Raw genomic sequence first — 56,241 nt, 5'->3', positions numbered from 1 at the left:
AAGCCCTACACCGAAGAACAGTGGGCCGAGGTTCTCGCGCTCGGCGAGGCGGTGGACAAGCGCCTGAAGGCCGGCGACGTGCGCCTGACCATGGGCGGCGAGCCGACCTATGTCGCAACCTCCGACCGCGACGCGGCCGAATGGAACACCGACGCGCTCGGCCCCACCAAGCGCGGCTACGCGACCGAGCTGGTGCAAAAGCTGCGCGCCGAATACGGCGAAGGCGGCTTCCTGCACTTCGGGCAGGGCAAGTGGTATCCGGGCGAACAATTGCCGCGCTGGGCACTGTCGATCCTCTGGCGCGCCGACGGCGAAAGGATCTGGCACAACCCCGATCTCTTCGCGGACGAACGGCATCCGACGAACTACACGAGCGAGGATGCCAGCCGCTTCACCAATGCGCTGGCGCGACGCCTCGGCCTGACCGAGCGCTACATCCAGCCGGGCTACGAGGACGTCTACTACTACCTCTGGCGCGAGCGCCGGCTCCCGGTGAACGTGGACCCCTTCGACTCGAAGCTCGACGACGAGATGGAACGCATGCGCCTGCGGCGCGTGTTCACGCAGAAGCTGGATGCGGTGATCGGCTACATGCTGCCGATCGAGGCGTCGAACGCCGACGCCGACGCGCCCGCCCTCGCCGGCCCCGGCTGGAAGACCGGCCCGTGGTTCCTGCGCGATGACCGCCTCTACCTCATGCCCGGCGATTCGCCAATGGGCTATCGGCTTCCACTCGATTCGCAGCCGTGGGCCAGCAAGGGCGACTACCCCTACCTCGTCGAACGCGACCCGACCGCGCCGCGCGCCGGGCTGCCCGCCGCTGCCGACTACCGCGCACGCTACGTCGGCGTGGCCGGTTCATTCGGCGCAGGCGATGCCGATCGCCGCGCGGTGCCCTACGACTTCGGCACGCCGCAAGCCACGCCCAGCGCCCTGCGGATGCAGTCGCCGGGCGAAGCCGCGACCTTGCGCGACGCCACGCAGGATCCGGCCGCAACGCGCCAGCCGCGCCGCGGCGAATCCGCCCACTGGATCACTCGCACCGCGCTGTGCGTCGAAGTGCGCGACCCGCGCCGCGCCAACGGGCCGGCGGCGGAAAAGGTCGGCAGCGCTTCGGGCGTGCTCTACGTCTTCATGCCGCCGCTCGCGCGGCTGGAGGACTATCTCGACCTGGTCGCCGCGGTCGAAGCCACCGCCGAAGAGCTTGGCGTCAAGATCGTCATCGAGGGCTATCCGCCACCGCGCGATCCACGCCTGAAGCTGCTGCAGGTGACGCCCGACCCGGGCGTCATCGAAGTCAACATCCATCCCGCGCACAACTGGGGCGAACTGGTGCAGCACACCGAGTTCCTCTACCACGCGGCTTTCGAGACGCGCCTGTCGGCCGAGAAGTTCATGACCGACGGCCGCCACACCGGCACCGGTGGCGGCAACCACTTCGTGCTCGGCGGCGCGACGCCGGCGGACAGCCCCTTCCTGCGCCGGCCCGAGCTGCTCGCGAGCCTGCTGCTGTACTGGCACAACCATCCGTCGCTGAGCTATCTGTTCTCGGGCATGTTCATCGGGCCGACCAGCCAGGCACCGCGCGTGGACGAAGCACGCAATGACCAGGTCTACGAGCTGGAGATCGCGCTCAAGGAAATCGCGCGCAGCCGTGAAACCTACGGCCAGAACATGCCCGCATGGCTGGTGGACCGCACGCTGCGCAACATCCTCATCGACGTCACCGGCAACACGCACCGCAGCGAGTTCTGCATCGACAAGCTGTACTCGCCCGACACGAGCACCGGCCGCCTCGGCCTGCTGGAGTTGCGCGCCTTCGAGATGCCGCCCCACGCACGCATGAGCGTCGCCCAGCAACTGCTGCTGCGCGCGCTGGTCGCCCGCTTCTGGGATGCGCCCTACGCCGCGCCGGCCACCCGCTGGGGCACCGAGCTGCACGACCGTTTCCTGCTGCCCACCTTCGTGAAGATGGACTTCGAGGACGTGATCAGCGAGATGCGCCAGGCCGGCTTCCCCTTCGATCCGAACTGGTTCGCGCCGCATTTCGAGTTCCGCTTCCCGCTGGTCGGGCAGGTGCAGGCGATGGGCGTGGAGCTGTCGCTGCGCAACGCGCTCGAACCATGGCACGTGATGGGCGAGGAAGGCGCGCCCGGCGGCACGGCGCGCTATGTCGACTCGTCGCTGGAGCGCGTCGAGATCCGCGTCACCGGCATGAACGAGAGCCGCCACGTCATCACCGTCAACGGCCAGGTGCTGCCGCTGCAGCCGACCGGCACCATGGGCGAATTTGTCGCGGGCGTGCGCTACAAGGCGTGGAATCCGCCCTCGTCGCTGCATCCGACCATCGGCGTCCATGCGCCGCTGACCTTCGACATCGTCGACACCTGGATGAAGCGCTCGCTGGGCGGCTGCCAGTACTTCGTCGCTCACCCGGGCGGACGCAACTACGACACTTTCCCGGTCAACGCCTACGAGGCCGAAAGCCGCCGCCACGCGCGCTTCACGCGCATGGGCCATACGCCAGGATTGATGACCACGCCGCCGGCGACGATCGAAATCAGCGGCAGCCGGGAGTTTCCTTTCACGCTCGACTTGCGACGGTAGCGCCCCCAAATCCAGTAACCCCGCGGAACCGGCTTTGCCGGGCCGCCGGGGTTGCCCCCGGAGAGGGGGTGCAGAGCCGCACGAAGTGGGCGAGGCTGGGGGTGAACTCATAATCTACCGTGGATCCACAGAACACTTCCCTCTTCGATGCCCAGGCGTTGGAAGCGCCGGCCGAGCTGGCATCCGCCCTCGCGCCGCCGGCTGCACCGGGGCATTTCGACGAGCTGCGCGGCATCGCCACGCCGCAGACCACCCCTCGCCTCGGCACGCCTTCGCAGCCCGCGCCGCTGTATGACGCGGCATCGGTGCCACCCGCAGCACCGGCCGCCGACGAGACCGACCTCGCACCGGGCGAGCATGCGCCGGTCGCGCCCGCCTGGGCCGGCTTCTTCGAGAACCTCGGCCCCGGCGGCTTCGACGACCTGCCGCGCCGCGCGGTCAGCCTGGAGCGGCAGATCCGCGACAACGGCGTCACCTACAACGTCTATGCCGATGCCGCCCACGGACCGCAGCGGCCGTGGTCGCTCGATCTCTTTCCGCTGATCGTCTCGCCCGAGAGTTGGGCGCACATCGAAGCCGGCGTCCAGCAGCGCGCTCGCCTGCTCGACCGCGTGATGGCCGATGTCTACGGGCCGCAGCAACTGCTCTGCGAAGGTCTGCTGCCGCCGGCATTGGTGCAGGGCAATCCGGGCTACCTGCGCGCGATGCACGGCGTGAAGCCGCCTGGCGACACCTGGCTGCACATCGCAGCCTTCGACCTCGCACGCGGGCCGGACGGCAACTGGTGGGTGGTCTCGCAGCGCACGCAGGCGCCCTCGGGTCTCGGCTACCTGCTGGAAAACCGCCTCGCGATCGCGCGCCAGTTTCCGCAGGCCTTCGAGAACCTGAACGTGCAGCGCCTCGCCGCGACCTACAACGCGATGATGGAAGGCCTGCAGCGCATGTGCCCCGCCGGCCAGCCGCCGCACATCGCGCTGCTGACGCCGGGCCCGTACAACGAGACCTACTTCGAGCACGCCTACCTTTCGCGCTACCTCGGCATCACGCTGGTCGAGGGCAGCGACCTCACGGTGCGCGACCAGCGGCTCTACCTGAAGACGCTGCAGGGCCTGCGGCCGGTGCACGGCCTCATCAAGCGGCTGGACGACCAGTTCCTCGACCCGCTGGAGCTGCGGCCAGATTCCACGCTAGGCGTGCCCGGGCTGCTGCAGGCGATCCGCGCCGGCAACGTGCTGGTGGCCAACATGCCGGGCTCGGCGTTTCTCGAATCGCCGGCGCTGCTCGGCTTCCTGCCCGCGCTCTCGCGTCGGCTGCTGGGCGAGAAGCTGCAGCTGCCGGCGCTGCCGACCTGGTGGTGCGGCGAGCGCGCCGCGATGGAAGCGGTGCTGCCGCTGCTCTCCGACTGCGCGATCAAGGCCACCTACCCCGGCGACGATTCGCACACCAGCTTCGACTCGGTGCTCGGCACCCGCATGGGCCAGCGCGCACTCGACGAATGGGCGGGCCGCATCATGCGCCGGGGCGACGAGCACACGGTGCAAAGCTATCTCCCGCTGTCGCAGATGCCGACCTGGACGCAGAACTTCGACCGCGGCCATATCGCGCCGCGCGCCGTGGTGCTGCGCGCCTTCGCGATCAGCGACGGCCCGCAGTCGTGGCGCGTGCTGCCAGGCGGCCTGGCGCGGCTGGCCGGCCCCGATGCCCAGATCGCCTCGATGCAGCGCGGCGGCAGCAGCGCCGATGTCTGGGTGCAGACGCTCGGCGAGGTCGACATGACCACGCTGCTCCCTTCGCATGCCACGCCGGCGTCGCTTGCGCGGCACCGGGCACCGGTCACCAGCCGGGCCGCCGAGAACATGTACTGGCTCGGGCGCTACACCGAGCGGGCCGAGAACGCGGTGCGCCTCGCGCGCGTCACGCTCGACCTGCTCGGCGGCGAGGAAGCCTCGTCGCGTGCACTTCTGAATTGGCTGCATCAGCTCGCGGAGCGCAACGCGCTCGTGCCGCGCGAGGTGCCGAGCCTGCCGAAGTCCCGCCGTGTGTTCGAGCGCGTCCTGATCGCGGAACTGGGCGACGTCGAGCACGGCGGCAGCGTCGGCTTCAGCCTGAGCTGCGTGCGGCGCGCGGCCGCCGCGGTGCGCGAGCGACTGTCCCAGGACCACTGGAACCAGATCGTGCGTGCCGAAGCCGACTTCCTGCGCCGCAGCGCCGAACAGGCCGGAGAGAAAGGCGAAGCGGGCTATGAATCAGGCGCCGCACTGCGCCTGCTCGAATCGGCAAGCACCGCACTGGCCGCGATGACCGGCGCGCAGACCGACCGGATGACGCGCGACGATGCGTGGCGCCTGCTGTCCATCGGGCGGCACATCGAGCGGCTGGCCTTTCTTTGCAGCGCACTCGCGGCGGGCTTCGAAACCGGCGCGGTGCACGAGGTATCCGGCTTCGAGGCGATGGTGGCGCTGTTCGACAGCACCATCACCTTCCATGCGCGTTACCAGCAGCGGCGCGATGTCGCGACGCTGGTCGACCTGCTGGTGCTCGACGGCGACAACCCGCGCTCGCTCGCCTGGGTCACGCACACCCTGCGAAAGCGCATCGCCAGGCTCGCGGGCAGCGCGCCGGGCAAGCTCTCCGCGCTGTCGTACGAACTGCCCGACCCCGACATCTGGACGCTGGAGCACCTCTGCGAAGCCGGCGCCGGGGCGCGATACGGCGCGCTGCTCGACCTGTGCACCGCGTGCGAAACCGCGGCCTACCATGTCTCGGACGCGATCGGCACGCGCTACTTCACGCTCACATCCGAATCGCTGCGTTCTGTCGGAGCCTGACCATGCTGCTTCACGTCACGCACTTCACCCGCTACGACTACACGCCGCCAGTCGACACCGCGCAGCATCTCGCGCACCTGAAGCCGATGAACACGCCGTCGCAGCGGCTGGTGAGCCATGCGCTCAGGATCACCCCGCAGCCGGTGCAAAGCAACGAATCGCCGGACGTGTACGGCAATGCGCGAACCTTCTTCGCGCTCGACTCGACACACGAGGAACTCGTCGTCACCGCCGAAAGCGTGGTCGAAACCTCGGTGCCGCAGCTGCCCGCCTCGGTCGCGCGCGAATTGCCGTGGGAGGAGGTGCGCGAGCGCTTCCGGTACATCAAGGATTCGCACTACGATCCCGCGGCCGAGTTTCTCTTTCCGTCGCGCTACGTGCCGCGCCATGACGATTTCGCGGCCTATGCGCGGCCGAGCTTCGCCGCCGGCCGCCCGACCTTCGATGTCGCGATGGACCTCGCGCTGCGGATGTTCAAGGACTTCGACTACGACGCCGAGAGCACCGAGATCAGCACGCCGGCGGTCGAGGCGCTCGCGCAGCGGCGCGGCGTGTGCCAGGACTTCGCGCACATCATGATCGCGTGCATGCGCACCATGGGCCTGCCGGCGCGCTACGTCAGCGGCTACCTGCTCACCCAGCCACCGCCCGGCCAGCCGCGCCTGGTCGGTGCGGATGCGTCGCATGCGTGGGTCTCGGTCTACCTGCCGGGTGCGGACGGACCGGGCGACTGGGTCGACTTCGATCCGACCAACGGCCGCCAGCCCGGCGAAGATTACGTGACGCTCGCGATCGGACGCGACTATTCCGACGTCTCGCCGATGCGCGGCGTGCTGCATGGCGGCGCGCGCCACACGCTGAACGTCGGCGTGACGGTGCAGCCCATCGAGGAGCGGCGCGACGAAGCCGCGAGCGCCGCCCGCGCCGAAGCGGGCCCGGTGGCGGACAATCCGCCATCCGGTTCCCTGCCACCCGACAACAAGGACATTCCATGAGCATCCAGGACAAACTCAAGAGCCTCGGCATCACGCTGCCGCCCGTCGCCGTTCCCGCCGCCGCCTACGTGCCCTTCGTGCAGACTGGCAAGCTGGTATTTCTCTCCGGCCACATCGCCAAGAAGGACGGCAAGCCGTGGGTCGGCCAGCTCGGCGCCAACATGACCACCGAGGAAGGCAAGCAGGCCGCACGCGCGATCGCGATCGACCTGCTCGGCACGCTGAACGCGGCGGTCGGCAATCTCGACAAGGTCAAGCGCATCGTGAAGGTGATGAGCCTGGTCAACTCGACCGGCAGCTTCACCGAGCAGCACCTCGTGACCAACGGCGCGAGCGAATTCTTCGCCGAAGTGTTCGGCAGCGAGAAAGGCGCGCATGCGCGCAGCGCCTTCGGCGTCGCGCAGGTTCCGTTCGGCGCCTGCGTCGAGATCGAACTCATCGCCGAAATCGAATAGCGCGTTGGACGACACCGACCGCCACCTGCTGAGCCTGCTGCAAGCCAACGCGCGCGAGTCCGCTGCGCTGCTCGCGCGCAAGCTCGGCGTGGCGCGCACCACCATCGTCGCGCGCATCGCGCGCCTCGAGCGCGAGGGCGTGATCGCCGGCTATGGCGTGCGTCTCGGCAAGCGGCTCGAGGAAGCCGCGGTGCGCGCCTATTGCGGGCTCAGCGTTGCACCCAAGACCGGCACCGCGGTCATGCGCGCACTGGAACGGTTGCCCGAGGTCGAGGAAATCTCGGCCGTCAGCGGGCAGTTCGACTACATGGTGCTGCTGCGGTGCGAGACCAACGAGCAGCTCGACGCGCTGCTCGACCGCATCGGGCTCATCGAGGGCATCCAGCACACGCACACCTCGGTGGTGCTCAGCCGCAAGCTGGATCGGCGAAGTGCGGTTCCGCCGCCGCCTGCGGCCTGACCTCGCCGAACCGCCGGAACCGGCGGACCTGACCCGCCGGGAAAGTCACTCCAGGTGGATTTCGCCATCGAACCCGACCTTAAGCTGCACACCGGGGATCTCGAGCGTCATCTTCGCGGGCAGCGCCGCATCGCCTGCAATCAATCCTGATTCCAGTGCCTTGCTGACAGCCTGTTCGATCTCGCGCTGCGAGCTCACGCCGACCATCTTGAGGAACTTGCGGATGCTGATGTTGAAGCTCTCTTCGTTCATGGCACGCTCCTGGTGAGGACATGGCGGACAAGATTTGATTTTCGAATCCGAAGGGTTCAAATTCAACGGCTGGAGCCATTCCCATGCCCGCTGTGCGCCACGCCGCCGTCCAGGGCCTGTTCTATCCAGCTGCGCAACGCGAGTTGCGGGAACAGGTCGAGGCCTTTCTGCGTGACGGCGCCGGCGATGCCGTGGAAGCGCATCCGCGGCCCAAGCTGCTGGTCGCGCCGCACGCGGGCTATGTCTATTCCGGGCCCATCGCCGCCAGCGCGTACGCCCTGCTCCGGCGTCCGGACGCAACGCCCATCCGCCGCGTGGTGCTGCTGGGGCCGGCGCATCGCGTGTGGGTGAATGGCCTTGCCGCACCGCAGGCCGACGCCTTCCAGACGCCACTCGGCCGGATTTCCATCGATCGCGAGATGCTCGAGCGCATCGCCGATCTGCCGCAGGTGATCCGCAGCGACCGCGCGCATGCGCAGGAGCACTCGCTGGAAGTGCACCTGCCCTTCCTGCAGGCGACGCTCGGCGACTTCACGCTGGTGCCGCTGGTGGTCGGCGATACCGACGGCGCTGCGGTCGCGCAGGTGCTCGAGCGGCTCTGGGGTGGTGACGAAACGCTGATCGTCGTCAGCTCGGATCTGTCGCACTACCTGCCCTACGCCAAGGCCAGGCTTGCCGACAAGGCGACCGTGCAGCGCATCCTGCGCTTCGATGCCGGGCTCACACCGCACGAAGCCTGCGGCTCGGAAGCCATCAACGGCGCGCTGTTGGCCGCGCGTCGCCATGGCCTCCATCCGCGCCTGCTCGATCTGCGCAACTCCGGCGACACGGCGGGCGATCACGATCGCGTCGTCGGCTACGGCGCAATCGCCTTCGAGGCGTGAACGGGGTGCCGATGGACCGCCCCGCCCGCTGGTGGCATCACCTGGACGACGGACGCATTCAATGCGACCTCTGCCCGCGCGACTGTCGCCTGCACGAGGGACAGCGCGGCATGTGCTTCGTGCGACAGCGCGTCGGCGATGCGATGGTGCTCACCACCTACGGACGCAGCTCGGGCTTCTGCATCGACCCGATCGAGAAGAAGCCGCTCAACCATTTCCTGCCCGGAAGCAGCGTGCTGAGCTTCGGCACCGCGGGCTGCAATCTGGCGTGCAAGTTCTGCCAGAACTGGGACATCTCGAAGAGCCGCGAACTCGACCGGTTGATGGACACTGCATCGCCCGAACGCATCGCCCGGGCGGCAAGAGAAAGCGGCGCCGACGGCGTGGCCTTCACCTACAACGACCCGGTGATCTTCGCCGAGTACGCGATGGACACCGCCGACGCCTGCCACGCGCTGGGCCTGCACAGCGTGGCCGTGACCGCCGGCTACATGCATGCGGACCCGCGCCGCGCGTTCTACGAGCGGATGGATGCGGCGAACGTCGACCTCAAGGGCTTCACCGAGCGCTTCTACTTCCAGCAGACCGGCGCGCATCTGGCGCCGGTGCTCGATACGCTGCAGTACCTGAAGCACGAAACCCGCTGCTGGTTCGAGATCACGACGCTGCTGATTCCCGGACACAACGACGACAGCGCCGAGATCGAAGCCATGACGCGCTGGATCGCCGACCACCTCGGCCCCGACGTGCCGCTGCACTTCACCGCCTTTCATCCGGACTACAGGATGCTCGACGTGGAACCAACACCACCCGCGACGCTGACGCGCGCCCGCGCGATCGCGCTCGCCAACGGGCTGCATCACGTCTACACCGGCAACGTGCACGATGTCGAAGGCGGCACCACCTTCTGTGCGTCATGCGGCGCGCCGCTGGTGCGGCGCGACTGGTATCTGGTGCTGGACTACCGGCTCGACGAGCGCGGCGCCTGCCCGCATTGCGGCACGCCGGTCGCGGGCCGCTTCGGCGCGTTCAAGAGCGGCTTCGGGCGGCGGCGGATCCCGGTGCGTCTCGCGGCATAGCGACCGCGCATCAGCCGAACGTGATGCCCTGCGCCAGCGGCAGTTCGGTCGAGTAGTTGATGGTGTTGGTGGTCCGGCGCATGTACTGCTTCCACGCATCGGAGCCGCTTTCGCGATCGCCGCCGGTCTCCTTCTCGCCACCGAACGCACCGCCGATCTCGGCGCCGCTCGGACCGATGTTCACGTTGGCCATGCCGCAGTCGGAGCCCGAAGCGGAGATGAAGCGCTCGACCTCGCGCATGTCGTTCGAGAAGATGCACGAGGAGAGCCCCTGCGGCACATCGTTGTGCATCTCGATCGCCGCGTCGAAGTCGTCGTAGGCCAGCACGTAGAGCAGCGGCCCGAAGGTTTCGCGGCGCACGAGCTCCGTCTGCACAGCCATTTCGGCGATGGCCGGACGCACGTAGAAGCCTTTCGGAAATCGGTCCGCCAGCACGCGCCCGCCGCCGGTGAGCAGGCGGCCGCCATGCGCTTCGACTTCCGCGATGGCGAGCTGCAGCGTGTTGAACGCCGCCTCGTCGATCAAGGGTCCGACCAGCGTGCCTTCTTCCAGCGGATGACCGATGCGCAGGCTTTCGTAGGCGGCCAGCAGCTTTGAAACCAGCACATCCTTGACCGAGCGATGCACGATGAGCCGACGCAGCGACGTGCAGCGCTGCCCCGCCGTGCCGACGGCGCTGAAGAGGATCGCCCGGAGCGCCATGTCGAGGTCCGCATTCGGCGTCACGATCATCGCGTTGTTGCCGCCGAGCTCGAGGATGCGGCGCCCGAAGCGCGCCGCCACGCGCGGGCCGACCTCGCGGCCCATGCGCGTCGACCCGGTGGCCGAGACGAGCGGAATGTCGGGGCTGTCGACCAGCGCGCGCGCCTCGGCGGCGCGGCCGATCACGATCTGGGCGAGGCCCGCCGGCGCGCGGTCGCCGAAGCGCGCAATGGCGCGCTCCAGGGCCCGGAAGGTCGCGAGGCCCGAGAGCGGTGCTTTCTCCGAAGGCTTGAAGATCACCGGATCCCCGCACACGAGCGCGATCGCCGCGTTCCATGCGAACACCGCGCTCGGAAAGTTGAACGCGGTGATGATCGCCACCGGACCTAGGGGGTGGTACTGCTCCATCATGCGATGGCCGGGCCGCTCCGAAACGATGGTCTTGCCATGGAGCTGCCGCGAGAGCCCGAGTGCGAACTCGCAGATGTCGACGCCTTCCTGCACTTCGCCGAGGCCCTCCTGCGCAATCTTGCCGACCTCCACCGAGATCACGCGGCCGATGTCGGCCTTGCCCTTGCGAAGCTCCTCGCCCCAGAGGCGCACGAGTTCGCCGCGCACCGGCGCCGGCACGTCGCGCCAGCGCCGGAACGCGGCCTTGGCGCGCCCGATCACCTCGGGCATGGATGCCTCCGGCGTTTCGTGCAGCCGCGCGATTTCCGCGCCGTCGATGGCCGAGCGCACGGCCAGCGTGCCGCCGGTGCGTTGGGACGCCGCGATGCCGCAGCGCTCGAAAAGTGCGGACAGATCGTTCGCGTCGTTCATGGACTTGGCTCCTTCCGGGTCCGGCGTTGCGCCTGGGGTGGCCAAGTATGAGCGAAGGTGCTTCCGCGGTGCGGTGCCGCCGGCGTCCGGCTCGCCGGCGATTCGGCCAGGCCCGCATAGCAGTTGCCGACCCGCGTCGAAAGAAAGTCCTCGAGCGCCACTTGTTCCTGCCCCACGAAGCCGCGCGCCGGCAGCCGGCCGGTGCGAAGCAGCTCGAAGACGCCGACCACGCCGGCAGCGGTCGAGAGCTCGATCGCGGTGCGGTCCACGCCGCGCAAGCGGCCGCCGTGGATGCGCGCCAGTCGCGTCTCCTGCTCGAAGCGGCCGCCGCGCAGGCCGGATGCGGAAGCGAAGACGATCACCATGTCTTCGCGGCTGTGCGGCACCGCGTTCTCCAGCACCTGCCGCAGCAGGTCGCGCCGCTCGATCAGGCGCAGGTCATGCAGCAGCAGCTTCATCGCGTCGCGGTGACCCGGATAGCGGATCGTCTTGTAGTCGAGATTGCGCACGCGGCCGGCCAGCGTCTCGCACAGCGTGCCGAGTCCGCCGGAGGTGTTGAAGGCCTCGTAGGTGTCGCCGTCGAGCACCAGCGTCTCATGGCCCTCCAGCGGCGGCACGGACACGCGTTGTCCCTGCGCAATGGCCATGCACGGCTGGCAGTATTCGTTGATGACCCCGTCGATGCTCCAGGTGAAGTTGTAGCGCAGGCCGTTGGTCGCGTGCCGCGAGAGTGCACCCACGCGCAGGTGCAGATCGCACAGCTCGTCGAAGCGGCCCGCGAGATGCGCGCCGAGCATGCCGATCACGCCGGGTGCGAGGCCGCTCTGCGGCATCAGCACGGAATTCGCATCCACCGCCAGCGCGCGGATCGCGGTGGTGGCGGCGACGTCTTCGGTCAGATCGAAGTAATGGACGCCCGCCGCACGGGCCGCCACCGCGACCCGCGCCGCGAGGAAGAACGGCAGCGCATTGATGACCACGTCGTGCCCCGCCAGCACGGCAGCCAGCGATGCTTCGTCTTCCACGTCGAGGATCGCGCGCGTCACCAGCCGGTCGTCGGGCTCGTGCCGCACGTGCTGCCGGTCTGCGAGCGTGACGGGAAGGCGGTGGTACTCGGCCACCATGTCGGCGACCGTGCTGCCGACCTTGCCGGCGCCAAGGACAAGGACCTTGCGGATGACGGGCGCTGCCATGTGATTCCCCTCAAGAACATTTCGCTGTGGATGCGAACGACTCTAGAAGGGAGTGCAGCCGGCCGGAAGCCGCCAGAGCGTCAAGGACGCGCGGCTTCCGGACGAAATGACGAGTGCCCCGGTCGAAACGGCGGCAGCGAGAAATTTCAGCGCTTGTAAAGCCGTCGCGACGCCAGTGCCGAAGTCGCGCACGACGCCGACTGGCTGCTGACGGTCGAATTCCTCCAGGCCTGGGAAACCACGCACGGGCGCATCCCCGAAGGGTGCATGGGTGCTGCTGCGCACCGACTGGTCCAAGCGCCTTGGCGATCCGGCCGCGTTCGTCAACATGCACGACGATGGCGCGCACACGCCCGGGCCGACGCAGGCGGCGGTCGAGTGGCTGATGCACGAACGCAAGGTGCACGGCTTCGGACGTTGAAGATCCAGGAAGGATCGGGAAGCCCGTTGCGGGTGCTGGCGTTGGTGGAAACACCGGCATCTTAGTTTCGGTAACGCGAAATTAATTTGACCAGACGTTCTCCCGAACTTATATTCCGTTTTTCCGAAACTATCGATGCGCAGCCATCGCGGCGGCCATAGTATCGGGATCACGGAACAATGGCGAGAACCCTTCCCCTTTTCGACCCGCATCTCGAGCCCAGCGTCTCCGATCTCATCGACCTCGGGAAACTGGTGCGCAATCGACGCGCCAAAGCGAAGCTCCGCATCGACGATGCCGCCGCACTTTGCGGCGTTTCGAGCGATGTCCTTTCGCGTCTGGAAAACGGCAAGCCGATCACGGCCGACAAACTGCTGCTGGTTCTTGGAGGCCTCGGACTCAGGATGCTCGTCGTGCCCAAGGAGGACGTCCCCACGAACCTTGGCGCAGCGTTGCCCGATGGAGCAGTCGATGAGTGACTATGTCCTGGAGGTGTTCTCGGATACGCGCCGGCTGGGGACGCTCCAGTACGAGCCCGAGCACGACGACTTCTCGCTCAACTACGACCCGGAATGGGTCGCCAGTCCGGTCGGCTACGCGCTCTCGCCACAGTTGCCACTGAACGGGAGCGGCTCGTCGCGAGCGATCAGGCGCTTTCTCGAGAATCTGCTGCCCGAGGGCGTTGCGCTGGATGTGGCATCGCGTGACGCGCGCGTGACGCGGAACAACATCTTCGGACTCATTCGCCACCTGGGCCACGAGACCGCAGGTGCGTTGAGCTTCCTGCCGCCGAACGGCGGCTTCGCCGAGCAGGAGACGATGCGGCGGGCACTGCCGTTCGAAGAGCTCGAGCAGCGCATTGCCGACCGGGCGAATCGACCGTTCAACATCTGGGACGGCAAGGTGCGCATGTCCATTGCGGGTCACCAGGACAAGCTGCTGGTCGAGCGCCGCGAAGGAAGGCTCTTTCTCGTCGATGGGTCGCTCTCCTCGACCCATATCCTCAAACCGGAGCCTTTCGGCGTGGCCACTCCATGCATGGTTGCCAACGAGCACTACTGCATGTCGCTTGCCAACCGGATGAGCCACCGGCGCTTCGGATCCGACATGGCCGCCGCGGTGGAAATCCTCCGTATGCCGTCCCCGGTGCTCAGCGTCGAGCGATTCGATCGGAGTCGGAAAGACGACCGGATCGAACGGCTGCACATCATCGACGGCTGCCAGGCACTCGACCTTTCCGTCGCTGCGAAATATGAGCGCAACCTGGGCGATGGGCCGCAAGTTCAGCACATCAGGGATGGCGCCAGCTTCGAAAAGCTGGGTGCGCTTCGTTCGCTGCTGGTCGAGCCTGCGCTGGGCATGCAGCGAATCGCGATATGGGCCGTCACCACTCTGCTGTTTGGCAACAGTGACGCGCATGGCAAGAACATATCGTTTCGCGTCACACGGGCAGGTCTTTCAGTGACCGCGCTGTACGACCTCGTCAGCGTGGTCCAGTACGACCGGTTCGACCACTCGCTCGCCATGGCGTTCGGCGATGTTTTCGCGTTGGAGGAAGTCAGGGCGTTTGCACTGGCTGATTTCTGCGAGCGCCTCGGCGTTCCTCGGCCGTACTTCGCTCGCGAACTCACGCGCCTTTGCCGTCTGGCGATCGAAGAAGCGCCAGCGCAGGCCAAGGAGCCGGCCTATCAGGGCGACGAGGTCAAGTTCGTTGCGCAGTTGGCCGGCTATGTCGCCGCCCGCGCCCAGGCACTGCTGGCGATGGCAAGCGACATTGCGAAATTCAAGGCGGACAACTTCTAGCGCGAGCGTTTGCTGCTCAGGCCAGGCCTGACGACCCCCGAATGATCAATTCGCCGGGCAGCAGCAACTGCCGCGGCGGACCCTCCAGGCCCTGGAGCCGCTCGATCAGGCAAGTCGCGGCAGTGCGCCCGATCGCATCGGTGGGCTGGGCGATCGCGCTCAGGCCCGGGCCGATCAGCGGCGCCCATTCGGCATCGTCGAAGCCGACGAAGCCGACATCGCTGCCGAAATGCAGGCCCAGCCGCGCCATCGCGCTCGCCACGCGCAGCGTCACGATCGCGTTGCCGGCGAGCACCGCCGGACGGCGCCCGCGCCTGGCCCGCTTGTGCAGCGCACGCAGCGCGGCGTCGAGGCCTTCGCTGTCATCGCCAGTGCACTCGAATACCGTCCCCGCCACCCGCGGTTCATGCGCCGTCACGCAGCCGCCGAAGGCGGTCGCGCGCTCGCGCCGCGAACTCACGCCCTTGAGCGGTTCGGTGATGTAGAGCAGCTCGCGAAATCCGCTCTCGACCAGATGCCCGCAGGCCGCCTTCATGGCCGCGGCGTTGTCGAGCGAAACGAAATCGGTGTGCATGCCCGCGTGCCGGCGGTCCACCAGCACTGCCGGCTTGCCGTGCAGCGCCTCGGCATCGGCGAGGCCTACGCCACGGCCCAGCGTGTTCAGGATGAACCCGTCGACCTGATAGCCGGCGAGCGCATCGATGGCCTCGCGCTCGCGGTCGATGTCGTTGCCGAGGTTGAACAGCATCACGAGGTAGCCGGCGTCCTGGCAGGCCTTCTCGGCGCCGCGCAGCACCGCCACCGAATACGGATTGGTGATGTCGGCCACGATCAGGCCGATGAGCCGCGAGCGGCCATGGCTCAGGGCCTGCGCCATCGGGCTCGGCGTGTAGTCGAGCTGGGCGATGGCGGCCTCGACGCGCGCAGCGATGTCCGGGCTCAACAACCGTTCGCGGTGATTGAGGAAGCGCGAGACGGTGGCCTTGGACACGCCCGCCGCCTTGGCGACGTCGGCGATGGTCGCGCGGGCCGGGCGTTGCATGGGGGCTCTCGCGTTCAAGCCGAAGCCGTGTCGTAGACCGCCGGCGGACGCTCGCCTGCGAGCGCGCGCAGCAGGTTCGTCGTCGCGAGCTCGGCCATCGCATGGCGCGTCTCGTGCGTGGCCGAACCGATGTGCGGCAGCGGCGTCACACGCGGATGCGTGCGCAGCGGCGAATCCTTGGGCAGGGGTTCCGTGGCGAACACATCGAGTCCGGCGGCGCGCAGGCGCCCGCTGTCGAGTGCGGCGAGCAAGGCGTCTTCGCGGACCGTGGCGCCGCGCCCACCGTTGATGAAGACGGCGCCGGGCTTCATCGCATCGAACACGCTCGCGTCGATCATGTCGCGCGTGCTGTCCGACAGCGGCAGCATCGCGACCACGAAATCGGCACGCGCAAGAAGCTCGTCACGCGCCGTGAACAGCGCGCGCCCCTGCAGCTCGGGCGCCTGCGCGGCGAGATCCACCGGCCGGCGCGTGTGATAGAGCACCGGCATGCCGAAGCCGAGCGACGCACGCCGCGCAATCGCCTGCCCGATGCGCCCGAAGCCGATCAGCCCCAGCGTTTTGCCGTGCACATCGAAGCCGAACAGGTCTTCGTCGATGTTCTTCGTCCAACGGCCTTCGCGCACGAGGTTCGACAGCTCGACCACGCGGCGGCTGGTCGCCATCAGCAGCGCGAAGACCGTGTCGGCGACGGTCTCGTCGAGCACGCCCGGCGTGTGGCACAACAGGATGCCGCGCGCATGCAGCGCGGGGAGTGCGTAGTTGTCGACGCCGACGGAGACGCTGGACACCACTTCGAGCTGCGGCGCACGCGCGAGCAGCGCGTCGTCGATCGGATAGCTGGAGCCGATCAGCCCTTGCGCGCGTGGCAGCGCGGCATCGAACGCCGCGCGCTGCGCATCGATGCGCGGGTTGGCGACGGTGACTTCATGCTCGGCCTTGAGCCGCACGAGCTGGACGTCGGGCAACTCGCGGAAGACGAGGATGTTCTTGCGCGTCATAGGCGGGCCTCCTCGAGTTGCGCGCGCGTCGGCAGGCCCTCGGTGTCGCCGAGCACCTGAACGGCGCGTGCGCCGATCCATGCGCCACGACGCACGGCGTCTTGCACTGACTTGCCTTCGAGCAAGGCACTGACGACGCCGGCTGCGAAGCCGTCACCGGCGCCCACGGTGTCGATCACTTCCTTGACTGGAAAGCCTTCGACGGTGCCGGTGCCCGCGACATCGCTGTCGTAGTAGGCGCCCTTCGCGCCGAGCTTGACCACCACGAGCTTCGCGCCGCGCTCGCGGTAGAAACGTGCGATGTCTTCGGGCGTGTCGTGGCCGGTGAGGATCAGGCCCTCCTCGATGCCGGGCAGGACCCAGTCCGCGCGCGCAGCGAGATCGTTGATCCAGTGCCGCATCGTCTCGGTCGACGACCAGAGCGTCGGGCGCAGGTTGGGGTCGAAGGAGATGGTGCGGCCGGCCGCGCGCATCACGTCCATCGACTTGATCGCGGCAGGCAGGGTGGTCTCGGAGATGGCGGCGAACACGCCGGTGGCGTGCAAGTGGCGCGCCGAGCGCAGCCAGTCTTCGTCCACATCGGCCGGGCCCATGAAGCTGGCAGCCGATCCCTTGCGGTGGGACTCGACCGGCGGATCGCTTCCATCCGTCACGCGGCCCTTGAACTGGAGGCCAGTGCGCTGCGTCGGATCGCAGACGACGTGCGAGCAGTCGATGCCCTCGCCTTTCATGGCTGCGAGCAGCGCGCGGCCCATCGAGTCGGTACCCAGGCGGCTCGCCCAGCCGACCTTCAGGCCGAGGCGCGCCAGACCGATGGCGACGTTGGTTTCCGCACCCGCGGTGCGCTTGTGAAAGACGGTGGCGTTCTCGATCGGCCCGGGCTGGTCGGCGACCAGCAGCAGCATGGCCTCGCCGAACAGCGCGACGTCGAAGGCGGATGAAGTCATGGGGTGGTTCGCAGTGAACGGATGAGCGCGACCTGGTCGCGCGTGACAGCGAGCAGATCGTCGCCGATCAGCGGGTACTCGATGGCATGGGGCACATCGGCCGGCAGAGCGCGCAGCACCGAGCGCCACGGCGCGATCGAATCGGCGAGCGGCACCGCGACCCATTTCGCGGGAAGTCGCTGCACGCCCTTGCAATGCACGTAGCGCACGCGCCGGCCCAGCGCCTGCGCGGCTTGCAGCGGACATTCGCCAAGCCAATGCCAGTTGCCCATGTCGAAGGTCATGCCGAGGTCGAGCCCGATGCGGTCGGCTGCATCGAAGAACGCCTGCAATGCGGGCAGCGTGCCGGCGGAAACGGTCTGGTCGTTCTCGATGACGAGCTCGATCGAGGTCTCGGCAAGGCGGGCTTTCAGACCGGCGAGCGAACCGTGCGACGAGGGGCCGAAGTCGCCGATGGCCATCTTCAGGCGTGCCGCGCCAAGCGTTTTCGCGCTGGCCACACCGCGACCCAACGCGGCCTCGTCGAACAGCCCACCCTGCGCGAAGAGCCCTTCGGGGCTCGAATAGACCGCTGCGAGGCCGGCCAGCGCCGGCAGCTCGGCGGCGGGATCGCGCAACAACTCGCCACGCACCTCGACGCTGTCGGCGCCAGCGGCCTTTGCAAGCTGCGCGCACCAGAGCTGCCCATGGCGGCCGATCTCGGCGGCGCCGAAAGATGAAAGAGAAATCAGAACCGGCGTGGCCATCAGTGATGCGAGCTCAGGATCTGGCCGAGAAACTGGCGCGTCTTCTCGTGCTTCGGGTTGCCGAAGAACTCCGTCGGAGCGCCTTGCTCGACGATCTTGCCGTCGGCCATGAAGATCACCCGATCCGCCACACTGCGCGCGAAGCCCATTTCGTGCGTCACGCACAGCATGGTCATGCCGTCTTCGGCGAGCCCGATCATGGTGTCGAGCACTTCCTTGACCATTTCCGGATCGAGCGCCGAGGTGGGCTCGTCGAACAGCATGATCTTGGGCGACATGCACAGCGCACGCGCGATCGCCACGCGCTGCTGCTGGCCGCCGGAAAGCTGGCTCGGGTACTTGTGTGCCTGCTCGGGAATGCGCACGCGGGTGAGGTACTTCATCGCGACCTCTTCCGCCTCTCCCTTCGACATGCCGCGCGAGCGCATCGGCGCGAGCGTGCAGTTCTGCAGGATCGTGAGGTGCGGGAACAGGTTGAACTGCTGGAACACCATGCCGACCTCGGCGCGCACCGCGTCGACGTTCTTGCCGCCTGCCGTGAGCTCGATGCCGTCGACCACGATGCGGCCCTTCTGCACCGTCTCCAGCCGGTTGATGCAGCGGATCAGCGTCGACTTGCCCGAGCCCGAAGGGCCGCAGATGACGATGCGTTCACCGGTGCGCACCGACAGGTCGATGTCGGTCAGCACCTGGAAGGTGCCGTACCACTTGTTCACCGCCTCGAGCTGGATGATGGTGTCCGTGCCCGCGTGGGTCGTGACTGCGTCGGTCATGGATGTTCCCTGTGTTCGCCTGGGCGCTTACTGCAGCTTCGGAAGGTCGGTCTGCAGCCACTTCTGGTAGAGCTTGTTCAGCTCGCCATTCGCTGTGTTCTTCTGCACGAACTCGTTGACGTTCTTCAGCAGGTCGTCCTGGCCGGGACGCATCGCGATGCCCATGTTCTGCTGCACCAGCGTGAACTTGTTTTCGAAGGTGTCGGCCGGCACGCGCTTGGCGATCTGCGCAGCAACGGTGGTCGAAGCGCCGATCGCATCGACCTGGCCCGACATCAGCGCCTGCATGGCGGAAGCATCGTCGTCGAAGCGGCGGATCTCGGTGCCTTCCGGCGCGGCCTTGGTCACGGCCACGTCCTGCGTGCTGGCGCGGGCCACGCCCACGCGCACTGTCTTCAGGTCGGCGGCGCTCTTGATCGGGAGCGCCTTCTTGCCGTAGAGCACGATGGTCGCAGCCGCGTAGGGCTGCGAGAACTGCACCTGCTTCGCGCGCTCGGGCGTGATCGCGAGCGAGGCGACCAGCAGGTCGACCTTGTTGGTCAGCAGGAAGGGAATGCGGTTCGGGCCCGTCACAGGCACGATGTTGGCCTTCACGCCCCAGTCCTTGGCGAGCAGCTTGGCCACGTCGGCGTCGTAGCCGTCCGGCTGGTTCTGCGCGTTGGTCGTGCCGTAGGGTGGGAAGTCGACCAGCATGCCGATGGTGATCTCGCCCTTCTTCTTGATGTCCGCGACGGACTGCGCGGAAGCGAGCGGTGCGAACACGGTGAGTGCGGCGCCCAGGCCCAGGGCTGCGATGGCAGCGCGGCGGGTGGTCAAACGGATCATGCGAAGTCTCCTGAGTTGAGAACGGGAACTGGAAAAGAGAAATTCAGCGGGCAAGGGTGCGGGCGCGCTGCCGCTCCATGCGAGCCGCGAGCAGCGACAGCGGCCAACAGATGAGGAAGTAGATCGCCGCTACGGTCGTGAACACATGCAGCGGCTGGAAGGTCGCGTTGTTGATGATCTGCCCGGCGCGCGTGACTTCGGTGAAACCGATGATGGCCGCGAGCGAGGTGCCCTTGATGATCTGCACCACGTAGCCCACCGTCGGCGGCAGCGCGATCTTGAAGGCCTGGGGCAGCACCACGTCGCGCATGAGCGCGGTGTAGCTGAGGTTGAGCGCATGCGCCGCCTCCCACTGGCCGCGCGGAATCGCCTCGATGCAGCCGCGCCAGATCTCGGCGAGGAAGGCCGCGCTGTTCAGGACGAGCGCCACGCCCGCCGCGATCCACGGATTGATGTCGAAGCCGAGCACCGGCGCTCCGAAGAAGATCAGGAAGAGCTGCAGCAAGAGCGGCGTGCCCTGGAAGATCTGGATGAAGCCGGTGGACAGCACGCGCGCCGTCTTGCTCTCGGACGTGCGGGCGAGCGCGACGATCAACCCCAGGATCGCGCCACCGAGGAAGGCGATCGCCGACAACGCCAGCGTCCACTTGGCCGCCTCGAGGATGAACAGGAATTCAGGAAAGCCGAAGGTCCGCATGGTGTTCAGCGCCGATCCGGGTAGTTGAGGGTGCGCCTGTAGATCAGCTTGAACAGCGCCGAGAACGCCAACGCCAGCGCGAGGTAAATGCCCGCGACCACGATGTAGATCTCGAAGCTGCGGAAGGTCTGCGACTGCAGGTTGGCCGCGACCGAGGTGAGGTCGTCCGCCGAGATCACCGACACCACCGCGGAACTCAGCATCAGCAGGATGAACTGGCTCGTGAGCGCCGGGTAGATGGCCTTCAGCGCGGGCTTGATGATGACGAAGCGGAAGATCTCCCAGCCCTTGAGGTTCAGCGCCCTGCCCGCCTCGATCTGGCCCTTGGGGATGGACTCGATGCCCGCGCGCACGATCTCCGCCGCATAGGCGCCGAGGTTGACCACCATGGCCGTGAGCGCCGCCGTGTACGGCGACCAGCGCAGGCCCACCGCAGGCAGCGCAAAGAAAAAGAAGAAGAGCTGCACCAGGAACGGCGTATTGCGGATGACCTCGATGTACGCGTTGATGACGAAGCGCAGCCACTTCGGCCCCGAGACCTTGCCCCAGGCGCAGAAGATCGCGACCACGAGACCCAGCGCGGTGGCCACGAGCGAGAGCTGGATCGTGATCCAGGTGCCCTTCAGCAGCAGCGGCCAGGCGGCGAAAACAGCGTCGAACTGGAATTGGTAGTTCACGAAGGAAACAGGGCTTGAGTGCGTGTTCGCAATTGGTGCATCCCGCGAAAAACGCACTTCATCGCGGGCCGCGCCAGTATATGTGAAACCGGTTTCAGCACCGACATAGGGATTCCCCTAGGACACATGGATGCCTACACTGGCGCGATGCTGGTCAACACAACAACAGAGGCAAGAACACAGCAAGCAGGCCCGGAGAGCGCCCCCACCGTGCACCACCTGCGCCAGAACCTGCTGTGGCCTGTGCGTCTGATGACGACACGCGGACCCCGGCCCTCACGGCGAGGCCCATGGCAGGTGCTGCGCGACATGGGCGACGCATCGCCCTGGCGCGAAGAGATCGACGAATACACCGGCAGCAGCGACCGCTTTCACGAGCGCCACTACAACGAGTTCGTGAGCTTCCTGCCCTACGTTCAGCGCTTTCTCTACGGTGATGGCCGCAAGGGCCGCGCCGCCAATCCCGAAGGCGATTCGCCGATGCGCGTCTTCCGCCGCAGCGACGTGGCCGCGGTGCGCGTGAAGGCCCATGCGGGCGATGCGCCCGTCACGCTCCAGGTGGTTCACGTCGATCTCTACTTCTTCTTCGACGTCGATGTGGTGATGCTCAATGTCGAGGTCGGCGCCGACATGCTGAGCCTGCCGATGGCGCAGGAGATCCTCTACCGCTTCGGCCGCGCCTATCCCGGCGGCTGGGACGCAAACGGCGCGGCGCTGCATTGCATGCACAGCGTCGAATGGCTCGGCGCCGATGGCCAGGTGCTGGCCGCCTCCGATGCGCAGCAGCGCGAGACCTTTCTGTCGCACGTGGCCGAGCACCGCGCGCCGCGCACCGCGGCGCACTGGGCATGGCTCATGCGGCCGCTGGCGCTCGACCATTCCGACGAGGCCGGCGAACTGCGGTACCGGCAAATCGAGTACTACCGCATGCCGGTGATGGCCTACCTCGCGCTCGACGATCCGCGCCGGCTGTCGCGCGCGGATTTCGTGCGCCTCGCACTCGTCTCCGGCGCGGCCGAACCGGCGGTGTCGGGCAGCGGCCCCCTGCCCTTCGGCGAGGACCTGATGATCGACTTCGAGCAGCGCTACTGCTATGACCGCTTCTGGGTCAACGCCGGCGCCGCACCGAACACGCGCTACCTGTGCAACGGCCGCGCGCTCATCGTGGTGGGCCAGGCCGATTCCGATTTCTTCTGCTGCCGCGACCGCGGCGTGCTGGCGCAGTTCCGGCACCAGCACTTCCTGCTGTTCCTGATCGCGCACTTCCAGAAGGCCGCGCTGCTGATGTATTCGGACCGGCTGGTCGAAGCGCTGCGCCGGCTCGACATCCACGACGTCACGAGCGTCAAGTATTTCAAGCGCGCGATCCGCGCGTGCTTCGAGGGCTTCCTGCGCTTCACGCACCGCTACTGGTTCCACGAGATCTCGGAGCAGGCGCAGGTGCGCGCGCTGTCGCACCTGTGCACCACGCATCTCGGGCTCGATCCGCTCTACGAGGAGGTCAAGGAGCGCATCGCCGACATGAACACCTACCTCGACGCCGACAGCCTCCGGCGCCAGGCGAACACGGTCGTGCGGCTCACCGTGGTCACGCTGTTCGGGCTCATCGGCACCGTCACTACCGGTTTCCTCGGCATGAACCTGCTGGCGGAAGCCGATGCGCCGCTCTGGGAAAAGCTGACATGGTTCGGCATCGTCTTCGTGCTCACGACCTGGCTCACGTTCTACACGATGATCAAGTCGAAGCGGCTGTCGGACTTCATCGACGTGTTGTCCGATGAGCGCGCCACCTTCCGCACCAAGCTCGGCGTGCTCGCGCGGGTGTGGCGGCCGGGCGGGGACTAGGGCCTGTTCACACTACTTTCATAGTGCCCGTTGCCCCGCAAAGGGGGTGGCTGCAAGGCGCAAACCGCAGCCGGGCTGTCTGCCCGGCGAGGATTTGCAACGCCGCAGACGCCGCCTTTGCGGGGCAACCCTTCGGGCACTATGAAAGTAGTGTGAACAGGCCCTAGGTTCAGTCCAGCGTTCGGTTGCGGTACTCCGCGATCTCGGTGCGGCGGAAGTCGCCGACCGGAATGCGCAGGTCGTCGAGGTCCGTGATCCGCATGCGGATATGCCCACCGTCGCGCACCCAGCAGCCGCGCAGCGTGGCACCGTCCCACCATGTCAGGTAGCCGAGACGGGCCGGTGCATCGCAGACGTCCTGCTCGTCGGTCAGGCTGAGCACATTGAACTCGCCGCCGTTCGCCACGAAGATCACCGCCGGTTGCGACTCGCACGCGGCGATCAATGCGCAAGCGGCCACAAAGCCTGCGATCGGTGATGTGTCCATGGCCGTCCTCCTGGGATCACCGACGATTGGACTCCTCCGCCGAAGCGCTGTCATCACCCGCGCAGGTGAATGGCGCGCGCTCGCGCTCAGTTACCTGCCGCGTCCTTGGTCCGCGGCAGCCAGACTTCGATCGCGCCCGGATCGGCCTTGACCGACCGCGGCAGAAGTTTGATGACCCAGGGCTGACCGGTGGGCGAGTTCGCCGTCTGGATGAGCGCCTGCGCGCAGGCTCGGGACGACTCTTCGCGGATGACCACTGTCGGATCAGGGTGGCCGACCGGCGGCGCGCGTCCCGCGCGGCGCGAGGTGCTCAGCACATCTTCGATCGGCGGCACCGACGCGCCGAGCGCACGCCAGGGCCCGCGCCAGTTGCGCGCCTTGTCGCGCAACGCGGTGCCGTAGGTCTGGATATAGACCACCGCGCCCGCGCAGGCATCGGACGGTGGCTTCGCCGGCGCTGGCGATCCCGTCGGCAACCCACTGCCGTCAGGCAATACGGGCGCGGGCGCGTAGGCCGGCGGCGCGACGGCACCCGGAAGCGCCACGGGCGGCGGCGGGGGCGGCGGCGCCGCCGCCACCTGGGTTTCCTCGCCGCGGCGTCCGGTCAGCACGTCGCGCACCCACACGGCCACCGGCCAGGGCTCGGGCAAGGTGCCGCTGCAGTTCTGCTTCGAGCCGGTCTGCCCGGAGTAGTCACGCGCCCAGTAGCGCGGCGCGCACGGAGGCGCCTGCGCGGGCTGCAGGCAATCGATGCCGTTGCCCGGATCGAGCAGGCGCAGGCATGCGGGCGAGCGCTGGCCCGCCACCTCGTTGCCGCACGCCTGCTTGGCATCGTCGACGATGCGCACCGACAAGCGGAACCTGGCCATGAAGTTGTCGCTGCCTTCGCGGCACAGCAGGTCGCCCGTGCGCAGCAGCTCCGCGGCCAGCAGCGCGGGCGCATCGCCGCTGCCGTTGCCGCTGTGCAGGTGCGCCCAGCGCTCGGTCAGGTCCTTGAAGGCGCCATTCTCCGAGCGCTCCTGATCCGCCCGTTGCGAACGCCAGCTGTCGATGCCCTGCCAGGCGGCCACGCCGAAAGTCGCGGCGGTGCCGATGCCGATCGAGGCAGTCACCGCACCGGCCTTCAGCACGCGTGCCTGCAGCCGGCTCATTGAGCCCACCGCCGCGGCGGTCGCGCTGTCCTTGTCGCCAGCCTTGACCGCGTGCGGCGTCGAATCCGGCTGCCCGTCGTCGGGCACGAAGAGGCCGACAGCGCCCGTCGCGACGTGCGAGAGCATCTCCTCCTCCAGGCGGTTGCCGATTTCCGAGCCGAGGCGGAAGTAGCTCTCCCACTGCGCCTCGTCGAAGAACTGGTCGGTGGTCGGCTGCTGGGGGAACAGCGGATTGGCCGCCTTGAAGTTCACCAGGTCCACCGGCAGCGAGGCGGAGACGTTCGGCTTCACCAGCACGATCTGCCCTGTGGCGCCGCTCGCATAGCGCACCTGCGCGAGCGCGAGGCAGGCCTGGCTGCTGGGCGATGCGAGGTCGTTGAGCGAGCCGAAGGCTTCGAGGTGCTTCCAGTCCGCGCCCGGCCGAGGCTTCATGAAGGTGATCTCGGCATTGAGGTCGATGCGTGCGCGACGGATCAGGATCTCGAGATCGCAGAAGCGGTAGTCGGGATCGGCGCCGCAGTCCGCGATGACGATCAGCGCGGCCTCCTGCCGCAGCAGCGCATACGCGGCGGTGTTCTCGAAATGGCCGCCGTCGCTCAGGTACCAATTGGCGGAACTGCTGCCCGGAAACGCGCCGAAGCATTCGAGCAGCAGGAAGCGCGTCTTCATCAGCAGCGGACTCGAATGCACCACCGCCCCGCGCTGCACGATGCCGGCGTCCGCGCTGTTCCACCAGTAGCCGAGCCGCAATCCGGCGAACACCGAGAGCGTCGCGAGGCCGCGCTTCGTCAACCGCCCGAGCCCGGGCGCGAAGGCCGCGCCCGAGATCGCCGTCCATGCACCGAGCGTGAGCGCGCCGTCGCCATGCGCCTGCGTCCAGTGCGCGCCACCGGCCTGCATCCAGCCCAGGGGGCCGACGGTGAGCGGCTGGCTCTTGCGGTCGCGGTTGAAGAGCTTGTCCTTGGTGCTGTGCGTCTGGTTGATGCAGATGTTCGCCAGGTGCACCGGGCCGCCGTGCACATGCGGCGCGTAGCGCAACTGCGAGATGTCGTCGTGCGGGTCCACCTCGCCCACCGGCACCTGGGGCGGCTCCAGCCCCGAGACCTGGTCCACGGGGCTCGCACCGAGCCGCCGCGCATTCGCCGCGCCGAGATAGCCGCGCACGATGCGCGCCTTATAGAACATGTGCAGCGACGACACGTTGAGGAACGCGAAGTTGCGCCCCGTCACGATTGCGTAGCTGCCGATGATCACCGCGATGGTGCCGAGCCAGGCCCAGCCGCGCGTGAAGTCGAGCCCCGCGGGCGTGAACACCGGCAGCAGCGCCACGCTGTAGACGACGCCGATCCACCATGCCGCCAGACAGAAGGCCAGCGCCAGGCCCAGCAGGCTCGCGATCGTGAGCATCACCGACTTGCCGACGCCCGGAATCTCCTGCCGGTGAGACAGCAGCATCGGCAGCACGCCGCGCAGCGCGGCGGCCAACACCAGAAGCACCGCGCCATAGGACACGCGCTGCTGGGAGTCTTCCGCCGCGAGCCACCAGGCGCTGCGGTCGAGCAGGCCCAGCATCACGATCAGCAGCGCGGTGTTGATGACCGAGGCCAGCCGGTCGGTGAGCTCGTTGCGCATCGCGGCCGGCGCCTTCCGGTGGCTCTTGAACAACACCCAGACCAGCGCGACGACCCAGCACATCGAGAACCCGACGAAAGCCGGCGTGATCCACACCGGCCCGCTGTAGCGCTGGACCAGCGGCCCACCGATCAGGCTCGCGCCGATGCCGAGCGCGAGCCACATCCCGATCTGCAGCAGCATCGAAGCGTTCGACGGCTTGTCGCGCACCGACCAGTACGCGCATGCGAGGACGACCGAAGCGATGAAGGGCCCCACCAGCGTGAACCACAAGGTCGGCCATTGCGTCGCCCACTCCACGAGCAGCCGCACGTACTGCGTGGCGTCGAGGTCGGTGACGCTGCTGACCGTGTCGGGCGGCACGCTGTTGAGGTCCACCGCGCGGAACACCGCATCCCACAGCAGCAGGTTGGTCGCGGCGAGCACCATGCCGATCAGGCTCGCCGCGATCGCGAGTTCGATGTGCGTGCCCAGGAGATTGCGCAGGTAGAGCGCCACTGCGAAGAGCGTGTCGCGCAATCCACCCGGAATGAGATAGCGGCCGTTGGCGCGCAGCCACCAGCCGAAGCGCGCGCGGTCCACGTCACCCAGCGCCCGCTCGATCTCGCGCACGTCGTCCGGCGACTTGGCGTCGGTGCACAGGCGGCCGATCGTCGCGCCGATGTAACCGCCGCCGGAGACGGTCGAGACCAGGTCGAACTTGAGCAGTTGCCGATGTCCGGCCAACGCCTTGAGCAGGCCGAGGCAGAAGGTGGCGCTGCGGATGCCTCCGCCGGACAGCGCGAGCCCCCAGGGGCGATGACCATCGTCGACGCCGTGGAGCGCGCGGCGGCGCTCTCCTACCAGCTGCTGGATGGTGTCGTCCATGCCGCTCCTCGTCGTTCTGCGACGCAATATTTCATGCCTTGCGCGGCGCAGCAATGGAGCGAAAGGTCTATGGCTTCGGGCGGGCAATCACGGTGCACAACCGCACGAGCCGCGCGCACCCGTGCGCGCTGGCGGCCCTGGCTCCGATAGCCCTTCGCGCCAGCCCTGAATGCGCTGCAGCGCGCAACGAGCGAGTTTCAGAATCCGGCTTCGTCCAAGCCTGCACGCAAGCCCATGCCGATCCGATCGACCCCAAAGCCCTGGCAAGCCATCGCCGCGATCACGGGGATCGCAGGCCTGTTCATCGTCCTCGGGCACGATGGGCGGCGAGTGGCGCAGCTGCTGGTGTTGCTGCTGCCGCTTCTCGCGTGGTTCGCATGGCCGGTGCGCAGCGGCGCCGTGCGTTGGCTTCGCCGCATCGCCGTGTGGCTGTGGGTGATGGCCTTCGCGCTCGATGGTGCGATACGCGCCTATCTGCTGGACGCCTACCAGGCGGCCCCGGACGGCGCGCTGGTGCTCGGCGCGGCGGCCAACTCCAATGCACGGGAGACGAGCGAATACCTGTCGATGCACTGGCGCACCGCGGTGCTGTGGAGCGTCGCACTGCTCACCGCCGGCGCATGCGTCTGGCGGCTCGCGCGGCACGGTCGGCGCGCGCCGCAACGCCCATCGCGCGGTGCGATCCTCCTGTTGGCATTGACGCTCCTGGTCTGCGCCGCGGCCTATGCGAGCAAGCCATGGCGGCGTCTGCATCCGGTGGTGTTCTGGGCGGGCTGGGCGCAATCGATCCAGACCTTGCGCGCGAGCTGGGCCGATGAAGAACGCGGCCGCAAAGAGGCGCTGGCGCGCGCACGGATCGCCGCGCCAGCGATCACACGCGATGGCCCGTCCACCGTCGTGCTCGTCGTCACCGACAGCATCAACCGCGACAACATGGCGCTCTACGGCTATGGCCGCGCGACCACCCCGCGCCTCGTCGCGCATCGGAAGCAACAGGGCGACCGGATGCTGGTGCTGCGCAATGCATGGTCTGCCGATGCGAGCACGCTGCCCGCGCTGCGCAACATGTTCGGCTTCGGCCAGCCCGAAAGCGGCAACGCGCAGCATCTGCTCGCGCTGGCGCGCGCCGCCGGCTACAAGGTCTGGTGGATGAGCAACCACGACGACATCGCGATCGAGCAGCAGCACGCGCGCCTCGCCGACGTGGTCGACTTCGTCAACCGCACGCCCGGTCGCGCCAGCGCATCGCTCGACGGCGAACTGCTCGACTGCGTGCAGGAAGCGCTGGAGGACCCGGCGGAGCGCAAGTTCATCGTGGTGCACCTGCTGGGCGCGCATCCGCACTACAGCCTTCGCTTTCCGCAGGGCCACAACCCCTTCGACGATCAGGTCGACGCGGTGGAAGCGGGGCTCATCGAGGAAGGTCGCTCCGCGTGGGTCCGGCGCTTCCGGCAGGAGTACGACGCGGCCTTGCTGTACCACGACTTCGTGGTGTCGGAGACGTTGCAGCTCACCCGCACCATCGGCCGCGGCGACGCATACCGGGCGTGGATGTACCTGTCCGACCACGGACAGGAAGTGGGCCACGGCACCGATCGTGCGGGCCACAGCCCCGCGACCGAGTCGGGTTACCGCATCCCCACCGTGGTGTGGCAGAGCGACCAGCCGCTGCCGATGGCGACGGAGATCGCACAACGCCCGTTCCGTGCCGACTGGGTCGGCTGGACGCTGGCCGATCTGCTGCACCTGCAATGGGAGGGCCGGCAGCCAGCGCGCAACGTACTGGCCGCGGACTACCGCTGGGAGCCGCCCGCCCTGCCACTGCAGGTGCGTTCCTTCACCGACTGACGAGGGTCAGCGCCGCCGCTGCTGCTGACGTTCGCGCGCGCGCCGCACCTGGCGGCTCTGCGATGCGTATTCAGCCGCGCGCGCCTTGTGCGCCTTGCCCTCGCGCCGCCGCTTGGACAACCAACGCCCGAGCGCGAAGCTCGCGATCCCGCTCACGATCGCGATGACAAGACCGAGGATGCCGATTTCCATGCACGTGTCTCCGTTCGCGCGCGTTACTGCACGCGCGTGACGCTTGCCGGCTTGAAGCCGAGATCGGCCGCCTTGCCCTTGCGCGCACGGGCGGCGCGCGCATTGTTGAGCGATCGGATCTCCAGCGTTTCCTCGCGCTCCTTGCCGCCGCGGCCGATGCCTTCGATCTTCACGCTGCGCGTGTAGGCGGCAGCACCCGCAAGCGTGTCCTTGGCTTCCAGATCGATCAGCGTCAAGCCGCGACCGCCCTTCGGCAGCGCCTTGAGTTCGCCGATCTCGAAGGTCAGGATGCGTCCGCCCGTCGACGCGCAGCACACATGCGTGGCCGCCGGCAGCGGCTCGGCGCCACCCGCGCCGCCGACCAGCGAGGGCTGGCAGAGCTGCTCGCCCTCGCCCACGTCGACAAAAGCCTTGCCGCCCTTCTGGCGCGAGATCATGTTCTCGACCGCCGCGATGAAGCCGTAGCCGCCGCTGCTCGACAGCAGCAGGTTCGCGCCGAGCGGTCCCGCGAAGTAGTGCGCGACGTGCGTTCCGCTTTCGAGATCAATCAGCGTGGTGACCGGCTGGCCGTCGCCACGGCCGCCCGGCAGCGACGCCACCGGCACGCTGTACACGCGCACGCCCTTGTCCTTGGCAGTGCCGAAGACCAGCAGCGTATCGACCGAGCGGCACTCGAAGGCGCCATACAGCGCATCGCCGGACTTGAAGCTGTACTCGGGCGGCGCGGATCCCGCCGCGCGCTCGCTGGCCCAGCCCTTCTGGGTGCGGACCCAGCCCTTCTGCGAGACGATCACCGTCACCGGCTCGTCGACCACGCGCACTTCGGCCACGGCGCGCTTCTCGGCCTGAATCAGCGTGCGGCGCGGATCTTCGAAGTTCTTCGCATCGGCTTCGATTTCCTTGACCAGCAGGCGGCGCAGCGCGGCCGGGCTCGCGAGGATGTCTTCGAGCTTCTTCTGCTCTTCGCGCAGGCTCTTGAGCTCCTGCTCGATCTTGATGGCTTCGAGGCGCGCCAATTGGCGCAGGCGGATTTCGAGGATGTCCTCGGCCTGCCGGTCGCTGAGGTTGAAGCGCGCGATCAGCGCCGCCTTCGGCTCGTCGGAGGCGCGGATGATCGCGATCACCTCGTCGATGTTCAGCAGGACGATCTGCCGGCCTTCGAGGATGTGGATGCGGTCCTGCACCTTGCCCAGGCGATGCCGCGAACGCTTCTCGACCGTGACTTCGCGGAACGCGATCCACTCGTTCAGTATTTGCCGCAGCGACTTCTGCGTGGGCTTGCCGTCGATGCCGACCATCGTGAGGTTGATCGACGAGGAGGTCTCCAGCGAGGTCTGCGACAGCAGCGTGCCGATGAATTCCTCCTGGCTGATCTTCGAGGTCTTCGGCTCGAACACGAGGCGCACCGGCGCATCCTTGCTCGATTCATCGCGCACGCCGTCGAGCACCGCGAGCACGGCCGCCTTGAGCTGCGTCTGCTCGGCGGTCAGCGCCTTCTTGCCGGCGCGCACCTTCGGGTTGGTGAGTTCCTCGATTTCCTCGAGCACCTTCTGCGAGCTCACGCCCGGCGGCAGTTCGTTGACCACCACCTGCCACTGGCCGCGCGCGAGTTCTTCGATCTTCCAGCGCGCACGCACCTTGAGCGAGCCGCGACCGGTGCGATAGGCTTCGCCGATCTCGGCCGCGCTGCTGATGATCTGCGCGCCGCCCGGGTAGTCCGGCCCCGGCACGAACGAAAACAACTCTTCGTCGCTCAGCTTGCCGTTGGACTTGATCAGCGCCACGCAGGCGTCGGCCACTTCGCGCAGGTTGTGGCTCGGGATCTCGGTCGCGAGGCCGACCGCGATGCCGCTCGCGCCGTTGAGCAGCACGAAGGGCAGCCGCGCCGGCAACAGGCGCGGCTCGTCGGTCGAGCCGTCGTAGTTGGGGATGAAATCGACCGTGCCTTCGTCGATCTCGTCGAGCAGGAGGCTGGTGATGCGCGAGAGGCGCGCTTCGGTGTAGCGCATCGCCGCGGCGCCGTCGCCATCGCGGCTGCCGAAGTTGCCCTGGCCGTCGACCAGCGGATAGCGCTGCGAGAAATCCTGCGCCATGCGCACCAGCGCGTCGTAGGCGGCCTGGTCGCCGTGCGGATGGAAACGGCCGAGCACGTCGCCGACCACGCGCGCGCTCTTCACCGGCTTGGCGCCGACGGTGCCATTGGCGCCGCCGAAGCCCAGGCCCATGCGCGACATCGAATAGAGGATGCGTCGCTGCACCGGCTTCTGGCCGTCGCTCACATCGGGCAGGGCGCGCCCCTTGACGACGCTCAGCGCGTATTCGAGATACGCGGTCTGCGCATAGTCGGCCAGCGTCAACGCGCCATCGTCTTCAGGGCTCTGGAAATCGAGCGTGGGTTGGTCCATGGGAACAGGAAAGTGAAAAAGATGTCGGGTCAGTGCACTTCGGCACGCTCACCCTTTGGGGAAATTCGGGAAATCACGGCGCCGGCTCCGCCGGTACGGTCATCGGCACCTCGGGCAGCTCCGGCATGGCCGGGCGGCTGCGTGCGTCGGGCGGCATATTGCCACGACCGAGGGCACCGCCCACCGGCACACCCATTTCCATGCGGATGCGCGCCGGCGCCTTGCCTCGGCCGATCGCGGCCGAAGGCTTGAGATAGGCATAGAGCTGAAGCACCGTGCTCACGTAATTCTGCGTCTCACGGTAGTTGGGGATCCTGTTGCCCGCGCGTTGCACCGCCCCTTCGCCCGCGTTGTAGGCAGCCAGCGCGAGTTCGAGATCACCGGGGAACATCCCCATGAGGTCGCGCAGGTAGCGAGCGCCGGTGGCGATATTGACGCGCGGGTCGAAGAGCTTCTTCTCGATCGAGGCGCGCTTGTCCGCCGCCACCCCGTAGCGCTCCGCCGTCGCCGGCATGACCTGCATGAGTCCGAGCGCTCCCTTGGGCGAGACGGCCTGCGCATCGAAGCCCGACTCGGTCGCGATCAGCGCCTGCAGCAGCTCGTAGTCGATCGAATGGCGTCGCGCGGCTTCACGCATCGCGCCCTGTGCAGGCCTGTAGCTCGGCGACGCCTCGAACATGGAGACCAGCGCCTGCGAGGCGCGCGGCACCGTGCCGTTGATCGGGCCGCCGCGCCCCCGGCCGAGGCCGTTCGAGGTGTCGAAGCTCTGCCCGCCGCGAAAGAACAATTGGTAGCGCTCGTCGAGCTTTTCCGACGCGAAATGCGCCACGCCTTTCTCGTCGACGTAACCGAAGATGTCCGTCGCCCGGGCGGCCTGCGGCGAAGCTGCCAGCACGAGTGCCGACAGCAACGCAGCGATCCATCCAGAAAACCTCATCGATTTCGCCATGCGGCACTATGCCCGCGCCCGGTAAACGCACGTGGTCCGCACCGTCACAAAATGTTCGACACCGGTGCGGGAGACGGCGGCGCGAATCAGATATCTATTTCGACGTCATCGGCCCGCAGCTCCATCAGCTCGCGGCGCGCCGCGGCTTCGCCCTTGCCCATGAGCTTCGTGATCTCGCCCTGCGTGCCCTGCACGTCGAAGCGGCCGAGCCGCACCTGCAGGAGGCGCCGCGTGTCCGGATTCAGCGTGGTTTCCCACAACTGCTCCGCGCTCATTTCGCCCAGCCCCTTGAAGCGGCTGATGCTCCATGCGCCTTCGCGCACGCCGTCCTTGCGCAGCTTGTCGAGGATGGCGGTGAGTTCGCCTTCGTCCAGCGCATAGACCTTCGAGGCCGGCTTCTTGCCGCGCGCCGGTGCATCGACGCGGAAGAGCGGCGGTTTCGCCACATACACATTCCCCGCCTCGATGAGCTTCGGAAAATGGCGGAAGAACAGCGTGAGCAGCAGCACCTGGATGTGCGAGCCGTCCACGTCGGCATCGCTCAGGATGCAGATCTTTCCGTAGCGCAAGCCCGAGAGGTCGGGCGTGTCGTCGGGACCGTGCGGGTCGACGCCGATCGCGACCGAAATGTCATGAATCTCGGTATTGGCGAAGAGACGGTCGCGCTCGACCTCCCAGGTGTTGAGCACCTTGCCGCGCAGGGGCAGGATGGCCTGACATTCCTTGTCGCGGCCCATCTTGGCGCTGCCGCCGGCCGAATCGCCCTCGACGAGGAAGACCTCGTTGTGCGCGGTGTCGCGGCTTTCGCAATCGGTCAGCTTGCCGGGCAGCACCGCCACGCCGGAGCCCTTGCGCTTCTCGACCTTCTGGCCGGCGCGCTGACGGGTCTGCGCTGCCTTGATGGCGAGTTCGGCGAGCTTCTTGCCGTAGTCCACATGCTGGTTCAGCCACAGCTCCATCGCCGGCCGCACGAAGCTGGACACCAGCCGCACCGCATCGCGCGAGTTGAGGCGTTCCTTGATCTGGCCCTGGAACTGCGGGTCGAGCACCTTGGCCGAGAGCACGTACGAAGCCCGCGCGAACACATCCTCGGGCAGCAGCTTCACGCCCTTGGGCAGCAGCGAATGCAGGTCGATAAAGCTCTTGACCGCGTTGAAGAGGCCGTCGCGCAAGCCGCTGTCGTGCGTGCCGCCGGCGCTGGTCGGGATCAGGTTGACGTAGCTCTCGCGCACCGGCTGGCCGTCCTCTGTGAAGGCGACGCACCAATCGGCGCCCTCGCCTTCGGCGAAGTTGTCGGCGTTCTTGTCGGCATGGCCCGAGCCGTCGAACAGCGGGATCACCGGGTCGCCGTTGAGCGTCTGCATCAGGTAGTCGCGCAGGCCGCCCTTGTAGAGCCAGGTCTGGGTTTCCTTGGTCTTCTCGACCACCAGCGTGACCGAGACGCCGGGCATCAGCACCGCCTTGCTGCGCAGCAGGTGCGTGAGTTCGTGAATGGGCAGCACAGCCGACTCGAAGTACGACGCATCGGGCCACGCGCGTACCGTGGTGCCCTGCCGGCGGTCGCGCGGCCCGTCGCCGTTGGAGGCGGCGGCGCTTTCCTGCGGACGCACCTTGAGCTTCTCGACCACGTCGCCGGCCGCGAATGCGATCTGCGCGACCGAGCCCTCGCGGTACGAGGTGACTTCAAGGCGCTTCGACAGCGCGTTGGTCACCGAGACGCCCACGCCGTGCAAACCGCCCGAGAAGCTGTACGCGCCGCCCGATCCCTTGTCGAACTTGCCGCCCGCGTGCAGCCGGGTGAACACCAGCTCGACGACCGGCGCCTTCTCCTCGGGATGCAGCCCGAACGGAATGCCGCGGCCGTCGTCTTCCACGCTCACCGAGCCGTCGGTGTGGATCACGACCTTGATCTTCTTGCCGTACCCCGCGAGCGCCTCGTCGGCGGCGTTGTCCAGCACTTCCTGAATGATGTGCAGCGGGTTGTCGGTCCGGGTGTACATGCCCGGCCGCTGCTTGACGGGCTCTAAGCCCTTGAGGACGCGAATGGACGCTTCCCCGTAACTGCCTGGTTCCTTGCTTGCCATGGCGCGGGATTCTAGGGCGACGGCCTGGTCCGCCGGGGCGGGTCGCCGCTTTCGCCTCATCAATGCGATGCGCAAATATCAATAATCGCTTTTGGCCTCAGGCCGGCGCCGCCAGCGGCTTTTCGGTACATTGCCCGCCATGAATCCCTCCGCCAGCCAGCCTCTCAGCCTCAAGCAGGTCCTCGTCTGCGGGGCCATGATCGTCACGCTGTCGATGGGGATCCGCCACGGCTTCGGCCTGTGGCTGCAGCCGATCACGCAGGAACAGGGCTGGTCGCGGCAGGCGTTCTCGTTCGCGATCGCGGTGCAAAACCTCTCGTGGGGCCTGATCGGCGTGTTCGCCGGCATGCTGGCCGACAAGCTGGGCGCGTTCCGCGTGCTGGTGGCCGGCGCGGTGCTGTATGCGCTGGGCCTGCTCGGGATGGCGTTTTCGCCCACGCCGTTCATGTTTGCGCTCACGGCCGGCGTGCTGATCGGCGCGGCGCAGGCCGGCACGACCTACGCGGTGATCTACGGCGTGATCGGCCGGCAGATCTCGCCCGAAAAGCGGTCCTGGGCCATGGGCGTGGCGGCCGCGGCCGGCTCGTTCGGCCAGTTCCTGATGGTGCCGGTCGAGGGCCAGTTGATCGCCCGCCTCGGCGCGCACACCTCGCTGGTCGTGCTGGCCGCCATGGTCCTCATGATCGTGCCGCTGGCTTTCGGGCTGCGCGAGCCGCGCCACGATTCGGTTGCGGTGCGCCGCCATCAAACTATCGGCCAGGCGATGCGTGAAGCCTTCGGCTATCCGAGCTTCATGCTGCTGACGGCCGGCTACTTCGTCTGCGGCTTCCAGGTGGTGTTCATCGGCGTGCACATGCCGAGCTACCTGCGCGACCAGGGCCTGTCGCCCGAGGTGGCGAGCTATGCGCTGGCGCTGATCGGGTTGTTCAATGTCTTCGGTACCTACGTCGCCGGCTCGCTGGGTGCCCGGCTGGCCAAGCGCAAGCTGCTCGCGGCGATCTACATCACCCGGGCGGTGGCGATCGCGCTCTTCCTGCTCGTGCCGATTTCGCCTTTCACCGTCTATGTCTTCGCGGCCGTGATGGGCTTTCTGTGGCTGTCGACCGTTCCGCTGACCAGCGGCATCGTGGCGCAGATCTTCGGCGTGGCGCACCTTTCGATGCTGGGCGGAATCGTGTTCTTCAGCCATCAGGTGGGCTCGTTCCTGGGCGTCTGGCTCGGCGGCTACCTCTATGACCGGACCGGCAGCTACGACATCGTCTGGTACATCGCGATCGCGCTGGGGGTGTTCGCGGCGCTGATCAACCTGCCGGTCAAGGAAGGCGCCATCGCGCGCCCGGCCGCACAGCCCGCATAGATGGAACTCACCCCCAGCCTCGCCCACTTCGTGTGGCTCGGACACCCCCTCTCCGGGGGCAACCCCGGCGGCCCGGCAAAGCCGGTTCCGCGGGGTTCCTGGCCTCGGCTGCGTCGTGGCTCGTGGGAGGAACTCAACTCGGGAGCGTTCTGAGATGTCGCTGTCGAGGCCAGTCCTTCTTCGTGTCATCCGGGCCGGCTGCCTGGGTGCAACAGCCGTCGTACTCGCGGGGGTGTTCGCGCTTTACACGCAACCGGCCTTCCTCGTGACGATGATCGACCAGCTCTGGGCCTGCTTTTGAACCACGCTTCCCTCGCGCCCTCGCCCTGGATCGAGCGCTGGTGGCATCTCCTGGCGCCGGGCGCAACGGTCCTGGACGTCGCCTGCGGCTCCGGACGGCACATGCGTTTCGCGGCCCAACGGGGCCATGCGGCCACCGGTGTCGACCGGTCGCAGGAGGCGCTGGATGCCGCCGCGCCGTATGGACAGACGCTTCTGGCGGACATCGAAAACGGTCCCTGGCCATTTCCAGACCAGCAGTTCGGCGGGGTGATCGTCACGAACTACCTCTGGCGGCCCCGGCTCACAGACATCGTGGCGGCCGTGGCACCGGGCGGCGTGTTGCTTTATGAAACCTTCGCGGCGGGCAACGAAACGATCGGAAAACCCTCCCGGGCCGATTTCCTCCTGCAGCCGGGTGAATTGCTGACAGCCTGCGCCGGCCTGCGAGTGGTCGCCTACGAAAACGGCTTCCTGGCCGAGCCGGACCGCTTCGTCCAGCGGATTGCCGCCTGGCGACCGGGGGCACAGCCGGGCGGCTTGCCACCCCGCCACCCGCTCGGCGCCCGCTGAGGCCCCGGGGCGGCCCTGAGCCGCAAGCAACGGCGGATCAGTAGAATGTTCGCTTTTCGTCCACCGACAAAGAGATTCCCCTTGGAGCAACTCACAGGCAGCATCGTCGCCCTCGTCACGCCGATGCATGACGACGGCAGCGTCGACTACCCCGCCCTGCGCCGGCTGATCGACTGGCACATCGACGAAGGCACGGATTGCCTCGGCGTGGTCGGCACCACCGGCGAGTCGCCGACGGTCGACGTCGAAGAGCATTGCGAGATCATCCGGGTCTCGGTCGAACAGGCAAAGGGCCGCGTCCCCGTCATGGCCGGCTGCGGCGCCAACTCCACCAAGGAAGCCATCGAGCTCGCCAAGTTCGCCAAGAGCGTCGGCGCCGATTGCCAGCTTCAGGTGGTGCCCTACTACAACAAGCCGACGCAGGAAGGCCAGTACCAGCACTTCAAGGCGATCGCCGAGGCCGTTGGCGACCTGCCCATCGTGCTCTACAACGTGCCCGGCCGCACGGTCGCCGATATGGCGCACGACACGGTGCTTCGCCTCGCGAAGGTGCCTGGCATCATCGGCATCAAGGAAGCCACGGGCAACATCGAACGGGCCCAATGGCTCATCCGCGAAGTCCCGAAGAACTTCGCCATCTATTCGGGCGATGACCCGACGGCCGTTGCGCTCATGCTGTGTGGCGGCCAGGGCAACATCAGCGTCACCGCCAACGTGGCGCCGCGCAAGATGCACGAGCTGTGCGTGGCGGCCATTGCCGGCGACGTGAAGCGTGCCATGCAGATCCAGTTCGAGCTCATGCCGCTGCATCGCAACCTTTTCGTGGAACCCAATCCCATCCCTGTCAAGTGGGCCATGGCACGGCTCGGGCTGTGCGGCGGCGCGTTGCGCCTGCCCCTCACCGAGCTTGGCGAAGCCAGCCGTCCGGTCGTCGAGGCCGCGCTGCGAGCGACCGGGCTCCTCAAGGGTTGATCCATCTTTACCGCGCAGTTCGCGAATGCGGGCAACCTTTTGCTCCGGCTGCGCTCTGAAACTGCGGGCGATGCAGCCCATCCGTTGAGCTAGACATTCCCAGAAAGAAGATGACGTTGAACACCATTTCGCGATTCGCGCTGCTGGCCGTGGTCGCCAGTCTTGCTGCATGCTCGACCTTTGAAAGCGACAAGATCGACTACAAGAGCGCGGGCAAGGCACCCACGCTCGAGGTGCCGCCGGACCTGTCGCAGCTCTCGCGCGACAACCGCTACGCCATTCCCGGCGGCGCGGTTTCGGCCAACACCTATCAGGCCGGCCTCTCCAACGCACCGGGCATGCCGACGGCCGTCTCTTCCGTCGGGGACGTTCGCATGGAGCGCGCAGGCTCGCAGCGCTGGCTGGTCATCAACCGCACCCCCGAGCAACTCTGGGATCCGGTCAAGGACTTCTGGCAGGAGAGCGGCTTCCTGATCACCACCGAGCAACGCAACCTCGGCATCATGGAAACCGACTGGGCCGAGAACCGCGCCAAGCTGCCGCAGGACGTCATCCGCAGCACGCTGGGCAAGTTCATGGACTCGCTCTATTCGACCGGCGAACTCGACCGCTTCCGCACGCGCATGGAGCGCACCTCCAACGGCACCGAAATCTTCGTCAGCCACCGCGGGATGCAGGAGGTCTACAGCACCGCCCGCCAGGACGCCACCATGTGGCAGCCCCGACCGAGCGACCCCGAGCTCGAGGCCGAGTTCCTTCGTCGCCTCATGGTCAAGCTCGGCGTTTCGCAAGAGCAGTCCAAGGCCATCGTCGCGGCCGGCGCCCCCATCCAGACATCCAAGATCGCCGATGTCAACGGCCAGCCCGTGGTCCAGATCAGCGAAGGCTTCGAGCGCGCGTGGCGCCGCGTCGGCCTTGCGCTGGATCGCACCGGCTTCACCGTGGAGGATCGCGACCGCACGGCCGGCACCTACTTCGTGCGCTACGTTCCGCCGAATCCGAACAAGAGCGAGCCGGGCATCTTCGGCAAGCTGTTCACTTTCGGCTCGGGCAAGACCGAGGCGCCGCTCAAATTCCGGATCCTGGTCAAGGGCTCGGGCAATTCGAGCACGGTGTCGGTGCTCGACGGTTCAGGTGCGCCTGACAGCTCGGCCAACGCCAAGCGCATCGTCCAGGTCATCGCCGACGATCTGAAGTGACACTCTCCCCCAGGCTCGCGCACGTCGTGTCGCTCTCCACCCCCTCACCGGGGGCAATCCCAGCGGCCCGGCAAAGCCGGTTCCGCGGGATTCCACGAACGGGCCCCGCTTCGCTGGCCGGATCGCTTCACGGCCCGGCGGCCTAGACAGCCATGCTGCGCTTTCGCAGCCTGGGCAGCGGCAGCACGGGCAACGCCACGCTGGTCGAGGCGACCAGCGGCGGCAGGACCTCGCGGCTTCTGATCGACTGCGGCTTCACGCTGCGTCATCTCGAAGTCCGGCTTGCACGAGCCGGTCTTTCACCGGCCGATATCGACGCCGTCTTCATCACGCACGAGCACGCCGATCACATCGGCTGCGCGCACACGCTGTCGCGCCGTGAACGCATTCCCGTGTGGATGAGCGAAGGAACCTGGCTCGCCACCGGTGGCCGCGATTTCGAAGGGCGACTCCAGCTCGCGCACGATGGCGTGGACATCGTGGTCGGCGACATGCTCGTCCAGCCCTTCACCGTGCCCCACGATGCGCGCGAGCCGCTTCAATTGCGTTGCACCGATGGTGCGCGCAGCCTCGGCGTCCTGACCGATCTGGGACACGCGACGCCGCATGTGCTGGGCCGGCTCATGCGCCTCGATGCACTGCTGCTCGAGTTCAACCACGACAGCGACATGCTCGCAAGCTCCCGGTATCCACCCTTTCTCAAGCAGCGAGTCGGCGGCAACTATGGCCATCTGTCGAACACCGCAGCCGCGGAAATCGCGCGCACCGTCACGCACGGAGGACTTCGCCATGTGCTCGCCGCGCATCTGAGCGAGCAGAACAACAGGCCGGAGATCGTTCGCCGCATCATGGCCGAGGCACTCGGCGCGCGCGAGGACGAAATGCTCACCGCCACCGCGGCGGACGGATCACCCTGGCTCGACGTCTAGTTCCGCGGACGTAATCGCACCCCGTTCGGTCGCCAGCGCACGCCGGCTGCCCCGGCACCGCCTCGTGGTGCACTAAAGAGCCGAGGTGGCGACGAGGCGCGGCAGGGTCAGCGTGACGACCAGACCGGCCTGCTCGCCGTTGCGCAGCTCGAGGGTGCCGCGATGCCGGCGCGCGATGTCCTGTGCAATCGACAAGCCCAGGCCCACGCCGCCGTGGCTGCGGTTGCGCGAGCCTTCCAGCCGGTAGAAGGGCTCCAGCACGCGTTCGAGTTCAACCGCGGGAATGCCGGGACCCTCGTCGCGCACTTCGATGCACAGGCGATCGGGGTGGTCGCTCAGCCGGATGCGAGCCTGGCCGCCGTAGCGCACGGCGTTCTCGACCAGGTTGTCGACGCAGCGTCGGAGCGACGAAGTCTGCGCCTCGATCGGCCGAGCCGAATCCGCCGTCAGGCGCACGTCCTGCCCGCAGCCCTGCCGGTCGTCGGCCAGGCTGTTCAGCAGCGACGCGACGTCCAGCGGCGCGAAGGGCTCAGGGGCGGCGGCGCCGCGCAGGTAGTCCAGCGTCGCGGTGATCATGTCGTTCATCTCGACGATGTCTTGCCTGAACTGTTGCCGCTGCACTGTGTCGGCCAGGCCTTCGGCGCGCAGGGCCAGGCGCGTCAGAGGTGTGCGCAGGTCGTGCGACACCGCCGCCACGAAGCGATCGCGCTCATCGAGCTGGCGACGGATCTGGGCCTGCATCTGGTTGAAGACGCGGGTGGCCGCGCGGCATTCGACCGTGCCGTTTTCGACCATCGGCGGGCGGTGGATGTCCAGGCCGATCTCGCGCGCAGCGGCGGCCAGTTGCTTGATCGGCTGCGAAAGCCAGCGCGCGCCGATCCAGGCCGCCAGCATCAGTGCGCCCAGACGGACGCCGACGTCCATGAAGAACCCGGGGAAAGGCTGCGGGCCGTGCGGATGAGGTTCATGCATCCGGTGGCCGGGCGGTGGCTCCGGGCGCAGCTCGAACATGAGCGTCAGGGCCAGGACGTGGCTGACCAGCACGGCGACGAACAGCAGAAGCGCGAGGCGACCGAGCAATGTGCTGGGCAAGAAGCGGGTCCAGGGGCGTGGCATCAAATCTGCCAGGCGACCTGGCCCTGTACCGAGCGGACGTTGAACAGGTAGCCGGCCCCGCGGATCGTCTTGATCATCTTCGGCTCGCGTGGATCATCGGCAAGCTTCTGGCGCAGCCGGGACACCAACAGGTCGATGCTGCGGTCGAAGGATTCCATGCTGCGCCCACGTGCCTGCTCCATGAGCTGGTCGCGGCTGAACAAGCGCCGCGGCATCTGTAGAAAGGTGAAGAGCAGACGGAACTCGGCGTTGGACAAGGCCACCATCAGGCCGGCAGGAGAAACCAGGCATCGGTCGTCGCGGTGCAGCGCCCAGCCGTCAAAGAGCACGACGTTGCCGCGGATCTCCGGATCAGCCGCGTGCCGCGCGCCACCGGCACGGCGCAGCACCGTCTGGATTCGGGCAACCAGCTCGCGCGGCTCGAAAGGCTTGCTCATGTAGTCGTCGGCACCGGACTCGAGGCCGAGCACGCGGTCATACGGATGGGAGCGCGCGGTGAGCATGATGATCGGGATGTGCGCGCTCTGGCGCACCTCGCGGGCCAGCGCCAGGCCATCGGTGCCGGGCAGCATCAGGTCGAGCACGATCAGGTCGATGGGGTGCGCGGCCAGTTGCGCGCGCATGGCCGTGTCGTGGTTGGCCACATGGGCTTTGAAGCCGAAGCGGGCCAGGTAGTCGTGCAGCAGCGTGGTGATGCCTTCGTCGTCGTCGACGATCAGGATTTGCGGCTGCCGGCTGCTCGATGGACTCATGGCGTCAAAGAGTCTAGTCAGCACCGGTTCGGCTTCAAAGCCCGATCAAGCGGGTAAATCGCCCCTTGTTCCCGCACTGAAAACGCCTTTCGTATCGGCCCTGGTACAAAGCCGACAAACGCTGCTTACGAGGCCTCTCAAGAATCACGGGCGTCGCTGCCCACTGCCCGGTGGGCACGACGTTTCACTCAACCATGAACTAGGAGGATCCTCACCATGAGTTCCATCAGCGGGATCGGCGGCACCAGCAGCGCTTGGTCCGATATGAGCGCCATGCGCAGTCTGATGCAGGCCAAGATGTTCGCCAAGGCCGATGCAGACGGCAGCGGCGGCGTCGATCAAACCGAACTCCAGGGCGTGCTCGACGCCGTGGCCGAGAAGACTGGCTTCACCAACAGTAGCAGCACCGCCGAACTGTTGACCAAGATGGACAGCGACGGCAACGGCACCCTGTCCAGCGACGAGTTGGCCAAAGGCATGCAAGGGATGATGCCGCCCCCGCCCGACGGTGGCGGCACAGGCGGATCGGACGATCTGTTTTCCAAGATCGACTCCGACGGCGACAGCCTGGTCAGCAAGGTCGAGATGCAGATCTTCCTGGCCAAGATGACGCCAGACGGCGAGGCGGACAGCGCCTCCGGCAGCACGGACACGACCAAGAGCGATGAATTGTTCGCCAAGCTCGACACCGATGGCGACGGCAGCCTGAGTCAAAGCGAATTCGACGCCGGACGCCCCGAGGCAGGTGCGCAGACCGCGCAGGCCCCGGGCGGTACACCGCCGGCGGGTGGCGCGGGCGGCGGCGGTGGTGGTGGCGCCGTCTCGGGCGTCACGACCTATGACCCGCTGGACACCAACGAGGACGGCGTCGTGTCGCTGGAAGAGCGGATGGCGGGCAATGCGTCGACTGACGCAGTGCAAGCGCTGTTCGAGGCGATCGACACCGATGGCGACTCCGAGATCAGCAGCGCCGAGTCGAACGCCTTCATCCAGGCCTTGAGTGACCAAGTCAACTCCACGGACGTGTCAGCGCAAGGCGCCCTGGGCAGTGCGAGGCTGGTGGAACTGGTGCAGCGCGCCTATGCGCAGGTGGCCGGCGAATCGGTGGCGCCCACGCAAGGCGGCACGATCGACATCACGACCTGATCGGTCGGGAAGAACAAAGGCCGCCCATGGGCGGCCTTTGTTCTTCCGGGCAGCGCGCTCAGGGCTTGGCCGGCGGCGTCTCGGCTTCCTTCTTCGCGGCTTCGGTCGCGGCATTCGCAGCATCGAGCGCGGACTGCGCATTGGGCGACGGTGTCGTGGTCGTCGCGTCCGACGAAGGCGATGCAGGCGCGGCCGGCGCCGACGCCGGTGCAGCAGGTGGCGCCACGACGGCCGGTGCAGGTTCTTCCTTCTTTCCGCATGCGGTCAACGCGGCAGCGGCGACCAGCGACGCGAGCAATACGTGCTTGTTCATTTCACGGCTCCTTTGGATGAGGGTCACGGTCAAAAAATTCTAGACCCGCATCCTTGCGCGAGGCTGTTTCAAGGTGCGATTCGCGGCATTGGCTTACAAGCCCAATGTCGAAGTCGGAAAACCCGGTTTCGCATGGCGAAGGCATTCGTCGATACGCTCGCGCACCGCACGCCGGCTCTCGGGACTGGCGCCGCAGACACCTCGCACATGTTCGATGTCGATACGGTGAAGAAACCATGACGGCGTCCAGATGGCGCTCGGAACCTGTGGCATGCCCGGCCCATTGCAGACGCGGCAATCGATGATGTGACCCCACATCCTGCGCCAGTGCACGAACCGCGCGTGCTCGCGCTCGAACACGTCGAAGCGCTGCGCGACCATGACCAGTTGGCGACCCGCCGAGGCCCATGCCTGCAGCGCATCGATGACGCTGCGCTCGCCGAGCGGCCAATCGCTGAAATCCGGATCGCTCCACACGAACTCGCGCCAGTTCTGCTGGGCGGCCGCGGCGAACGCGCTGCGCAAGTGCACGTCGAAGGCATGACGCCCGTCGAACGAGCCTTCGGGCAATTGGATGCGCGGATCGTCTTCAGTCTGCATGCAGCCACCCCGCTTCGCACCAGTCACTCAGGAGCGACAGCGCATCTTCGCTTGCACCTGCCAGATCGCGCGGACCGAGCGTGCGCTGATCCGCCAGCCGGCGCATCAGTTTGGCATCGCGGCCCGATGCGCGAAAGCTCTCTCCGTTGATGTAGAGGTGGCGCGCGTCATACAGCATGCGCGTGCGGCGGTCCAGCGACACACCATTCGATCCCGCAAGCGGCTCGCCCTGGTCGAACCACACCGTGGGCTTCGGCTCGGTCATCGATTCGCCGAGCGCGCGATCGATCATGTCGCCGTCGCGCATGATGGCGAGCACCGCTTCGCGCGCGAACGTCTGCAACGCAGAGGGCATCTCGGCAGGGTTCTGCAATGCAGGCTGCGAAGGATCGCGGTAGTGCGTCGCCGCCTGCCCCACCGCGTCCTGCAATTCGTCGGCGCGTGCCTCGGCGATGCGTGCCAGCAGATCCGCGCCGAGCGGTTCAGCCGCGGGCGAACGCAGGCCGATGGAGTAGGTCATGCAATCGCCGCCGACCGCCACGCCATCGTGCGCGTAACGAGGCGGCAGATAGAGCATGTCCCCTGGCTCGAGGACGAAGGTTTCCTCGGGCTCGAACTGCGCGAGGATCTTCAGCGGCACGTTCGGCTGGAGACGCAGGTCGCGCTGCCGCCCGATGGACCAGCGGCGTGTGCCATGCGCCTGCAGCAGGAACACGTCGTAGCTGTCGAAGTGCGGCCCCACCCCGCCGCCGTCGCTGGCGTAGCTGATCATGAGGTCGTCGAGCCGCGCATCGGGCACGAAGCGGAAGCGCCGCAACAGCTCGTGGACGCCCTGGTGATGCAGGTCGACGCCCTGCACCAGCAGCGTCCATTCGGCCTGGCGCAGCGAAGGCAACGCGCGGCGGGCGAACGGGCCATGCCGCAGCGACCACCCCTTGTTGCCGTGCCGGATGAGGCGCGACTCGACATCCTCACGCGCAGCCAGGTCGAACAGTTCGCCGCGCGCGATTGGTGGCACCATGTCGGGTATCGCCTGCCGAATCAGCAGCGGCTTTTTCTGCCAGTGGCGTCGCATGAATTGCTGGGCGGTCAGGCCGCCGAGCAGAGGCAAGGGTTGATCAATCTCCATGGGAGAATTCTCGTATGGAAATCTCTGAACAATGCGTGGTCGGCCTCACCTGGACCCTCAAGGACACGCTCGGCGACGTGCTCGACGTGCTGGATGACCCGATTGAATTCCTCATCGGCGGCGACGACCTCTTCGATGCCATCGAAGCGGCCCTCCTCGGCCATGGGCCTGGCGCCAAGGTACAGCTCCAGTTGGAACCCGAGCAGGCATTCGGCGACTTCAACGACCAGTTGCTCTTTCTCGAGCCGCGCTCGCTCTTCCCGGAAGGCGTCGAGGAAGGCATGACCTTCGACGGCGCTGCGCTGCCCAATGGCGTGAATCCGGACATGCCGAAGGATGTTCTCTATACGGTCAGCGAGATCTATCCGGAGCACCTCGTGCTGGATGGCAACCACCCGCTCGCGGGCATCGCGATCCGCCTCGACATCACGGTGAACTCCGTGCGCGAGGCGACGGAGGAGGAAGTGGGCCGCGGCACCGCAGGCACCGGCTTCTTCAAGATTCCGACGACCGCGCCCGGCAACGACCTGTTGCACTGAGCCGTTCGGACAAAGAAAAAAGCCGGGTATTGCCCGGCTTTTTCAATGGCGAAGCCGCACTCAATAGCGGGAAATCTGGCCGTTGTTGATGACCACGCGATCGCCGATGCGCAGGTCGCCCGGCGACGGCACATCGAATGCGCGATAGCCGCCGTTGTCGGTCTGGATCGACACGCGGTAGGTCTGGTACGTCCTCGGCGCATTGTTGTTCGCCTCGATGCTGTTGCCCAGCAACGCGCCGCCCACGAGGCCCAGCGCCGTGGCGGCCGCGCGACCGCCGCCATGGCCGATCTGATTGCCGAGCACACCGCCGACGGCCCCACCGGCGATCGCGCCGGCTCCGGTCGTCGGAGCACCCGACGATTGGCTCTGGATCACCTCGATGTTGGCGACACGGCCGTATTCCACATAGGCACCGGGTGCCATCTGCGGCGGCGGGGGCTGGTAGGGATAACGGGCGGTTTCATAGACCGGTTGCGGCGCCACGCAGGCCGTCAGCGCCGAAAGCGCGACGACCGAAGCGACGATGGCAAGGGGACGAATCGAGATCTTCATGTTTGGATGCTTCCTCAAAATGGTGCGTCGAAAGGCGCGCCTCACGTGTCCGTCAACGCGCTACCGAGGCGCGCGATGACGCAGTTCACATGTTGAAACCTTCGATGCGGCGCGCGGCGTGGGGTTCCTGTCTTTACGCGCGCGAAACGGTTGCGCAATCCGATGCGGCAGGCCTGCTTGGCACTGGCGTCAGTGCTTGCCGGTCGAGCCGTAACCGCCCTCGCCGCGTTCGCTCGGCGGAAACTCTGCCACCACGCGGAATTGCGCCTGCACCACCGGGACGATCATCAATTGCGCCAGCCGCTCCATCGGCTGCAGCACGAACGGCGTGTTGCTGCGGTTCCAGGCGCTCACCTTGAGCTCACCCTGGTAGTCGCTGTCGATCAGTCCGACCAGGTTGCCGAGCACGATGCCGTGCTTGTGCCCGAGCCCCGATCGCGGAAGGATCAGCGCCGCGTAACCCGGGTCCGCGAGGTGGATCGCGATGCCGGTGCCAACGAGCTGCCAGCCGTTCGGCTCGAGCGTGATCGGCGCATCGAGGCAGGCCCTCAGGTCCAGCCCGGCGCTGCCGGGCGTGGCATAGGCAGGCAGCTGGTCCTGCATGCGGGGATCGAGGATGCGAACGTCGACTTTCACTGAATGGGTCCTTGAGTGTTTGAAAATTTCATTGCTTTTTTGCCGAACGCACGTAGTCCGGCACGCGCGCCGCGATCTCTGCCACGAGCTCGCGCGCCAGCGTGAGCTTGGGCGCGCGAGGCAGTTCGCGAACGCCCTTGGCGTCGACCAGCAGCAGGCTGTTGTGGTCCTGGCCGAAGGTCAGCGGCCCGATGTTGCCAACCAGGAGGGGAATGCCCTTGCGCTCGCGCTTGGCCTTGGCATGCTCCACGAGGTTTTCGCTTTCCGCGGCAAAGCCGACGCAGAAAAGGTCACCGCCCTTGGCGCGTACGCCCTGCGCGACGGTGAGCAGGATGTCCTCGTTCTCGACGAAATGCAGCACGGGCGGCTGGCCGCTGCCGTCCTTTTTGATCTTCTGCGCACTGTGCGTCGCCGGCCGCCAGTCGGCCACCGCGGCGGTCGCGACGAAGATCGATGCAACCTGGACCGCCTGGAGCGTCGCGCCGAGCATGTCCTGCGCCGACTTGACGTCGATCCGGCGCACGCCGCGCGGGGTCGGCAGGTGCACGGGGCCGGCGATCAGCGTGACTTCGGCGCCGGCATCGTGTGCCGCGCGTGCAATCGAAAAACCCATCTTGCCGGACGAATGGTTGGTGATGCCGCGGATCGGATCGAGCGCCTCGAAAGTCGGCCCGGCGGTCACCACGACATGCTGGCCCGCCAGCACCTTGGGCTGGAACTGGGCGACGATTTCCTCGAAAAGCTGCTCGGCCTCGAGCATGCGGCCGTCACCGGTTTCGCCGCAGGCCTGCCAGCCGTTGCCGACCCCCAGCACACGGGCGCCGTCGGCATCGACCTGGCGGAGGTTGCGCTGGGTGGCCGGATGGCTCCACATCTCGCGATTCATGGCCGGCGCAATCAGGAGCGGCACCCGGTCGATGGGCCGCGCGAGGCACATCAGGCTCAACAGCTCGTCGGAACGGCCCTGCACCAGCCGCGCGATGAAATCGGCGCTGGCCGGCGCCAGCACGATCGCGTCGGCTTCCCGGCTGAGGTTGATGTGGGGCATGTTGTTGGCCTCGCGCGCATCCCACTGCGAGGTGTAGACAGGCCGCCCAGACAACGCCTGCATCGTGACCGGCGTGATGAACTGCGTCGCCGCCTCGGTCATGACGACCTGCACCGTCGCCCCGGCCTTGACCAGCAGCCGGCACAGCTCGGCCGACTTGTAGCAGGCGATCCCGCCCGTCAATCCCAGAACGATGTGCTTGCCCGTGAGGTCTTGTTGCATCGGGCCAGTTTAATGGGTGGTCGTCCTCTACAATCCCCATTTCCCACTTCCCGGACACGCGTCCGGAACTGGCATGACCAAATTCGTCTTCGTCACCGGCGGTGTGGTGTCTTCCCTGGGCAAGGGAATCGCCTCCGCCTCCCTCGCCGCATTGCTCGAATCGCGCGGCCTCCAAGTCACCCTCATCAAGCTCGACCCGTACATCAACGTCGACCCGGGCACCATGTCGCCGTTCCAGCACGGCGAGGTCTTCGTCACCGATGACGGCGCCGAAACCGACCTCGACCTCGGCCACTACGAGCGCTTCATCACGACACGCATGCGGCGTGCCAACAACTTCACCACGGGCCAGATCTACAAGACCGTGCTCGAGAAGGAACGCCGCGGCGACTACCTCGGCAAGACGGTGCAGGTGATCCCGCACATCACCAACGAGATCCAGGAATACATCAAGCGCGGTGCCGGCATCGGCACGGCGCACGAGGTCGACGTGGCGATCGTCGAAATCGGCGGGACGGTGGGCGACATCGAGTCCCTGCCCTTCCTCGAAGCCGTGCGCCAGATGAGCCTGCGCGCGGGCCCCAACAACTCGGCCTTCGTGCACCTGAGCTATGTGCCCTGGATCGCCGCGGCCGGCGAGCTCAAGACCAAGCCGACCCAGCACACCGCGCAGAAGCTGCGCGAAATCGGCATCCAGGCCGACGCCCTGCTGTGCCGCGCCGACCGGCCGATCCCCGACGACGAGCGCGCCAAGATCTCCCTCTTCTCGAACGTGCCCGAGTGGGGCGTGATCTCGATGTGGGACGTCGACACCATCTACAAGGTGCCGCGCATGTTGCACGAGCAAGGTCTCGACGGGCTCATCTGCGACAAGCTGCGCATCAACACGCCGCCCGCCAAGCTCCAGCGCTGGGACGACCTGGTCTATGAGGTGGAGCATCCGCAGCGGGAAGTCACCATCGCCATGGTCGGCAAGTACGTCGACCTGTCCGACAGCTACAAGTCGCTGAACGAGGCGCTGCGCCACGCCGGCATGAAGAACCATGCGCGCGTGAAGATCGACTATGTCGACTCCGAAACCATCACGCCGCAAGACGTGGCGCGGCTCGGCAAGTACGACGCGATCCTGGTGCCGGGCGGCTTCGGCCAGCGCGGCGTCGAGGGCAAGATCGCCGCAGCGCGTTTTGCCCGTGAAACCAAGGTGCCGTACCTGGGCATCTGCCTGGGCATGCAGGTCGCGACCATCGAGTACGCGCGCAACGTGGCCGGCCTCAAGAACGCCAATAGCACCGAGTTCGACCCTTCGACCCCGACGCCCGTGATCGCGCTGATCACCGAGTGGAAGGACGCCGACGGCACGGTCAAGATCCGCGACGAGAAATCCGACCTCGGCGGCACCATGCGCCTGGGTGCTCAGAGTTCGGACGTGGCCCCCGGCACGCTGGCCCACAGCATCTATGGCGACGTCGTCACCGAACGCCATCGCCACCGCTACGAAGCCAACGTCAACTACCTCGACGACCTGCGCCGCGCCGGCCTCGTGATCTCGGCGCTGACGCAGCGCGAGCACCTCACCGAAATCGTCGAACTGCCGCAGAACGTGCACCCCTGGTTCATGGGCGTGCAGTTCCACCCCGAATTCAAGTCCACCCCATGGGGCGGTCATCCGTTGTTCAACGCGTTCATCAAGGCCGCGCTGGAACATCAGGGCGCGGACAAGAAGGCTCTGAAGGTGGTGGTATGAAGCTTTGCGGATTCGACATCGGGCTCGACAGGCCCTTCTTCCTGATCGCGGGCCCCTGCGTCGTCGAGTCCGAACAGCTCCAGATGGACACGGCCGGCACGCTGAAGGAAATCACCTCCGCGCTCGGCATCCCCTTCATCTTCAAGAGCAGCTTCGACAAGGCCAATCGTTCGTCCGGCACCAGCTTCCGCGGTCCTGGCCGTGAGCGCGGGCTCGACGTGCTCGCCAAGGTCAAGCGCGAACTCGGCCTGCCGGTGCTGACCGACGTCCATACCGAGGATGACATCACCGCCGCCGCCAAGGTGGTCGACGTGCTGCAGACGCCTGCCTTCCTGTGCCGCCAGACGGACTTCATCCGCGCCGTTGCGCAGTCGGGCAAGCCGGTCAACATCAAGAAGGGCCAGTTCCTCGCGCCGCACGACATGAAGAACGTGATCGACAAGGCGCGCGCGGCCGCGAAGGAAAAGGGCCTGCCCGAAGACAACTTCATGGCCTGCGAACGCGGCGCGAGCTTCGGCTACAACAACCTCGTCTCGGACATGCGTTCGCTCGCGATCATGCGCGAGACCGGTGCGCCGGTCGTCTTCGACGCCACGCACTCGGTGCAACTCCCCGGTGGCCAGGGCACGAGTTCCGGTGGCCAGCGCGAGATGGTGCCGGTGCTGTCGCGCGCCGCGGTCGCGGTCGGTGTGGCGGGCCTGTTCATGGAAACGCACCCCGACCCCGCCAACGCGCTGAGCGATGGGCCCAACGCCGTGCCGCTCAAGCACATGAAGGCGCTGCTCGAGACGCTGCTCGCGCTCGATACCGTCACCAAGAAGAACGCTTTTCTAGAGGACTCGTTTCAAGCATGACCAGCGCCTACATCATCGCGAACGTCGAAGTCACGAATCCGACGCAGTACGAGGAGTACAAGAAGTGGTCCACCGAGGCCATGAAGGCGCATGGCGCGGAAGTCTGCGTGCGCGGTGGCAAGGTCGAGGTGCTTGAAGGCGACTGGCATCCGCAGCGCCTCGTGATCCTCAAGTTTCCGAATGTCGAGGCGGCGAAGAAATTCAACGATTCGCCCGAATACGGCAAGGCGCGCGCATCGCGCCAGGGCGCGGCGATCATGCGCATGATCGTCGTCGAAGGTATTTGACCCAGGAGAAAGTAAAGAGATGAGTGCAATCGTAGATATCGTCGGGCGCGAGATCCTCGACAGCCGCGGCAACCCCACCGTCGAATGCGACGTCCTGCTCGAATCGGGCACCATGGGCCGCGCGGCCGTTCCCTCGGGCGCGTCGACCGGCTCGCGCGAAGCCATCGAGCTGCGCGACGGCGACAAGAGCCGCTACCTCGGCAAGGGCGTGCTCAAGGCCGTCGAGAACATCAACACCGAAATCTCGGAAGCCGTGCTCGGCCTCGACGCCAGCGAGCAGGCCTTCCTGGACCGCACCCTGCTCGACCTCGACGGCACCGAGAACAAGGCCCGCCTGGGCGCGAACGCGACGCTCGCCGTATCGATGGCCGTGGCCCGAGCGGCCGCTGAAGAGTCCGGCCTGCCGCTGTACCGCTATTTCGGCGGCATGGGCGGCATGCAGTTGCCGGTGCCGATGATGAACGTCATCAACGGCGGCGCACACGCCAACAACAGCCTCGACCTGCAGGAATTCATGATCATCCCCGTGGGCGCGAAGAGCTTCCGCGAGTCGCTGCGTTATGGCGCCGAGGTGTTCCACGCACTCAAGAAGATCCTGGGCGACCGCGGCATCAGCACCGCCGTGGGCGACGAAGGCGGCTTCGCGCCGAGCGTCGAAAGCCACGAAGCCGCGATCCAGCTCATCCTCGAAGCGATCGACAAGGCCGGCTACACCGCCGGCGAGCAGATCGCGCTGGGCCTCGATTGCGCCGCGAGCGAGTTCTACAAGGACGGCAAGTACGTCCTGTCGGGCGAGAACCTGAGCCTCACCGCCGAAAGCTGGACCGACATGCTGTCGAGCTGGGTCGACAAGTACCCGATCATCAGCATCGAAGACGGCATGCACGAAGGCGACTGGGACGGCTGGAAGCTGCTCACCGAACGCCTGGGCAAGCGCGTGCAGCTGGTGGGCGACGACCTCTTCGTCACCAACACCAAGATCCTGCAGGAAGGCATCGAGAAGGGCATCGCCAATTCGATCCTCATCAAGATCAATCAGATCGGCACCCTGACCGAGACGTTCGCCGCGATCGAGATGGCCAAGCGCGCGAGCTACACCGCCGTGATCAGCCACCGTTCGGGCGAGACCGAGGACAGCACCATCGCCGACATCGCGGTGGGCACCAATGCCGGCCAGATCAAGACCGGCTCGCTGTCGCGTTCGGACCGCATGGCCAAGTACAACCAGCTCCTGCGCATTGAGGAAGACCTCGGTGACGTGGCCGTTTACCCCGGTCGCGCCGCCTTCTACAACTTGAAGTGAAGCTCACCCCCAGCCTCGCCCACTTCGTGTGGCTCGGGCAACCCCTCACCGGGGGCAACTCCAGTGGCCCGGCAAAGCCGGTTCCACGGGGTTCCTGGTGTGAGGCTGGCGGGGTCTAATCGAGCTTATGCGCTCCCGCATCGTCCCGATCATCCTGGTCCTGCTGCTGCTGATCATCCAGTGGCAGCTCTGGACCGGGCGCGGCAGCGTGCGCGACGTGGCGCAACTGCAGGAAAAGCTCGCCGACCAGAAGCAGGCCAACGCGCGCGCCGCGTTGGCCAACGAGCGCCTGGAGTCCGAAGTCAACGATCTGAAGGAAGGGCTGGAGATGGTCGAGGAACGGGCCCGCCAGGAGCTTGGGATGGTCAAGCCGAACGAAGTCTTCGTGCAAATTACGAAATGACCCCCAGCCTCGCCCACTTCGTGTGGCTCGGGCACCCCCTTCCAGGGGGTAATCCCGTCGGCCCGGCAGAGCCGGTTCCGCGGGATTCCTGACATGGACTGCGACCGTGACGCCTGTTCTTCCTGTCGGTTGCGTGATGGCGGTGCTGGGCGCCCGAAGCACCGGCAAGACGGAGCTCGCGAACGCGCTCGCCGCGCGGCTGCTGCAGCGCGGTGTCGTGGCTGCGCTGGTGGCCGATCCCGCACGGCGGTCGCCAACGCAACAGGAACTGGCTGAAGCAGCCTTCGAACAGACGAACCGCATCGCCGCCGCAGCCCGGCGCGGCGTGGTCATCGCGGATTCGACCGCCCTGATGCTCGCCGTCGATGCCGAAATGCGCTTTGGCGACACGTCCCTCTACGAGCACGCGCTGGCGGCGCACCGCAGTCATGCGGTCACGCTGCTCATGGCGCTGGATCTTCCGCAAGCTGACGGCTCGACACCTGCTGAACTGGCCGAAGCAGAGAGGACGGATGCGCTGCTGCGTGCCGCGCTTGCGCGCGCAGGATCGCCTTTCGCCGTCATTCATGGTCGCGGTCCGGAGCGGCTCGCCAGCGCATGGAACGCCATCAACGCCCGCGCCGAGGATGCAGGCGTCAGTTCGAGCTCGGGCCGAACCGCCTCCGGCGAGCGCGCGTGGTTCTGGCCCTGCGACAAGTGTTCCGATCCGGCGTGCGAGCATCGGCTTTTCCGTGATCTCATCGCACGGCGCCCCTAGCGCAAGGCGGTGCATCGCAAGACCCATGGCACGTTCTCCCCATCCCCGGCTTCTCGGAGCATCCGGCATCGCCGCCCTCGCTCTTTCCGCATCGACGGCCTTCGCGGCACCTGCGACGGTGACCGTCGAGAACAAGACCCGTCCCACCGCCTGCGCGGAGGAAGACAACGTCTCGATGGTGCTGCGCGGGCAGCGCATCACGAATTTCCGCGTCGAGGCGCTCCAGCCTTCCTACATCGACAAGATCGAGAAGGACGTCACCGCGCCCGACTTCTCGGCCTGCAACTTCGACGGCGGGGCCCATCCGACCGACCCGAGCTTCAAGTTCAAACAGCGTCGCGTGGTGCTGTACGACGGCCCGCAATGGATGATCGTGGGGATGACGCTGCCGTCCTTCTGGCGGCCGAATCGGGTGCCGGTTCGCGTCGGCGCACGTTCAGGCAACGACTTTCATCTGGTCCAGGTTTTTGCCAAGGCCACGCAGCAGGACAAGAAGCCGATGGAGGCTCTGGTGCTCTACCCCGCCGACGGCTACTGGCGCCTCAAGCCATTGCCGCTGCCGCGTTTCGGCGACGGCGTGTACGGCTCGTCATTCCTCATGGGACCGGTGCAGGATGCCGGCCGGCCAGTGGTCAACATCTCGTCGATCTCGATCCAGACACAGCCGCTCTCGTTCCGCCTGCGCTTCGCCAACGGTGGCAGCGCGTCGGTCAGGGTCGCGGAGATCAGCCAGGCGCGCACCGCCCTCGACGTCTCGCTGCATCCCCCCACCCAGAAGTCTCAGCCTTTCGCGGTGCTGCGTTCGATGTTCGTGTCGGTGGACAACGCGGACGTGAGCGAACTGACCTGGCAATCGGCCCACTCCGCCGCGGCCGAGACGAAGCCGCTCCCCGAGATTTCATCGATCGAAGCCGCCCAGGTCCGTTTTGCACGGACCACGCCGTCGCGCCACAACACCAGCGCGCCGGACATCCGCTTCAGCGACTTCGAAACGGCGCGGCGCCACTGAGCGCCGCGCGGCTACTGGACGACCGCGCTGCCCGGCATCTGATCGCCGGGCGCGGTAAAGATCTGCGCCGCATCCACTGCATCGAAGTGGTACTGCTTGCCACAGAAATCGCAGCCGACCTCGATGTTGCCGCGCTCCGAGATGATGCTCTCGGCCTCGTCGCGGCCAAGGCCGCGGATCATGCTTTCCACCCGCGCACGCCCGCAGGTGCAGGCGAAATGCGGACCCAGCATGCCGGTCTGCGGCTCGAAGCGCCGCACCGTCTCTTCCCAGAACAGGCGGCGAAGAATCGTGTCGACATCGAGCGAGAGCAGCTCGTCGCGCGTCAGGCTCGACGCGAGGATCGAGATGCGGTTGTAGTCCTCGTTGTGCCCGATCTGGTCCTGCTGCACCTGCTCGCGCCCGCCTTCGGCCGTCCCTTCGAGGTTGGCCTCGCCCTTCACCGGCAGGCGCTGGATCAGCAGGCCGGCCGCAATCTTGTCGTTGGCGGCGAGCACCAGCGTGGTGTCGAGCTGCTCGCTCAGCAGCATGTAGTGCTGGAGGATGTCGCTCATCCGCTCGAGCTTCTTGCCTTTCTCGTCGATGAGGGGCACGACGCCCTGGTAGGGCTGCTGGCCCGGCAGCTTGTCCTTGGGGTCGAGCGTGATCGCGCAACGGCCCTTGCCGTGCACATTGACCATGTCCGAGAGCTTCGCGTCCGCCGCGATCTCCCCGATCGCCTTGGCGGTGGCGCGCAGGCTCAGGTCCGGCTTGACCTCGGCCACCGCGACCTTGACCGGCCCGTCGCCGAAGATCTGCAGGATCAGCGACCCGTTGAACTTGATGTTGGCCTGCATCAGCGTGGCCGCGGCGGTCATCTCGCCGAGCAGCTCGGCCAGGGGCTGCGGATAGGCGCCCGTATCGGAGTTGGACGCGCGACGCGCCAGCACTTCCTGCCAGGACTCTGTGAGGCGCACGATCATCCCGCGCACCGGCAGGCCTTCGAACAGGAACTTGTGGAGTTCGGACATTCAGGCGATCTTTTTCAGACCCTTCGCGAAGCGATGGGCGTTTTCGACATAGTGTTCGGCGCTCTGCCGCAGCTTGGCGGCCGCCGCTTCATCCAGCGTGCGGACCACCTTGGCGGGTGAACCGATGATGAGAGAGTTGTCGGGAAACTCCTTGCCCTCGGTCACCACGCTGCCGGCGCCGACGATGCAGTTGCGGCCGATCTTCGCGTTATTCAAGACCACCGCCTGGATGCCGATCAGCGAGTTGTCGCCGACGGTGCAGCCGTGGAGCATCACCTGATGGCCGACGGTGACGTTCTCTCCGATGGTCAACGGGCAACCGCGATCGGCGTGAAGCACCGACAGGTCCTGGATGTTGCTGTTGCGACCGATCCGCAGGGTGTCGGTGTCGCCGCGCAGCACCGCGCCGAACCACACGCTGGCGTTCTCGGCCAGCACGACATCGCCCATCACCTGCGCGCTGTCGGCGACCCAGGCGCCTTCTCCCAGTTGCGGCGCCACGCCATCGAGTTCATACAAAGCCATCGCGGTGTCTCCAGAGGTCGAAAACCTAGAATTGTAGGGATGCACCCCCGCCTTGGCGCCCTCGCGGCCTTGCGCCTCACAGACCCCGAACAGAAGGTGGCCGCCGCCCGTGCGCTCTTCGCGCAACTGCACGGAGCGCCCCTTTCGCTGCAACCGGTGCGCACCCCCGGCGACGACGCCGGCGTGCCCGGCCGGCCGGAGCGCCCGCTGCGCGTGTCGGCCACGGCGGTCGAGAAACGCTCGCCCTTCACACCCGAAGGCCGTGCGGCACTCATCCATTCGATCTGCCACATCGAGTTCAACGCGATCAATCT

At 67.1% G+C, this 56,241-nt stretch carries 53 protein-coding genes and 1 pseudogene (2 of these 54 only partly in view); 27 read left to right on the top strand and 27 right to left on the bottom strand.

The genetic code is table 11. The features are described 5' to 3' along the window. From BLW05_RS24065 to BLW05_RS24045, 5 genes are all read left to right on the top strand, one after another. Positions 1-2,607 carry the 3' portion of a transglutaminase family protein gene (locus BLW05_RS24065; protein ID WP_093166083.1) on the top strand. It extends 894 nt beyond the left edge of the window, so the window shows 2,607 of its 3,501 coding nt (coding positions 895-3,501); the start codon falls outside the window, past its left edge; its stop codon occupies positions 2,605-2,607. Positions 2,608-2,726: 119 nt separating this feature from the next. Then, a complete protein-coding gene (locus tag BLW05_RS24060; protein WP_093166082.1) occupies positions 2,727-5,435 on the top strand; it encodes a circularly permuted type 2 ATP-grasp protein in 2,709 nt (902 codons plus the stop codon). A 2-nt stretch (positions 5,436-5,437) separates the two neighbouring features. Further along, entirely contained in the window at positions 5,438-6,430 is a 993-nt protein-coding gene (locus BLW05_RS24055; RefSeq protein WP_093166081.1) for a transglutaminase family protein, read from the top strand. Beyond that, positions 6,427-6,885, top strand: coding sequence for a RidA family protein (locus BLW05_RS24050; RefSeq protein ID WP_093166080.1), 459 nt, complete (start codon positions 6,427-6,429; stop codon positions 6,883-6,885). The genes BLW05_RS24055 and BLW05_RS24050 overlap by 4 nt, the downstream gene beginning before the upstream one ends. After that, positions 6,806-7,345, top strand: coding sequence for an Lrp/AsnC family transcriptional regulator (locus tag BLW05_RS24045; RefSeq protein ID WP_093166079.1), 540 nt, complete (start codon positions 6,806-6,808; stop codon positions 7,343-7,345). The genes BLW05_RS24050 and BLW05_RS24045 overlap by 80 nt, the downstream gene beginning before the upstream one ends. 45 nt (positions 7,346-7,390) lie before the next feature. Here the strand turns inward: BLW05_RS24045 and BLW05_RS24040 are convergent, their stop codons facing one another. Further along, complete coding sequence (locus tag BLW05_RS24040; protein ID WP_093166078.1) at positions 7,391-7,597, bottom strand: DUF6494 family protein; 207 nt, start codon at positions 7,595-7,597, stop codon at positions 7,391-7,393. Between the two features lie 83 nt (positions 7,598-7,680). On the opposite strand from BLW05_RS24040, the gene amrB reads away from it, so the two are divergent. Together amrB and amrS are read left to right on the top strand one after the other, a co-directional pair. Beyond that, complete coding sequence (amrB, locus tag BLW05_RS24035; protein ID WP_093166077.1) at positions 7,681-8,481, top strand: AmmeMemoRadiSam system protein B; 801 nt, start codon at positions 7,681-7,683, stop codon at positions 8,479-8,481. Positions 8,482-8,492: 11 nt separating this feature from the next. Beyond that, a complete protein-coding gene (amrS, locus tag BLW05_RS24030) occupies positions 8,493-9,560 on the top strand; it encodes an AmmeMemoRadiSam system radical SAM enzyme (RefSeq protein ID WP_093166076.1) in 1,068 nt (355 codons plus the stop codon). A 10-nt stretch (positions 9,561-9,570) separates the two neighbouring features. On the opposite strand, the gene BLW05_RS24025 is transcribed toward amrS, so the two are convergent. Next, positions 9,571-11,085, bottom strand: a complete 1,515-nt coding sequence (locus BLW05_RS24025) for an L-piperidine-6-carboxylate dehydrogenase (RefSeq protein WP_093166075.1) — start codon at positions 11,083-11,085, stop codon at positions 9,571-9,573. Next, entirely contained in the window at positions 11,082-12,278 is a 1,197-nt protein-coding gene (locus BLW05_RS24020) for a saccharopine dehydrogenase family protein (RefSeq protein ID WP_093166074.1), read from the bottom strand. The genes BLW05_RS24025 and BLW05_RS24020 overlap by 4 nt, the downstream gene beginning before the upstream one ends. A gap of 121 nt (positions 12,279-12,399) precedes the next feature. On the opposite strand from BLW05_RS24020, the pseudogene BLW05_RS24015 reads away from it, so the two are divergent. From BLW05_RS24015 to BLW05_RS24005, 3 genes and pseudogenes are all read left to right on the top strand, one after another. Then, positions 12,400-12,693: pseudogene (locus BLW05_RS24015) on the top strand (cyclase family protein); the annotation flags it as partial. A 185-nt stretch (positions 12,694-12,878) separates the two neighbouring features. After that, complete coding sequence (locus BLW05_RS24010; protein ID WP_093166073.1) at positions 12,879-13,178, top strand: helix-turn-helix domain-containing protein; 300 nt, start codon at positions 12,879-12,881, stop codon at positions 13,176-13,178. Beyond that, positions 13,171-14,502, top strand: a complete 1,332-nt coding sequence (locus BLW05_RS24005; RefSeq protein ID WP_093166116.1) for a HipA domain-containing protein — start codon at positions 13,171-13,173, stop codon at positions 14,500-14,502. Before BLW05_RS24010 ends, BLW05_RS24005 begins: the two co-directional genes overlap by 8 nt. A 16-nt stretch (positions 14,503-14,518) precedes the next feature. Here BLW05_RS24005 and BLW05_RS24000 read toward each other — a convergent pair whose 3' ends face one another. The 8 genes from BLW05_RS24000 to BLW05_RS23965 are packed head-to-tail and all read right to left on the bottom strand — an operon-like array spanning position 14,519 to position 21,210. Next, the gene (locus BLW05_RS24000) at positions 14,519-15,544 is read right to left on the bottom strand and encodes a LacI family DNA-binding transcriptional regulator (protein WP_093166072.1); all 1,026 of its coding nucleotides are present in this window, start codon (positions 15,542-15,544) and stop codon (positions 14,519-14,521) included. 14 nt (positions 15,545-15,558) lie between these two features. Then, the gene (locus tag BLW05_RS23995; RefSeq protein WP_093166071.1) at positions 15,559-16,545 is read right to left on the bottom strand and encodes a 2-hydroxyacid dehydrogenase; all 987 of its coding nucleotides are present in this window, start codon (positions 16,543-16,545) and stop codon (positions 15,559-15,561) included. Then, on the bottom strand, positions 16,542-17,492 hold the full coding sequence (locus BLW05_RS23990) for a sugar kinase (protein ID WP_093166070.1): 951 nt from the start codon (positions 17,490-17,492) through the stop codon (positions 16,542-16,544). Before BLW05_RS23990 ends, BLW05_RS23995 begins: the two co-directional genes overlap by 4 nt. Further along, positions 17,489-18,238, bottom strand: a complete 750-nt coding sequence (locus tag BLW05_RS23985) for a sugar phosphate isomerase/epimerase family protein (protein ID WP_093166069.1) — start codon at positions 18,236-18,238, stop codon at positions 17,489-17,491. The genes BLW05_RS23990 and BLW05_RS23985 overlap by 4 nt, the downstream gene beginning before the upstream one ends. Further along, entirely contained in the window at positions 18,238-19,011 is a 774-nt protein-coding gene (locus BLW05_RS23980; RefSeq protein ID WP_093166068.1) for an amino acid ABC transporter ATP-binding protein, read from the bottom strand. The genes BLW05_RS23985 and BLW05_RS23980 overlap by 1 nt, the downstream gene beginning before the upstream one ends. 27 nt (positions 19,012-19,038) lie before the next feature. After that, a complete protein-coding gene (locus tag BLW05_RS23975) occupies positions 19,039-19,836 on the bottom strand; it encodes a transporter substrate-binding domain-containing protein (protein WP_093166067.1) in 798 nt (265 codons plus the stop codon). A gap of 43 nt (positions 19,837-19,879) precedes the next feature. After that, entirely contained in the window at positions 19,880-20,533 is a 654-nt protein-coding gene (locus tag BLW05_RS23970) for an amino acid ABC transporter permease (protein WP_093166066.1), read from the bottom strand. Between the two features lie 5 nt (positions 20,534-20,538). Next, complete coding sequence (locus BLW05_RS23965) at positions 20,539-21,210, bottom strand: amino acid ABC transporter permease (protein ID WP_093166065.1); 672 nt, start codon at positions 21,208-21,210, stop codon at positions 20,539-20,541. Positions 21,211-21,357: 147 nt separating this feature from the next. On the opposite strand from BLW05_RS23965, the gene BLW05_RS23960 reads away from it, so the two are divergent. Continuing rightward, on the top strand, positions 21,358-23,055 hold the full coding sequence (locus BLW05_RS23960) for a hypothetical protein (RefSeq protein WP_093166115.1): 1,698 nt from the start codon (positions 21,358-21,360) through the stop codon (positions 23,053-23,055). Positions 23,056-23,224: 169 nt separating this feature from the next. Here the strand turns inward: BLW05_RS23960 and BLW05_RS23955 are convergent, their stop codons facing one another. Together BLW05_RS23955 and BLW05_RS23950 are read right to left on the bottom strand one after the other, a co-directional pair. Continuing rightward, positions 23,225-23,542, bottom strand: a complete 318-nt coding sequence (locus BLW05_RS23955; protein WP_093166064.1) for a hypothetical protein — start codon at positions 23,540-23,542, stop codon at positions 23,225-23,227. Positions 23,543-23,628: 86 nt separating this feature from the next. Continuing rightward, the gene (locus tag BLW05_RS23950) at positions 23,629-27,192 is read right to left on the bottom strand and encodes a patatin-like phospholipase family protein (RefSeq protein WP_093166063.1); all 3,564 of its coding nucleotides are present in this window, start codon (positions 27,190-27,192) and stop codon (positions 23,629-23,631) included. A 234-nt stretch (positions 27,193-27,426) separates the two neighbouring features. Between BLW05_RS23950 and BLW05_RS23945 the strand changes: the two genes are divergently transcribed. Next, complete coding sequence (locus BLW05_RS23945) at positions 27,427-29,040, top strand: sulfatase-like hydrolase/transferase (protein ID WP_093166062.1); 1,614 nt, start codon at positions 27,427-27,429, stop codon at positions 29,038-29,040. Positions 29,041-29,046: 6 nt separating this feature from the next. Here the strand turns inward: BLW05_RS23945 and BLW05_RS23940 are convergent, their stop codons facing one another. From BLW05_RS23940 to BLW05_RS23925, 4 genes are all read right to left on the bottom strand, one after another. Then, positions 29,047-29,232, bottom strand: coding sequence for a hypothetical protein (locus tag BLW05_RS23940; RefSeq protein WP_093166061.1), 186 nt, complete (start codon positions 29,230-29,232; stop codon positions 29,047-29,049). 23 nt (positions 29,233-29,255) lie between these two features. Next, positions 29,256-31,637 (bottom strand): DNA topoisomerase IV subunit A, encoded by a 2,382-nt coding sequence (gene parC, locus BLW05_RS23935; RefSeq protein WP_093166060.1) that lies wholly within the window; start codon positions 31,635-31,637, stop codon positions 29,256-29,258. Positions 31,638-31,710: 73 nt separating this feature from the next. Beyond that, positions 31,711-32,574, bottom strand: coding sequence for a lytic transglycosylase domain-containing protein (locus tag BLW05_RS23930; RefSeq protein ID WP_093166059.1), 864 nt, complete (start codon positions 32,572-32,574; stop codon positions 31,711-31,713). A 98-nt stretch (positions 32,575-32,672) separates the two neighbouring features. Beyond that, positions 32,673-34,670: a DNA topoisomerase IV subunit B gene (locus tag BLW05_RS23925; protein ID WP_093166058.1), complete on the bottom strand. Its 1,998-nt coding sequence runs from the start codon at positions 34,668-34,670 to the stop codon at positions 32,673-32,675. Positions 34,671-34,809: 139 nt separating this feature from the next. Here BLW05_RS23925 and BLW05_RS23920 point away from each other — a divergent pair, with 139 nt between their 5' ends. The 5 genes from BLW05_RS23920 to BLW05_RS23900 all read left to right on the top strand — a co-directional run bounded on the left by BLW05_RS23920 (position 34,810) and on the right by BLW05_RS23900 (position 39,979). Next, complete coding sequence (locus BLW05_RS23920) at positions 34,810-36,027, top strand: MFS transporter (protein WP_093166057.1); 1,218 nt, start codon at positions 34,810-34,812, stop codon at positions 36,025-36,027. A gap of 291 nt (positions 36,028-36,318) precedes the next feature. Beyond that, positions 36,319-36,879: a class I SAM-dependent methyltransferase gene (locus tag BLW05_RS23915; protein WP_093166056.1), complete on the top strand. Its 561-nt coding sequence runs from the start codon at positions 36,319-36,321 to the stop codon at positions 36,877-36,879. A 45-nt stretch (positions 36,880-36,924) separates the two neighbouring features. Then, entirely contained in the window at positions 36,925-37,851 is a 927-nt protein-coding gene (gene dapA, locus BLW05_RS23910) for a 4-hydroxy-tetrahydrodipicolinate synthase (protein ID WP_093166055.1), read from the top strand. A gap of 116 nt (positions 37,852-37,967) precedes the next feature. After that, positions 37,968-39,050: an outer membrane protein assembly factor BamC gene (gene bamC / locus BLW05_RS23905; protein WP_371126966.1), complete on the top strand. Its 1,083-nt coding sequence runs from the start codon at positions 37,968-37,970 to the stop codon at positions 39,048-39,050. A 152-nt stretch (positions 39,051-39,202) separates the two neighbouring features. After that, the gene (locus tag BLW05_RS23900) at positions 39,203-39,979 is read left to right on the top strand and encodes an MBL fold metallo-hydrolase (protein ID WP_093166053.1); all 777 of its coding nucleotides are present in this window, start codon (positions 39,203-39,205) and stop codon (positions 39,977-39,979) included. Between the two features lie 72 nt (positions 39,980-40,051). Here the strand turns inward: BLW05_RS23900 and BLW05_RS23895 are convergent, their stop codons facing one another. Continuing rightward, on the bottom strand, positions 40,052-41,071 hold the full coding sequence (locus BLW05_RS23895) for an ATP-binding protein (RefSeq protein WP_256330466.1): 1,020 nt from the start codon (positions 41,069-41,071) through the stop codon (positions 40,052-40,054). 23 nt (positions 41,072-41,094) lie between these two features. Then, a complete protein-coding gene (locus BLW05_RS23890; RefSeq protein WP_093166051.1) occupies positions 41,095-41,847 on the bottom strand; it encodes a response regulator in 753 nt (250 codons plus the stop codon). 216 nt (positions 41,848-42,063) lie between these two features. Here BLW05_RS23890 and xopAW point away from each other — a divergent pair, with 216 nt between their 5' ends. After that, positions 42,064-42,993 (top strand): XopAW family type III secretion system calcium-binding effector, encoded by a 930-nt coding sequence (xopAW, locus tag BLW05_RS23885; protein WP_093166050.1) that lies wholly within the window; start codon positions 42,064-42,066, stop codon positions 42,991-42,993. 58 nt (positions 42,994-43,051) lie between these two features. Here the strand turns inward: xopAW and BLW05_RS23880 are convergent, their stop codons facing one another. The 3 genes from BLW05_RS23880 to BLW05_RS23870 all read right to left on the bottom strand — a co-directional run bounded on the left by BLW05_RS23880 (position 43,052) and on the right by BLW05_RS23870 (position 45,035). Then, positions 43,052-43,306: a hypothetical protein gene (locus BLW05_RS23880; RefSeq protein ID WP_093166049.1), complete on the bottom strand. Its 255-nt coding sequence runs from the start codon at positions 43,304-43,306 to the stop codon at positions 43,052-43,054. Between the two features lie 93 nt (positions 43,307-43,399). Further along, positions 43,400-43,906, bottom strand: a complete 507-nt coding sequence (locus BLW05_RS23875; RefSeq protein ID WP_093166048.1) for a hypothetical protein — start codon at positions 43,904-43,906, stop codon at positions 43,400-43,402. Next, positions 43,896-45,035 carry a cupin domain-containing protein gene (locus BLW05_RS23870; protein ID WP_093166047.1) on the bottom strand — a complete coding sequence of 380 codons (1,140 nt, stop codon included), beginning with the start codon at positions 45,033-45,035 and terminating at the stop codon, positions 43,896-43,898. Before BLW05_RS23870 ends, BLW05_RS23875 begins: the two co-directional genes overlap by 11 nt. 14 nt (positions 45,036-45,049) lie before the next feature. Here BLW05_RS23870 and BLW05_RS23865 point away from each other — a divergent pair, with 14 nt between their 5' ends. Then, positions 45,050-45,574, top strand: a complete 525-nt coding sequence (locus tag BLW05_RS23865; protein ID WP_093166046.1) for an FKBP-type peptidyl-prolyl cis-trans isomerase — start codon at positions 45,050-45,052, stop codon at positions 45,572-45,574. 60 nt (positions 45,575-45,634) lie between these two features. Here the strand turns inward: BLW05_RS23865 and BLW05_RS23860 are convergent, their stop codons facing one another. The 3 genes from BLW05_RS23860 to coaBC form a co-directional block, all read right to left on the bottom strand. Further along, complete coding sequence (locus BLW05_RS23860; protein ID WP_093166045.1) at positions 45,635-46,129, bottom strand: glycine zipper 2TM domain-containing protein; 495 nt, start codon at positions 46,127-46,129, stop codon at positions 45,635-45,637. 189 nt (positions 46,130-46,318) lie between these two features. Continuing rightward, entirely contained in the window at positions 46,319-46,765 is a 447-nt protein-coding gene (dut, locus tag BLW05_RS23855) for a dUTP diphosphatase (protein WP_093166044.1), read from the bottom strand. A 28-nt stretch (positions 46,766-46,793) separates the two neighbouring features. Beyond that, positions 46,794-48,035: a bifunctional phosphopantothenoylcysteine decarboxylase/phosphopantothenate--cysteine ligase CoaBC gene (coaBC, locus tag BLW05_RS23850; RefSeq protein WP_093166043.1), complete on the bottom strand. Its 1,242-nt coding sequence runs from the start codon at positions 48,033-48,035 to the stop codon at positions 46,794-46,796. Between the two features lie 73 nt (positions 48,036-48,108). On the opposite strand from coaBC, the gene BLW05_RS23845 reads away from it, so the two are divergent. The 7 genes from BLW05_RS23845 (at position 48,109) to BLW05_RS23815 (ending at position 54,392) form a co-directional block, all read left to right on the top strand. Continuing rightward, complete coding sequence (locus BLW05_RS23845; RefSeq protein WP_093166042.1) at positions 48,109-49,779, top strand: CTP synthase; 1,671 nt, start codon at positions 48,109-48,111, stop codon at positions 49,777-49,779. Next, positions 49,776-50,633 (top strand): 3-deoxy-8-phosphooctulonate synthase, encoded by an 858-nt coding sequence (kdsA, locus tag BLW05_RS23840; protein WP_093166041.1) that lies wholly within the window; start codon positions 49,776-49,778, stop codon positions 50,631-50,633. Before BLW05_RS23845 ends, kdsA begins: the two co-directional genes overlap by 4 nt. Continuing rightward, positions 50,630-50,920, top strand: coding sequence for a DUF1330 domain-containing protein (locus tag BLW05_RS23835; RefSeq protein ID WP_093166040.1), 291 nt, complete (start codon positions 50,630-50,632; stop codon positions 50,918-50,920). Before kdsA ends, BLW05_RS23835 begins: the two co-directional genes overlap by 4 nt. A gap of 19 nt (positions 50,921-50,939) precedes the next feature. Further along, positions 50,940-52,223, top strand: a complete 1,284-nt coding sequence (gene eno, locus BLW05_RS23830; RefSeq protein WP_093166039.1) for a phosphopyruvate hydratase — start codon at positions 50,940-50,942, stop codon at positions 52,221-52,223. A gap of 127 nt (positions 52,224-52,350) precedes the next feature. Further along, positions 52,351-52,626, top strand: coding sequence for a cell division protein FtsB (gene ftsB / locus BLW05_RS23825; protein ID WP_093166038.1), 276 nt, complete (start codon positions 52,351-52,353; stop codon positions 52,624-52,626). A 106-nt stretch (positions 52,627-52,732) separates the two neighbouring features. Continuing rightward, complete coding sequence (locus BLW05_RS23820; RefSeq protein ID WP_093166037.1) at positions 52,733-53,383, top strand: AAA family ATPase; 651 nt, start codon at positions 52,733-52,735, stop codon at positions 53,381-53,383. A 25-nt stretch (positions 53,384-53,408) separates the two neighbouring features. Then, the gene (locus tag BLW05_RS23815; RefSeq protein WP_093166036.1) at positions 53,409-54,392 is read left to right on the top strand and encodes a hypothetical protein; all 984 of its coding nucleotides are present in this window, start codon (positions 53,409-53,411) and stop codon (positions 54,390-54,392) included. 11 nt (positions 54,393-54,403) lie between these two features. Here BLW05_RS23815 and BLW05_RS23810 read toward each other — a convergent pair whose 3' ends face one another. Together BLW05_RS23810 and BLW05_RS23805 are read right to left on the bottom strand one after the other, a co-directional pair. Further along, positions 54,404-55,402, bottom strand: coding sequence for an Hsp33 family molecular chaperone HslO (locus BLW05_RS23810; protein WP_093166035.1), 999 nt, complete (start codon positions 55,400-55,402; stop codon positions 54,404-54,406). Continuing rightward, positions 55,403-55,927 (bottom strand): gamma carbonic anhydrase family protein, encoded by a 525-nt coding sequence (locus BLW05_RS23805; protein WP_093166034.1) that lies wholly within the window; start codon positions 55,925-55,927, stop codon positions 55,403-55,405. A gap of 39 nt (positions 55,928-55,966) precedes the next feature. Here BLW05_RS23805 and BLW05_RS23800 point away from each other — a divergent pair, with 39 nt between their 5' ends. Further along, positions 55,967-56,241, top strand: the 5' portion of a protein-coding gene (locus BLW05_RS23800; RefSeq protein ID WP_093166033.1) for a ferritin-like domain-containing protein. It continues 529 nt past the right edge of the window; 275 of the gene's 804 nt are visible here — the first part of the coding sequence; it begins with the start codon at positions 55,967-55,969; its stop codon lies off the right edge, out of view.

Origin of the sequence: Variovorax sp. YR216 (assembly GCF_900107745.1) — a bacterium.
In the GTDB taxonomy this organism is placed as follows: domain Bacteria; phylum Pseudomonadota; class Gammaproteobacteria; order Burkholderiales; family Burkholderiaceae_C; genus Variovorax.
This window is presented reverse-complemented; position numbering and strand designations above follow the sequence as displayed.

Excerpts from the sequence above, each read along its gene's own strand:
- amrS (WP_093166076.1), top strand. The coding sequence starts at position 8,493 with ATGGACCGCCCCGCCCGCTGGTGGCATCACCTGGACGACGGACGCATT.
- BLW05_RS23805 (WP_093166034.1), bottom strand. The coding sequence starts at position 55,927 with ATGGCTTTGTATGAACTCGATGGCGTGGCGCCGCAACTGGGAGAAGGC.
- BLW05_RS23900 (WP_093166053.1), top strand. The coding sequence starts at position 39,203 with ATGCTGCGCTTTCGCAGCCTGGGCAGCGGCAGCACGGGCAACGCCACG.
- eno (WP_093166039.1), top strand. The coding sequence starts at position 50,940 with ATGAGTGCAATCGTAGATATCGTCGGGCGCGAGATCCTCGACAGCCGC.
- BLW05_RS23835 (WP_093166040.1), top strand. The coding sequence starts at position 50,630 with ATGACCAGCGCCTACATCATCGCGAACGTCGAAGTCACGAATCCGACG.
- ftsB (WP_093166038.1), top strand. The coding sequence starts at position 52,351 with ATGCGCTCCCGCATCGTCCCGATCATCCTGGTCCTGCTGCTGCTGATC.
- BLW05_RS23810 (WP_093166035.1), bottom strand. The coding sequence starts at position 55,402 with ATGTCCGAACTCCACAAGTTCCTGTTCGAAGGCCTGCCGGTGCGCGGG.
- BLW05_RS23815 (WP_093166036.1), top strand. The coding sequence starts at position 53,409 with ATGGCACGTTCTCCCCATCCCCGGCTTCTCGGAGCATCCGGCATCGCC.
- BLW05_RS23925 (WP_093166058.1), bottom strand. The coding sequence starts at position 34,670 with ATGGCAAGCAAGGAACCAGGCAGTTACGGGGAAGCGTCCATTCGCGTC.
- BLW05_RS23950 (WP_093166063.1), bottom strand. The coding sequence starts at position 27,192 with ATGGACGACACCATCCAGCAGCTGGTAGGAGAGCGCCGCCGCGCGCTC.
- BLW05_RS24045 (WP_093166079.1), top strand. The coding sequence starts at position 6,806 with ATGCGCGCAGCGCCTTCGGCGTCGCGCAGGTTCCGTTCGGCGCCTGCG.
- BLW05_RS23930 (WP_093166059.1), bottom strand. The coding sequence starts at position 32,574 with ATGAGGTTTTCTGGATGGATCGCTGCGTTGCTGTCGGCACTCGTGCTG.
- BLW05_RS24040 (WP_093166078.1), bottom strand. The coding sequence starts at position 7,597 with ATGAACGAAGAGAGCTTCAACATCAGCATCCGCAAGTTCCTCAAGATG.
- BLW05_RS23990 (WP_093166070.1), bottom strand. The coding sequence starts at position 17,492 with ATGACTTCATCCGCCTTCGACGTCGCGCTGTTCGGCGAGGCCATGCTG.
- BLW05_RS24000 (WP_093166072.1), bottom strand. The coding sequence starts at position 15,544 with ATGCAACGCCCGGCCCGCGCGACCATCGCCGACGTCGCCAAGGCGGCG.
- BLW05_RS23875 (WP_093166048.1), bottom strand. The coding sequence starts at position 43,906 with ATGCAGACTGAAGACGATCCGCGCATCCAATTGCCCGAAGGCTCGTTC.
- BLW05_RS23845 (WP_093166042.1), top strand. The coding sequence starts at position 48,109 with ATGACCAAATTCGTCTTCGTCACCGGCGGTGTGGTGTCTTCCCTGGGC.
- BLW05_RS23960 (WP_093166115.1), top strand. The coding sequence starts at position 21,358 with ATGCTGGTCAACACAACAACAGAGGCAAGAACACAGCAAGCAGGCCCG.
- parC (WP_093166060.1), bottom strand. The coding sequence starts at position 31,637 with ATGGACCAACCCACGCTCGATTTCCAGAGCCCTGAAGACGATGGCGCG.
- BLW05_RS23860 (WP_093166045.1), bottom strand. The coding sequence starts at position 46,129 with ATGAAGATCTCGATTCGTCCCCTTGCCATCGTCGCTTCGGTCGTCGCG.
- BLW05_RS24025 (WP_093166075.1), bottom strand. The coding sequence starts at position 11,085 with ATGAACGACGCGAACGATCTGTCCGCACTTTTCGAGCGCTGCGGCATC.
- xopAW (WP_093166050.1), top strand. The coding sequence starts at position 42,064 with ATGAGTTCCATCAGCGGGATCGGCGGCACCAGCAGCGCTTGGTCCGAT.
- BLW05_RS23970 (WP_093166066.1), bottom strand. The coding sequence starts at position 20,533 with ATGCGGACCTTCGGCTTTCCTGAATTCCTGTTCATCCTCGAGGCGGCC.
- BLW05_RS23955 (WP_093166064.1), bottom strand. The coding sequence starts at position 23,542 with ATGGACACATCACCGATCGCAGGCTTTGTGGCCGCTTGCGCATTGATC.
- BLW05_RS23945 (WP_093166062.1), top strand. The coding sequence starts at position 27,427 with ATGCCGATCCGATCGACCCCAAAGCCCTGGCAAGCCATCGCCGCGATC.
- BLW05_RS24055 (WP_093166081.1), top strand. The coding sequence starts at position 5,438 with ATGCTGCTTCACGTCACGCACTTCACCCGCTACGACTACACGCCGCCA.
- BLW05_RS23890 (WP_093166051.1), bottom strand. The coding sequence starts at position 41,847 with ATGAGTCCATCGAGCAGCCGGCAGCCGCAAATCCTGATCGTCGACGAC.
- kdsA (WP_093166041.1), top strand. The coding sequence starts at position 49,776 with ATGAAGCTTTGCGGATTCGACATCGGGCTCGACAGGCCCTTCTTCCTG.
- BLW05_RS23975 (WP_093166067.1), bottom strand. The coding sequence starts at position 19,836 with ATGATCCGTTTGACCACCCGCCGCGCTGCCATCGCAGCCCTGGGCCTG.
- BLW05_RS24010 (WP_093166073.1), top strand. The coding sequence starts at position 12,879 with ATGGCGAGAACCCTTCCCCTTTTCGACCCGCATCTCGAGCCCAGCGTC.
- BLW05_RS24020 (WP_093166074.1), bottom strand. The coding sequence starts at position 12,278 with ATGGCAGCGCCCGTCATCCGCAAGGTCCTTGTCCTTGGCGCCGGCAAG.
- BLW05_RS23880 (WP_093166049.1), bottom strand. The coding sequence starts at position 43,306 with ATGAACAAGCACGTATTGCTCGCGTCGCTGGTCGCCGCTGCCGCGTTG.
- BLW05_RS23940 (WP_093166061.1), bottom strand. The coding sequence starts at position 29,232 with ATGGAAATCGGCATCCTCGGTCTTGTCATCGCGATCGTGAGCGGGATC.
- BLW05_RS23985 (WP_093166069.1), bottom strand. The coding sequence starts at position 18,238 with ATGGCCACGCCGGTTCTGATTTCTCTTTCATCTTTCGGCGCCGCCGAG.
- BLW05_RS23995 (WP_093166071.1), bottom strand. The coding sequence starts at position 16,545 with ATGACGCGCAAGAACATCCTCGTCTTCCGCGAGTTGCCCGACGTCCAG.
- BLW05_RS23870 (WP_093166047.1), bottom strand. The coding sequence starts at position 45,035 with ATGGAGATTGATCAACCCTTGCCTCTGCTCGGCGGCCTGACCGCCCAG.
- BLW05_RS24005 (WP_093166116.1), top strand. The coding sequence starts at position 13,171 with ATGAGTGACTATGTCCTGGAGGTGTTCTCGGATACGCGCCGGCTGGGG.
- coaBC (WP_093166043.1), bottom strand. The coding sequence starts at position 48,035 with ATGCAACAAGACCTCACGGGCAAGCACATCGTTCTGGGATTGACGGGC.
- BLW05_RS23920 (WP_093166057.1), top strand. The coding sequence starts at position 34,810 with ATGAATCCCTCCGCCAGCCAGCCTCTCAGCCTCAAGCAGGTCCTCGTC.
- amrB (WP_093166077.1), top strand. The coding sequence starts at position 7,681 with ATGCCCGCTGTGCGCCACGCCGCCGTCCAGGGCCTGTTCTATCCAGCT.
- BLW05_RS24050 (WP_093166080.1), top strand. The coding sequence starts at position 6,427 with ATGAGCATCCAGGACAAACTCAAGAGCCTCGGCATCACGCTGCCGCCC.
- BLW05_RS23980 (WP_093166068.1), bottom strand. The coding sequence starts at position 19,011 with ATGACCGACGCAGTCACGACCCACGCGGGCACGGACACCATCATCCAG.
- dapA (WP_093166055.1), top strand. The coding sequence starts at position 36,925 with ATGTTCGCTTTTCGTCCACCGACAAAGAGATTCCCCTTGGAGCAACTC.
- BLW05_RS23865 (WP_093166046.1), top strand. The coding sequence starts at position 45,050 with ATGGAAATCTCTGAACAATGCGTGGTCGGCCTCACCTGGACCCTCAAG.